Below are 57,671 nucleotides of genomic sequence, written 5' to 3'. Positions count from 1 at the left end.
AATAGCGCTCGGGTCTCACGGGCTTGCTCTCTCCCGCAGTGAGGATCAGCCACGACGAAGAGGCTTCTGCCAGGAGCTCTCCCCGGGTGGTATGAAGGGTGAACTCGCGCAGCGCCAGAAGGCGTTCCATGCGGCTGGGCCAGGTGGTGACCACCACCTCTTCCCCCCAGGCGGGACGGCGGGTGCATCGAACCCCCAGGCGGTGCAGAACCCAGAAGAGGGGAGGTTCTTCTTCGGTGAAGGCTATCCCCAGTTTCTCGGCGTGTCGCCAGGCGCCCTCCTGAAAGAGGCTGGCCATGCCGTCGAGCCCCANCCGGTCGTCGGGGGCACAGAGGAAACTGGGGATGGTCATGGAATACTCAAAGGTCATTCGGTTCCTTTCTTTTTTTTCCGGCCGGGCGCTTTCTGATCGGGACCCTCCGATCGGGATGTGCCCGACCGGGTGTTCTTCTTTGGCGGGACGACCTTTTTTTCTCCGCTCCCGGGCTGTTGCCCGGGGCCCGAGGTGGCGTTCCGGTCCTCTTCCGCCTCGGGGGCTTCCTCGAGCTCCTCTTCCGGTTCCGGCTGGAGCGCCTCCAGAAGGCGGTCAACCCGGTAGCGGCTGGCCTTTTCGGCCCGGCGCCACTCCCGGTAGACCCGGGCCATGCCGGAAGTCTCCTTCAGGACCCGTTTCCAGCTGATCCGGGTTCCCGCGGCCACAGCCGCCGTGAGTTCGTGCCAGGCCCCGATAACCAGGAGCCAGTCGATCAGCAGATCAAAGGCCTCCTGGTTAAACCAGGTGATGCCGTTGTGGCTGTGGATCCGGAGGAAGTTCTCCACGTTGGGATCCGCCAGGAGCGATTCCACAATCGTCAGGGCCGTCGTCTCCTGGGGTTCGCCGATTCCGTAGCGCCACCANTTATGGTGTGCCAGGGTGATCTGGACCAGCTGTGACCAGTAATCGGGCAGAGAGCCGTCGGGCTGGATCTGCATCAGCACGGGGCGGAGCGTCTCGATGAGCTGCCACTCACCGGCCTGGTCCAGGGCGTGGTATCCCACAAGCTGGGGGGTGATCCGGTCCTGGCCGGAGATGAAGACATCCAGCGGCAACAGGAGCGTCAGGGCCAGGAAGATCGAGGCGTCCTCCCGTTCGGCCTCCATGTGGGAGGCCACCAGGGCCCCCACCTCGTCGGGTGCCCGTTTTACCAGCTGCGAGAGTCGGTCCAGGGCCTCGCCGTTATGCTGGAAGAGCGCCACGGCGTCCTCCAGGCGGGTGGTGTGCTCGCAGAACTGCCCGGCTATTCCCAGGAAGGTCCGGTACTGGGTGGCCAGTTCCTCCCAGTCCACGGGGGCGGCGGTACCCACCAGGGCTTCCATGAGGGTTCGCATGATGCCGGTGTTCGCCAGCGCCCCGAAGGCATCGTGGAGCGGTTGCAGGAGCAACCGCTTCATGGCACGGGAGATATCGGGGGTTCCTCCCCCTCCCAGAGAATCGGAGAGGCGCGCGTAATGGGAGTAGCGGTTGTCCTCTACCTCGTACATGTTCAGGCAAACCTGGCTCTCGTAGCCCTTGAGCTGCAGATAGAGACCCCGTTCCAGAATCTCGCCGCAGTTCCGGATGAACCAGAGACCGCTTCGTTGCTCCTGGAAGATTACAAAGTGCTTCCACGAGGGGGTGAGGTTCAGGGCAGGCACGAGTTGCTCTGTCATGCGGGCCCGCGATTCATCACCGTGAATCACGTAGGGTGCCGAGGTGTGGATCCACCCGGCGGCCTCCTGATAGCTGTTGTTGTACATCACCAGGGTGCGTTCCTCCTGGTGATTCCCCGTCTGGTGGTGGCTGGGGGTGTGGAGGTTGGAATAGACAAAGACGTTGGAGTTTATATCACCGTTGGCGTCGTAGAGATCGTAGAGACGGAAGCGGGTGGCGTCGGCAAAGAGATGCCGCTGGTGCATGAGNGGGAAGATCTCCCGCTGGTGCCGCTCGATGAGCCCCTGGTTCGGGGTCTCGTCCCAGTAGGCCTTGCTGTACTCCATGCCGTATTTCTCGGCGAAGCCCTCGATCTGGCCGTGGCCGAACATGGGGAGCCCCGGCATGGTGACCATCATGGTGGCCACGCCGAAGTACTTGTCGCCCGTGCCGAACTGGGCCACGGCGGTCTCTTCGTCGGGGTTGTTCATAAAGTTGACAAACCGCTTGAGGACCTCCGGGTCGTATTCCAGGGTGTTCTTGATGGTAGTCCGGTAGTTCTCGTTCTCCTCGTTCTTGAGCATGTTCATGAAGGCGCTGTTATAGACCCGGTGCATTCCCAGGTTGCGCACAAAGTACCCCTCCATCATCCAGAAGGCCTCGGCCAGGAGCAACGTGTCCGGTACCTCCAGGGCAACCCGGTCTACCACTTCCCGCCAGAATTCCAGGGGAATGGCCCGATCAAAATCGGCCCGGGAGAGGCCGTGCTCGCTTCGGGAGGGAATGTCGCCCCCCTGTCCGGGGGCGGGGAACCAGAGCCGCTGGATGTGTTTCTTCGCCAGGGTCATGGCCGCGTCGAAGCGGATGATGGGAAAGTTTTTTGCCACGGTGATGATTGTCTTGATCACGGCCTCGCGGGCCTCGGCGTTGAGGTAGTTCAGCTGGGCCGTGTCGTTCCAGGGCATGCTGGTGCCGTCGTTGCCGTGGTAGATGTAGCGGACATCGCCATTGGAGCTGTCCACCCGCTTGAAGACCACCGCCGCATCGCTGCGGTTGTAGTAGTGATCTTCCAGGTAAATCTCTACCCCCTCGCGGCTGCTGAGGTTCTCCCCCTGAAAGGTATATCCCGGGAAGGGACTCTCGGGAAGGGAGATGAACCAGTCGGGGTGTTCGTGGACCCACCGCGAGTCGATGCCCGTGTGGTTGGGGACCATATCGCTGGCGATCCGGATCCCCCGCTGCCAGAGCCGGCGGCGCAGGGTGTCCAGGGCCTCCCACCCGCCCAGTTCCCGGGAGATATCGTAGTCGTAGAGGGAGTAGGCGCTCGCCTCGGCTTCGGGATTTCCGCAGAGGTTCTTGATGCGCTGCGATGCCCGGGAGCGTTGCCAGANCCCGATGAGCCAGAGACCGGTGAACCCCTGTCGGGCGAGCAGGTCGAGTTCGGAATCGGGGATGGCGTCCAGGGTGGAGATCTGCTGCTGGTATTTCTTTGAGAGCTGGTCCAGCCAGACCAGGGTGCTTTTGGCGAGGATGACGGCCCGGGGCATCCACTCCTGATCGGGGCTGAACCGGGCGTAATCGGCCTCTTCTCCCGCAAGATCACCACCCCGGGGAAATTCCAGAACAGGGCTCTGGCCGGGACCAAAGAACCGGGCCTTGTGTTCCTCGGCCAGCACATCCAGGGAGCGCAGAATCCGGTCCAGGAAGGACCCCACCAGGCTGTCCCAGCGGCGGCGGATGTAGTCGAGCTGGGCCTGCAGATCATCGGGGTGGGCCCGGGCCGGCGCCAGGAGCAGATCAATCAGGGTCTGGTCGTCGGGACCGAAGGAGGGCTGGCTGGCAAAGAAGTCTCCCGTGGCGGTCATGATCCGTTCGTAACTGGTATCCGGCGCCAGGAGCTGCTCGTCGAAGAGTTCCAGCAGGGGGTAGAAGGCCAGGTTCCGGTTCCCGACCCAGAGAAGGATCAGTTCTTCCAGGGCAACCTCGCGGCCCGAGACGCCCTGGAGTGTGCGGTCCAGGCTCTCCCGGGGGCTTTCCTTCTCCTGGTAGCAGGCCACCGTGGGGAACCGCTCCGAGAAGAGGAGCAACAGCCGTTCCAGTTCGGTCGCTCCCAGGGTGTTTTCCAGGTGGGCCTGCAGGCGCAGCAGCATATCCTGGCCGTACTGTTGAAGGTAGAGAGAGATTACGTAGTGAAAGATCTCGTCGATCAGCCCCATGGCCAGGATGTCACCGGCGCGGACGGCCCGCTCGGGGTGGAGCGCGCTCTTGCGCACGGTATTCATCCGCATGGCAAAGTCCCGGGCCTGGCGGGTCTCGGCAAAGAGGACGTGACCCTGGATAGAGAATATCCCCTGGGAGAAGTGATAGGTATCGCGGGCGGCGCGGGATATATGAAACTCCCGACGCGGGCCCGGCACGAACGAGTCTGTCCTGTAGATGGTCTGCATTAGTTCACTCTCCCTCTTGATCCTTTGACAATCTCTGTTGCTTTCTCAGCCACAGCCACAGCCACAGCCACAGCCACAGCCACAGCCACAGCCACAGCCGGTTCTGCGCGTGGCCTCAGTCCCGGGCTGCGAGCTGCCGGATCTGGTCCGCCAGCGCCGGCTCTTCCCGGAGCGCCTCTATAGTCAGGGGCATCCGCCAGGTCCAGTTGAAGCTGTTGGCGGTGCCGGGTACGTTGATTCTGTCCTGGTGGGGATCCTCGTGCAGAAGCTCCGGGGCCAGGGCAAAGAGATCCTGGAGCTGAAAAACCACGATCCTGCTGGTGCAGGCCAGGATGCCCCGATAGACCTCGCGGGCCACCTCGGGGCTGAACCGCTCCGGACAGGGGCGGTCTGTACCGGGGTTGAGCGCAGCCCAGAGTTCTTCCCGTCCCGACTCCCCTTCCCACCAGCCCCGCAGGGTGGAGGTATCGTGAACGCCGGGAGCGCAGACGCTGGCTTCGGGGTATTCCCCCAGGGGGATCAGCGGTTCCCCCGGCCTGTCCCAGTAGTGGCTCCAGCGGGGTATGCGCAGGCTCAGGATTCCCAGCTCCCCCAGAACGCGGGGAACCGCCTCGGGTACAACCCCCAGGTCCTCGGCGCAGGTGAGCATATCCGTGGTGTCCTGCATGAACTTCAGGAGTTTCCGCCCCTGTTCCGCCCAGAGCTCATTGTTCTCTCTCCCCCGGTGCGCGATCAGCTCCTCGAAACGGGAGCGTTCTTCCGGTGAGAGCGTCTGGTAGCGGGAGCAGTCCCGAAAGAACCAGCTCGGGGCGAAGGTGCCATCGGGCAGTTCCAGGAGCGCCCGGTCCCGGTAACGCTCCAGGAGCCATTCCTGCTGTTCCGCCGGCCGGTCCAGGGCGATGATATCGGCCTCTCCCCCGATAGCTCGAGAGAAGAGAAAGAGATCTTCCTGACCGATCTGCTCGAAGAGGGAGGAGATCAGGTCGGGGAGATCCTGGCCCAGGCCCTGGCGGAGTTCATCTCCGCGCAGATGGGGCTCGCTGAGCCAGCGAATCCGGCCCGCATCGAGGCCGATTCCGCTCAAATCGTCCCGGGTGAGGCCGCTCTGGGGCCAGAAAAACCCCAGTGTTCCCGAGGTGCTGCGCGCCGGGATGGACCAGATGCGGAAAAATCCAAGAACGTGATCTATCCGGTAGGCGTGGTAATAGCGGGCCGCCTGCCGGAGCCGCTGGCGCCACCATCGGTAATCATCTTTTTCCAGGTGGTCCCAGTTGTAGATGGGAAAGCCCCAGTTCTGTCCCAGGTCGCTGAACATGTCCGGAGGAGCCCCGGCCCGGAGGTCGGGACGGAAGACCTCCCGGTCGAACCAGGCGTCCACGCTGTCCTCGTTCATGAGAATGGGGAGGTCCCCCTTCAGGGCGATCCCCTGACGGGCCACTTCCCGGGAGGCCTCCAGAAACTGTTGGGCCAGCCGCATCTGGACCCAGGCGTGGAAACGGGTCTCCTCCTTCAGAGAGGCCCGCTTCCAGAGCCTCTCCACCGTCTCCTGGTCGGCCTGGCGGTGTTCCTCCCAGGTGGTCCAGGCGCGTTCCTGGTGGGCGGCCTTGAGGGCGCGGAAGACGCTGTAGGGTTTTACCCAGGGGTTTTCCCGGATGAACGAGGTGAGGTCCTTCCCTCCCGGGGTGGAGCTCCCCTCCCGGGAGGAAGGGCTGGTAAAGATCTGCCGCAGGAGGTCGGTCTTGGCCGCCAGAACCCGGCCGTGATCGAAGCGGTCCGGGCCATCGAGCTCCTGACGGACCCGTTCCAGCTCCGTTTCCAGGGCGACCCGGGTCTCCGGGGGGAACTCCTGCAACTCCGGCAGATCCTGAATTCTGATGTACATGGGGTGCAGGGCGCAGGCGCTGAGGGCGCTGTAGGGGGAACTCTCCCCACCCGTATCGTTCACCGGCAAGAGCTGGATGAGTTTGAGGCCCGTTGCAGAGCACCAGCTGGCCAGGTCGGGGAGATCCGCAAACTCGCCGCACCCGACGCTTCTGTTGCTGCGAAGCGCCGCCAGGGGAACCAGGACGCCCGTGATTCGGGCCGTTCCGTGGGGATATTTCACCGAGTAACCTCCATAATGGATACTCTGATTATAGGGGAGAAAAACTCTGCCTGCAATGACGAGAGCAGGGGGAGGTTACAATTCGTTCAGCTGATCGCGGATTCGTGCGGCCTCCTCGTAGTTCTCGGTTTCCACGGCCTGTTCCAGGGCTTTTTCCAGCTCTTCCCGGTTGGATTCCTCCTGGAGGTCCTCCTGAAAGGGGTCGTCCGGCTCGAGCCGGGCCTCGTCCTCGGAGATGAGATTGACCGCTACGCTGGCCTCGTCCACGATGGTCTCGGCGATGAACACGGGACAGTGAACCCGGGAGGCGATCCCCAGGCTGTCCGAGGGGCGCGCGTCCAGGGTGAGGCGCTTCATGCCGTGCTTGAGCAGCAGCCGGGAATAAAAGGTGCGGTCCTTGAGTTCGGTGATTTCCACCCGTTCCACCGAGACGTTGGTCTTCTCCAGGACCGAGAGGAAAAGGTCATGGGTCATGGGGCGGGGTACGGGAACCCCGGCAAGGCCGAAGAGAATGGACTGCGCCTCGAGCTGGCCGATGAAGATCGGCACGGCTCTGTCGCTCCCCACGGGCTTGATCAGTACGGCGTTGCCTTTCTCCGTTCGGGCTACGGTCCAGATTTCTGCTTCGATCAGCATGGTTCTTCTCATACGCTCCTTCACGGGCTCTCCGTCCTGCAGGCTGTCCGGCACGGCCGGGGCCCGGCCTTCCCGACCCAGCCTGCGCTCGCTCCCCGGTCCGGGGCCACAGTGCACAGTCTCGGTGAATAGTCCCGATCTGATAGCCCCGTAATTAATGATAACGCTGCCCCGCCGGATAATCAACGTTACCGGGGAGTATCGGCAGAGTTTCCTAGCGGGAGGACTCGTAAACGTGACGCGCCACGGGGATCCTCCGGCCCGTGCCGAAGGCTCGGCGGCTCACCTTCAGCACCGGCGGCGCCTGGCGTCGCTTGTACTCGCTGCGGGCTACCAGGTTCAGAACGTGTTCAACCGTGGCAGGGTCGTAGCCCCGGGTGACGATCTCCTGAAAGGTCCGGTTCTCCAGGAGATACTCCTCGAGAATGCCGTCCAGGACGGGGTAGGGGGGCAGGCTGTCCTGGTCGGTCTGGTCGGGCCGCAGCTCCGCCGAGGGGGGCTTCAGGATGGTATTTTCCGGGATGATCTCTTTTTCCCGGTTTATGTACCGGGCCAGGGCGAAGACTTCCGTTTTCAGGACATCCCCCAGCACGGCCAGCGCACCGGCCATATCGCCGTAGAGGGTGCAGTACCCCACGGCGAGCTCGCTCTTGTTTCCCGTGGTGAGGGTGAGCGATCCGAACTTGTTGGACCAGGACATCATGAGCAGCCCCCGCAGCCTGGCCTGGATGTTCTCCTCGGCCAGCCCCGGGCTGGTTCCGGCGAACTGCTCCTGCAGGGAGGCCGTCACCGCCTGGTAGAGGGGGTCGATGGGGAGGGTATCCCGTTCGATCCCCAGGGCATCGGCCAGTGCCTCGGCATCGGTGATACTCCCCGGGCTGGAATAGCGGGAGGGCATGAGAAAACCCGTGACCCGCTCCGCTCCCAGGGCCTTCACGGCCAGAACCGCCACCACGGCTGAGTCGATCCCTCCGGAGAGNCCCAGGTGAACCCGGGAAAAGCCCGTCTTTGCCAGGTAGTCCCGCAGCCCCAGAACGAGGGCCTCCTGGAGCTCTTCCAGTTCGTGGAGCTGCGCCAGGTGTGTCCGGGGGGCTCCGACAGCCCCGGGCGGTTTCCGGGGAGCTTCCAGATCAACCAGGGTCAGGTCTTCCCGGAAACGGCTGCTCTCGGCCAGAACCTCCCCGGCACCCCGGGTCGCGAAGGATCCCCCGTCAAAGATCAGGCNGTCGTTGCCGCCTGCGGCGTTTACGTAGATAAGGGGAATCTCCGCCTGGCGGCCGATCTGCTCGGCCAGGTCCCGGCGAAAGGNGGCCTTGCCCTTGTAAAAGGGGCTGGCCGCCGGCGAGAGCAGTATCGTTGCCCCCTGGTCCAGAAGGTCCCGCACGGGGTTTCTCCGGTACCGTATTCCCGGGGCGGGTTCCGTTCCTGCCCAGAGATCCTCGCAGATGGCGATCCCCAGACGATGGCCCTCAAAGGTCCATATCCCCGAGGATTCTGCCGGTTCAAAGTAGCGGGCCTCGTCAAAGACATCGTAGGTAGGCAAGAGTCGCTTGGCCTGGCGGAAGACCACCTGTCCCTGGTGGATCACCACGGCGGTATTCTGGATGGTGGTTCCCGGGGCGCCCGATTTCCACTCCACCAGCCCCACCACGACGGCGATCTCCCGGGGAAGATCCTGCTGAAGCTGCCGCAGGGCGCGGTTGTTCTCCTCTATAAAGGTGGCGTGATCCAGGAGATCCATGGGCGGGTACCCGCAGAGGGAGAGTTCGGGAAAGACGATCACCCGGGCCCCCTGGTTCTGCGCGGCCAGGCTGGCCTCGAGAATGCGCGCCTGGTTGCCGGAAAAATCTCCGATGGTGCTGTTAATCTGACCGATAGCAATCTTCATGGCGTTGACCTCACGGGAAGCGGTTACTACTATACCGTACCATGCAAGAGCCAGTCCTGATAACGGGTAAAGAGCCAGTCCTGATAACGGGTAANCAGTCGGCCTTTACAGACGATATGATCCAGGAGTTCCTGAATCGGCAGCACCAGGTCTTTGCCACCGCCGATTCTGCCGACGAGCATCCCCAGGTGCCCGATTCGGTAGGTTCCGGCCTCCACTATCTCCCCTGGTCGCGGAGGTCTCTCCTCTCGGCGCGGTCGGTGATGCTGGCTCTGGATGGTGAGACCCGGGATATGTCCCGGGCCGTGGTGGTCTGCGCGCCCGAGGGGATTCACACTCCCCTGCATCAGACCGAATCAGCCCTGATCGAACAGGGGGTGGACGCGGCCCTGAAGGGGTATCTCTTCATCCTCAAGGAGGTGCTGGGGTACTTCCTGCGGCGCGGTTCGGGAGACATCACCGTTGTCTGGTACGACGGCGGAGCCGAGGTGTTGCCCCCCTTCGATGCGACCCTCTGCGGTGCCGTTCAGGGGCTGGTGCGTTCCCTCTTCGCCTTCTACGAGGGTGAGGCTGTGACGATTCGGGGGCTCCAGGCTTCGGAGAGCGACAGCAGGGCCGTCGCCCGGTGGGCGGCTGAGCAGATTATTGACAAGGCGGAGAAATCCTCGGGGCGATGGCAGAAGTACGGCCAGCGCTCGGGGCTCCTCTCCTTCAAGAGAGCGTAACGGTATGAACATTTCTTTTCGCTATACCCTGGGGGCTGCCGCAGGGGTCGTCCTGGGTATGGTGCTCCCCCTGGCAGGGGGGGATACGGCGGCTCTTCTCGGAGAGCTCTCCCAACTGGTCGTGCTGGCCGGGCGGTTTCTGCTCTTTCCCCTGGTATTCTTTGCCATGATAGCCGCCGTGGACGAACTCCATACCAGGGATACCCTGGGGAAAACGGGGCTTCTTGGTGCGGCGGTGCTCTTTTTGTGCACCCTGGTCTCTACCCTTCTGGGGGGGCTGGCCATTCTGGTCTTTTCTCCCCAGCGCATTCCTCCCATGGTCCAGGAGGGCACCATCACGGCGCCTCCCTCGCTGATCGCGTCGCTCCTGGGGGCCCTTCCCTCCAACGCTTTTCGGGTCTTCGTTCTCGACGACGGCGCGCTGGCGGGGATTCTCCTGATGGCTCTGCTGGTGGGGGTCTCCTTCAGACACGACCGGAGCGTGAGCTCTCCCCTCTCCCTGGTGGTGGATTCGGCGAACCGGATCTTCTATCGTCTGAATCACCTTGTGGCGGGGGTTCTGGGTATCCTGGTGCTGGTGCCCGTGGCGGCCCTGACGGTGCTGCTGCGCGAGGGGACGGAGTTGCTCCTCTTCAGCCAGTTTTTACTGGTCCTGATCGTGGCCGTCCTGGTCGTGGGGGTTCTGGTCTATCCGGCGATCCTCTACCTCTTCGATCGCCGCCGGACCCATCCCCTGCGGTGGCTCTCGGCGATGATCCCTGTGGCGGTGGCCGCCCTGGGATCGGGAGATGCCTTCTTCTCCCTCTCGACCCTCACCAGGGTGAACAGGGATTCCCTGGGGATTCCCCGCGCCATGGGCGCCTCGGTCTCTCCCTGGGTTGTCCTCTACGGCCGGGCCGGTACGGCCCTGGTGAGCATGGCGGGGTTCCTTCTGGTGATTCGCTCCTATACAGCTCTTGATATCGGTCTGGGGGATCTCGTGGTCCTGGCCGTCTCCACGGTGCTCTATTCGTTTTTCCTGGCCCGGACGCCGGCGGGGGGAGTGCTGCTGATGCTCTCCTTCCTGGCCTCCCGTTACGGCCGGGGGATGGAGGAGTCCTACCTGATTCTGCTCCCCGTTATGCCCCTGCTCGAGAGGATCGGCGCCTTCCTGGATATGATGACCGCCGGTTTTGTTACCCAGATTGTGGCTACCCGGGGTTCAGGGCGATCCCAGGCGGTGACGAAGGCGTAAACCGAAGCGCACCATCGTCTCGTCCAGAAAGGGCGTATCCTCCCCGTTGTCTACCCAGAGGTTATAGGCCGGGATATACCACTCCAGCCCGGCTCCGACCTCCATGGTTTCGGTGAGCCTGTAGTCGGCGGCAATCTGGAGGTGGGGGTAGAAAAAGCGCCCGGCGATCCAGTATTCCGTCACGGGGCTCGCGTCGGACCCGTCTATCGCCTCCAGGGGAATCCGGAAGATCAGGGTGATTCCCCCTCCTGCCGAGACGCGCCAGGCCTCGTTGGCGGGCCAGGGCAGGGTATAGAGCCAGGGCAGGCTCAGCGCTATTCCCAGGGTGTTGACGATATCCCCCACGGCGGACCCCGTCTCGATCTGGGTGGGGACGGTCTTGTCGTGTTCCCGCAAGGCGGCGTATTCCTGGGTGTATACCCAGAGGTGGGGCTCAAGACGGCCGGCACCGCCCAGATCGAGTTCCAGGCCGATGCCGAAGGTCATGCGCAGGGGGCTGGTGTCGCTCCCCTGAACGCTCTCGCCGTCGCTGTCGGTGGTAAAGCCGTTGTAGATCCAGACGGGCATGGCCGAAAGGTGGAGCGCCGTGACTCTACCGGCCCGGACGGGGTGGGGCGTGAGCACCACCGCGAGGATCCAGGCCAGGCCGAGCACGTTGCGGGGGGTGATCGCTTTCACTCTCCACACTATAGCACAAAATCACCGGGCGCCACAGGCCCGGCGATCCCGGGCCCCGGATTCAGCTGTCAGATCCAGTGGTCAGTAGGACTTGGCGAAGACCGCCATGTGCCGGGCCGGTTTTCCGCTGATCAGGCAGGTCTTTCCCCGGGCTTCCTCCTCGTTCCCGAAGGGAAGAACCCGGATGGTGGCCTTTGTCTCTTCCTTCACCAGCGCCTCTGTTGCGGGGTCTCCGTCCCAGGGTACCAGGGCGAACCCTCCCCGGGCTGTCTGCTCGTCGGAGCCGTCGCCGTTAAAGAGGGTCTTCATCTCTTCCCACGTTTCGGGGCGGTGGGTGTTCTCCTGGCGGAAGGCCAGAGCCCGGTCAAAGAGGTTCTGCTGGATCTCCTCCAGCAGGGATCGGATTCGTTCTGCTGCGCCGGTGATCGGCACCGACTCCTTCTCGCCCGTGTCCCTCCGCACCAGGGTCACCTGGCTGTTTTCCAGGTCCCGGGGGCCCAGTTCTGCCCGGATCGGGACACCCCGCATCTCCCACTCGGCAAACTTCCACCCCGGAGAAGAGTTCTCGTCGGTGTCCAGCTCCAGGCGGAACTCCTGGCGGAGTTCCCGGGCCAGGGTCTGGGCAGCCTCCAGGACGGCCTCCCTGGTCTTGCTGCGGAAGATGGGGATCAGCACCACCTCGGTGGGGGCCAGGCGGGGGGGAAGTACCAGTCCGCTGTCGTCGGAATGGGCCATGATGAGCGCACCGATCAGGCGGGTCGAGACACCCCAGCTGGTGGCCCAGACGTACTCCAGGGAACTCTCTCTCGTCTGATACTGCACGTCGAAGGCTCGGGCGAAGTTCTGCCCCAGAAAGTGGGAGGTCCCCGCCTGGAGAGCTTTCCGGTCCTGCATGAGCGCCTCGATCGCGTAGGTGTCTACCGCTCCGGCAAACTTCTCGCTCTCGGTCTTGACCCCCGTGAGGACGGGCACCGCCATGTATTCCTCGGCGAAGCGTTTGTAGACATCGAGCATCTGCAGCGTCTCGTCCCGGGCTTCCTGCTCCGTCTCGTGGGCCGTGTGCCCCTCCTGCCAGAGAAACTCCGTGGACCGCAAAAAGAGGCGGGTTCGTTTCTCCCAGCGGACCACGTTTGCCCACTGGTTGATCAGCAGAGGCAGATCCCGGTAGGACTGGATCCACTTCTTGTACATGCTCCAGATGATCGTTTCCGAGGTGGGCCTGATCACCAGGGGTTCTTCCAGCTCCTGGCCGCCCCCGTGGGTTACCACGGCGAGCTCCGGGGCAAAGCCCTCGACGTGCTCGGCCTCCTTCTTCAGGAAGCTCTCGGGAATGAGAAGCGGGAAATAGGCGTTGCTGTGGCCCGTTTCCTTGAACATGTTGTCCAGGCCCTGCTGCATTCGCTCCCACAGGGCGTACCCCCGGGGGCGGATCACCATGGACCCTTTTACGGGGCTGTAGTCTGCGAGCTGCGCACGCAGGACTATATCGACGTACCAGTCAGAGTAGCTGGTGGATCGTTTTGTTATCTGTTCTGCCATGATATTTCGGCGAGAGTGTATGGGCAAAACCCCCGGGCGTCAAGATTTTCCTCGTATCCCGGGGGAATCCTCGGGTAATCCCGGGGAAATCGGGTGGAATTGGAGGGGTCAGTACCGCCGGGTCCCTCGGGCAGGCCCGGGGTCCCGATGCGTGGTGCCCGGTGGGGGCGCGTGGTGTCAGCGCAGGCGCAGGGTCTCCACCATGTAGCGAATCCGCCGTCCTCCGGCGATATCGGTGATCCGTTCCACCACCACCACCAGGGAGGAATTATCGGGTGAGACGATCACCCGGCCTACACGGTAGCGGTTTACCCCGTCGCGGAAGAGGGTGGGGCGTCCTATCTGGCGCTCCAGCGTGGTTCCGTCGCTGTGGTGAGCCTGGAGGTTCAAGTGGAAGGCGGCGCTTCCCTCGGCCCCCCTGCCCCGCGACTCCTGGATGATCTCCAGGGTGTAGCGGGTCCCCGTGCGGAAGTCCCGGAAGGATATCCGGGGCTGGGGATCGTCCTCACCGTCGATGAAGAGATAGATGATGCGCCCCTGGGCGAGATGATCGATCTGGTGCTCGCCGATCAGGGGCTGAAAGAGGGGCAACAGGGTATAGAGGGCTCCGCTCCCGTCCTGCCCCCCCGAGAGGGTTCGCGAGAAGGTGCGACGCTGCACTCCCTGGGGAAGGAAGACGTTTCCCGGGACATCGACGGCGTAGATCTCCGCGAAGGGGTGTCCCTCGGGGTGGGTGATCCCGTACTGGCCAAAGAGAAAGACCCGGGAATCGGGAGAGAAGCCGAGATTAGCGAAGCGGGCGATATCTCCGGCACTCGCCGCAGCGACCGCCAGGGTGAGCATGAGGGCGAACAGGCCTGTGCGTTTCATGTGTTTCTCCATGGAATCAGAACTCCTCATCCCTTGTTATCGTCCCGACTGGGGGGAATCATTACCCCGGAGCCGCAGGAGGTGCGGTTTTTTGGCGAAAAAAAGGGTATAGTAGAGGAGCAATGACACGAATCGCACGAATACACACGCTGGCAGCTCTGATGGCACTGGTTTTTCTGACAGGAGGGTTCCTTCTGGGATCGCTGGCCCGCACGATGCCTCTCTTTCAGGGGGGCGACGGGCCCGGATTTTCCCCCTCCCAGGGGTGGGCGCTCCTGGGGGCGGTGATCACCTGGGGAATCTTTTGCAGCGCCGCTGCGGCCTATATGCGTGTGTTCCGCCGGAGCCCCTCGGTGACGGTGTTCTTCGTGATCCTCTTTTTTCTCTTCTCCTCCCTGGATATCACCAAGGTGGGCCAGCTCATGATCCCCGCCACCTCCTGGCGGCACTTGTCGCCCATCCTCTCGCGGGTGACCTCCTTTGGTTGGATCGCAGGAACGCTGGCGCTCTTTACGGGAGGGCTCTGCGCGGGAGGGGGTTCCCTGCAGCGACACGGCGTATCTCTGCTGGCTCTCCTGGCCGTTTCGCTGGGGTTGAGCTGGACCGTTCCTCTGGATAGCCTGGCCTTGCCGGAGCATCTGGTTTATCCCATGGGGCTGCGCCTCTCGGTTGATACGGTGATGCTGGTGGTGCTCTTTCTGGGGGTGGTCAGTTTTTTTCAGGTCGCCCTGGCTGTTCGGGAGCGGAGGCCCCTCTTTACCGCCCTGGCGGCGGCAGCTCTCGCCCTGGGCCGGGTCCTGCTCTTTTACCGAACCGAGATATCCCTGATCCTCCTGGGGGCGGGGTTCCTGCTCCTGGGCGTGCTGGTCTTTGCTGTGGAGAATTATCGGGATTACCTGCTGGAATAACCCGTTGGCCGGACCTCGGGGGGTGCTCTTTAGAGAATCAGCGTTGCTGCAAGGCCTACCCCCACGGGCAGGAGGAGGTTATCGGCGTCGCGGGTGGGGAGCGCCTCCAGCAGGGCCGCCGTGATTCCCAGGGCGAGGGCGATGAGGACCTGCCCCTGAAGCATGATCGCCACGGTGAGGGCCACCACCGCGGTGCAGGCCAGGCTGCCCGCCAGGGTCTTTCCCCCCGTCAGGGGGATCGTGAGTCTGCCCAGGAACTTTCCCGCCACACTGGCGGCGCTGTCACCAAAGGCCAGGGCGTAGACGGCGATCGACGCGGCGGGGTGGGGATAGAGCATGATCGCCAGCATGGCCCCGATCCCCAGGGTGACCGGGCCCAGGACAAAGTGATTGGCCTCCCGGGACCGTGACGAAACCCGGGTGATGTGTGTTATGATCGGCACGGAACACCCGCGCTGGCGCAGGGCTTCCGCCGTGGTATAGAGCACGATACCCGTGGCGAGGATTCCCAGCGTCAGGGCCGTGCCAAGAAAAGCCGTCATGGAGGGGACTGCGGCTATGAGAATATGTACCGACTTGCGGATCAGCTCCGTCCGAAGCTCGTCCGACAGGGGGCTTTGGTTTTTCACCAGCACTGTTTGTTCCATTCAGAAGATTAAATGCAAGAAGCGTGCCACCCGTTGCGCCCGCTCTTTGGTTTTCTAACTGTTCATATTGCAAAGGATTCCGGATTTTGAAAAGAGGAACGCATCTTTTTTCGCATAATTGTGTGTACTTTTGTGTACAACTCTGTGCTATCTCCACTACGTTTGTGTTACTTCTCGCGGTTTTTCTCTCCTGCGCTACACCGGGGCCCGACCAGGGAGGAGCCACCGCTGAAGAACGGCCCCGGCAGGAAGGACGTCGGGGAGACGCCCCCGGGGAGGATCTCCCGGCGGAAATCGCCCCCGGCGCTACCCTTCCCGGAGAGATCCACCTGCAGGAGGGGGCCCTCCTGGATCGGGTAGCCGGAGCGATCCTCTCCCGCATGACCCTGGAAGAACGGGTGGGGCAGCTCTTCATGCCGGCCCTGATGAGCGATTCCCGGGGAGCGCCCCTGACGGAGCTGGACCAGGCGACGCGGGAGATGATCGCCACCGTCCAGCCCGGGGGGGTAATCCTCTTCGGTGCGAACCTGCGGGACCCCGAGCAGACCAGACGGCTCGTGGAAGACCTTCAGGAGGCGAGCCCGCTCCCCCTGCTCGTGGCGGTTGATCAGGAGGGAGGGGTGGTGAGTCGCCTCAGCAGCAGCAGCCGCATGCCCGCCACGGCGATTCCCTCGGCCTCCAGGATCGGCCGCACGGGGAGCGAGGAGCTGGCCTACGCCATCGCCGGCGCCATGGCGCGGGAGCTGCGGAGTCTGGGAATAACCATGAACTTTGCCCCCGTGGCCGATATCCTGACCAACCCCGAAAACCCCGTTATCGGCAGTCGCGCCTTCGGAAGCGACCCCCACCTGGTGGCACGCATGGTGGCTGCCACCGTTCGGGGGCTCCAGGACAACGGCGTGAGTGCCGTAATAAAGCATTTCCCCGGCCACGGGGACACCCGGGAGGACACCCACTATCAATCGGTGGTCGTCGAGCACGATCTGGAACGGCTTCGTTCCCTGGAGTTTGTTCCCTTTCGCCAGGGGATTACGGCGGGAGCCGAGGGGGTCATGACCGCCCATATCAGCCTCCCCCGGGTGGTGGGTGACGACACGCCGGCAACCTTCTCCCGGGAGGTGCTCCAGGGAATCCTGCGGGAGGACCTGGAATACCCGGGGCTGATCGTGACGGACTCGCTCGTTATGAAGGCCCTCGATCGCTTTGCGCACCCCGACGAGCGTCCCCTGCGGGCCTTTCAGGCGGGAGCTGACCTGTTGCTCTACCCCGCGTCTCCCGAGCGGAGTTTCCGGCGAATCCTGCGCGCCCTGGAGGAGGGGGAGATCTCCGAAGAGGCCCTGAACGGGGCGGTCCGGCGCATTCTGCGGGTCAAGCTCGAGCGGGGGCTCCTGGTCCCCCCGGCGGACTTCCCGGAAGAGCTCCCCGAGGGAAGGTTCCTCCGCCCCCTGCGGTTCGTGCCCGAGACGGTGCAGATGGGGACCCCCGAGCATCTGCAGCTGGTGGAAGAGGTCTACCGCCGCACCAGCTGATCCTGCCCCATCTGGGGCAGAAGATCGATCCCGCAGGGGGCCGTAGCCTCGCGGTCGGTCTCTACCGAAGGGATCCTGATCAACCGTTCCAGATACATCCCCGCCGCACCGTAGGCGACGGCCCGTTCTCCCAGGCGGGAGACCTCCATCTCGAACTCCACCTGCCGGGGATAGGCCCAGTTTATCCGCGTATATTTTCGCACAGCCTCCTCGATCTGCTCGGCCAGAACCTCCACGGGGCCACCGATTACCACCTTGCGAAGGTTGAGCATATTTACCAGAAAGGAGATGTGCCGGGCCAGCTCGTCCACGATCAGTTCGTCCACCCGGGGGTCCTGGAGAAAGAGTTTGGCCTGCTCATCGGTTATGGAAAACTGGTTTACCTGCTGTCTCTTGTAGAGGATGCTCCGGAACTCGCCCGCCGAGAAGGTCTCCCCGTGGTGGACCTGGCCGTTCAGAACCAGCCCCACGCCCAGAGCCATGATCCGGTGGTTGTCCATGGCGATGGTGTGTTTCCGGTGCTCTCCCAGGACAAAGATAAAGTTGCTGGGCCGGGAGCTGTGGCGAAAGGCGAGTTCGCCCCAGCACCCGCAGTTCGCATCGTTGTCCACCAGAACGGGCACGCGGATACCGAGCCGCTCCCGGGCCTCGCGGACAAAGTTGATTTCCTCGTAGTGCTCGAAGGGCATGGAGGCGCAGAGTACGCCCCGCAGGGGATCGACAAACCCCGGGAGCCCCACGCCGATACCCAGAACGGGCATGCCCGTGTTCTCCAGACTGGGCCGGAAGCGGTCCACAATGGCGATGAAGGCATCCACCAGGCTGATGGTTCGCAGGTCCAGCGGTTCGGTGTGGCTGAAAAAGACCTCCCCCTGAAGGTTGACCCCCACGACGGTGAAGGCCTCGGTCTGGATCTCCAGCCCCATGACACACCCCCAGTCGGGGCGTATGCGCAGGTGCAGGGGGCGTCTGCCGCCGGTGGGGCCCGCCTCGCCCACGGCGGCGGTCTCCACGATCCCCAGCTCCTCCAGGAAGGAGACGATCTTCGAGACGGTTGACTTGTTTATATCGAGGATCCTGGCGATTTCGACCCGGCTGAGCCCCTGGGTGAGATAGATTGTCCGGAGAACGCGGGTGATATTTACCTTGCTGACGTATCGTTCCATTGCCGCCACCGTTTCGTGTTATTGTAAGTCCTGCCGGCCTGGACCTTGGGGCCCGCCGCCGTCCTGTGTCCGGGCTGCCCGGGTCTCTTCGTCGGGGCCTGTCGCTCCTGCCTTCAGTTGGTTTCCGAAACCAACTCTACACGACAATGGGGGAGCTGTCAAATTCGGCGTTCCATTCCCCCTGAAATCGAGATTTTTTTCGTTGACAGCAGGAATTCGCCGTGGTACCCTCATGGTTGGTTGCATATCGCAACTAAAAGAACAAGCCAAAAACAGGAGGTGCTATGTTCAGGAAAATAGCTGTTTCGTTACTTGCGGGAGTATTTCTCTTCTCTGCAGTCGCTCTCTTCGCCGGAGGACAGGCCGAGAAAGCGCCCGCTGCTGATGTGGATTACACCGATAACCCCTGGACCGAGGGACAGGATCTCTCGGGAAAGACGGTGCGGATCTTCGGAGCCTTCGTGGACGAAGACGCCCGGCGGTTCAACCGCTCCATGGAGATCTTCAAGGAGGCCACGGGAATCAATGTGGTCTACGAGGGGTCTGGTGATTTCGAGTCCCTCATCACCGTGCGGGTCGAGGGCGGGAGTCCTCCCGACATGGCGGCCTTTCCCCAGCCCGGTCTTCTGAGCGACTTCGTTCAGGGCGGTCAGGTGATCGATCTGAACCAGTGGTTCTCCCAGGACTACCTGGAGCAGCAGTACGACCAGAGCTGGCTCGATATGGCCACCATGGATGGTATCATGTCGGGATTCTGGCACCGGGCCAACGTAAAAAGCCTGGTCTGGTACCCCAAGAAAGCCTGGGACGCGGCGGGCTACCAGATTCCCGAGACCTGGGACGAGCTGATCGCGCTCTCGGACCAGATCGTCGCCGACGGTGGAGTGCCCTGGTCCATCGGTATCGAGTCTGCCGGTGCCACGGGGTGGCCGGGAACGGACTGGATCGAGGATATCCTGCTTCGCATCGCTCCCGTCGAGGTCTACGACAACTGGGTAGAGGGGAAACACCCCTTCAACAGCCCCGAAGTAAAGCGGGCCTTCGAGATCATGAGCGAAATCTGGTTCAACGAGGACTATGTCCTGGGCGGGACCGACGGAATCGTGCTCACTCCCTTCGGGGACGCTCCCAATGCCCTCTTCACGGATCCCCCCTCGGCGTGGATGCACCGCCAGGCGAGTTTTATTCCCGCCTTCTTCCCCCGTGGGGTCCAGGTCGGGGTCGATGCAGATTTCTTCTATCTTCCCCCCATCGACGAGGAGTTCGGACGGCCCGTGCTCGGCGCAGGTGACATCTACGGCGTCTTTAACGATCGCCCCGAGGTTCGTGCCCTGGCCCGCTACATGACCCAGGGAATCTCCACCAAGGCCTGGGTCCAGGCGGGAGGGTTCGTCTCTCCCCACGCCGATGCCGACCTCTCCTGGTATCCCACCGAGGCGGACCGGCGCTACGCCGAGATCATCGCCAACGCCGATACTTTCCGGTTCGACGGCTCTGACCTCATGCCCGGCCCGGTTGGCGCGGGATCGTTCTGGACCGAGATCACCGATTATGTAAACAACTATCCCAACGTGAATCTCGAGCGGACTCTGCAGAACATCGACAACAGCTGGCCCGGCCGCTAAGGCGGGGGGTGCTGTTTCGCCTCTTTCCCGGTGGCGGGGCGCCTTGCACGGGCGCTTCGCCACCGGGGTGTAGCCCTATCTTTCACGGGGGGATTGAATGAGCGACAGGGTAAGCGAGCAAGGCAAGTTTTCCCATATTCTGATGACAGTCCTGGGAGCGGTCGCGCTGGTGGCGGTCTTCTCCTGGAGTTTTCTCTTCATGCGCGACGGCTCTGCTCCCCGTCCGGTGATCGCCCTGGTGGCGCTGCTGGTTGGAGTGGGCGGTATCTGGGGGCTCTTCCTCGTGGCGGACCGCCTGGTGGCGCTGCTGCCGGGACGAACGCGCGATCTTCTGCGTCCCTATGTGTTTATCACTCCGGCTTTTCTGATCCTTCTGGTATATATCATCTATCCCACGGTGAGGACGATCTATATCAGCTTCTTTGATTTTCAGAGGGGGGGATCGCCGGTAAACTTCGGATTCCAGAACTATCTGCGGGCCTTCACGGACCCGGCTCTGCAGATCGCCCTGCGGAACAACGCCCTCTGGCTGATTTTTGTTCCCCTCTTTGCGGTCTCTCTGGGGTTGATCATCGCCGTTCTGGTGGACCGGATCAGGTGGGAGCGCTTTGCCAAGTCTCTCATCTTTCTGCCCATGGCGATCTCCTTTGTGGGGGCCTCGGTTATCTGGCGCTTTATCTATTATCGGGCGAGCTTTGGAGCCCAGATCGGCCTCCTGAACGCGATCAGGGTTGCCCTGGGGGCAGAACCTTTGGGGTGGCTCCGGCTCGAGCCGTGGAACAACTTCTTCCTCATTATCATCATGATCTGGCTTCAGACGGGTTTTGCCATGGTCATTCTCTCGTCGGCGGTGAAGGGGGTCCCTTCAAGCCTCCTCGAGGCTGCCCGGATCGACGGGGCGGGGGAGTTTCGCATCTTTTTCCAGGTGATCATTCCCTTTGTGAGCGGCACCATTCTCACGGTGACCACCACCATCGTCATTCTGGTGCTCAAGGTTTTCGATGTGGTCTACGTCATGACCAGCGGCCGGTTCAGCACGGAAGTAGTGGCAAACATGATGTACAACCAGATGTTTATCCAGGGTGCCTACGGACGGGGGGCCGCTCTGGCGGTGATCATCTTTATCGGTGTGACGCCGGTGATGATCTACAACATCCGCAGAATGAATCAGGTCTAGGAGGATCCCGTGGGACACACTCTTGCAATACAGAAACGACAAAAAACTCCCCAGGAGATATTCCGGCGGGTGATGCTGAACCTGGCGGTGGCCTGTATCGTCATCGTCTGGACAATCCCCACCTTCGGGCTCCTGGTGAGTTCCTTCAGGGATCCCGTGGCCATCGATTCCACGGGGTGGTGGATGGCGGTGTTCCAGCCCTTTACCCATGGGCACTGGACGCTGGGTAACTACATCGAGGTTCTCACCGAAGACGCCATGGGAAATGCCTTCCTGAACAGTCTGCTGGTGACGATCCCTGCCACGGTCATTCCCATAACGATCGCGGCCTTTGCGGCCTACGCCCTGGCCTGGATGCGCTTTGCCGGGAGACGGCTCCTCTTCGTTCTGGTGGTGGGCCTCATGGTGGTGCCTTTGCAGACCTCGCTGCTGCCCCTCTTCCGCCTCTATAACGATGTGGGGCTCGCCGGGACCTATCTGGGGATCTGGCTGGCCCATACGGGGTTCGGTTTGCCCCTGGCTACCTACCTGCTCTACGGCTATATCTCGCAGATTCCCCGGGACCTGATCGAGGCTGCCGAGGTGGACGGCACCACGCCCATGACGAAGTTCATCTTTCTGGTGCTGCCCATCTCCGTCCCGGCTGTGGCCTCCTTCGCGATCTTCCAGTTTCTCTGGGTCTGGAACGATCTGCTGGTGGCGCTTATCTTCCTGGGAACGAGCGTGGACGTGGCTGTGGTGACGACGAGACTTTCCGAGCTGGTGGGGTCCCGGGGACAGACCTGGTATGTTCTCACTTCGGGGGCCTTTCTCACCATGATTATGCCGCTGATCGTCTTTTTCAGCCTCCAGCGGTTCTTCGTTCGGGGCATGATGGCCGGTTCCGTCAAGGGGTAGACCCGCCTGTGAGGGGGCTTCGTCCCCGGAGTTTCGGGGACGCCCGGGTGTACCGGCTGGCAGCGTGGAGCGGGTTCCGGAGCAGGGGGTCGGTGCGCCCGGGAAGGAATCTCTCTCCCGGGTCAGGCCCCTGCCTGCAATAATATAACTGGAGTCAATCGATGAACACAAAGATGGAGCAGAGGGTAGAGCTCTCGGACGAGATCTGGAGCGAGACCTGCTGGGAGATCGGCGAGAGCCGCTTTGACCCCGATCAGGCCGTAACGGCGGGCAGTAACTTTATGATCGGGAACGGCTACATGGGGTATCGGGGAACGTTTGCCGATGACCGGGCCGATCAGTACCCGGCCCTGGTGGTGACCGATACCTACGACAACGCCGACGGGACCTGGAAGGAGCTGGTGACGGCCCCGAACGGTCTCTTTACCCTTCTTTCCTGCCGGGGCAAGGATATCCTGTGGCGACAGGGGGGATTCGGGGAGTACGAACGCCGGTTGAGTATGCTCCGGGGGGAGTGGAGCGCCCGTGCCCGATGGGATGACCCGGGAATTCTGGTGGAGGAGGAGCGTTTTTGCAGCTACGACGACCTTCACCTGCTCACGAGCCGCACCAGAATAACCGCTCTCGGAGAGGTGGAGCTGGAAATCGCCACGGGGATCGACGGGAAGGTCTGGAGCCTCAATGGAAACCATTTCTCCTCGCTCTCCCTGGAGGAGGGCCCGGACTGTCTGGAGGCGTCCTGTGTGACGGGGGAGCAGGGGTACCACCTGGTTCTCCGGGAGGACGCGCTCCTTCGGCGAGCGGGGGGAGCGGCGATCGAGCCCTGCGAGACTGCCTCTCGGGAGGGAGCGCTCTGCCGGGTTTTCCGGGTTTCCCTCGAGGAGGGGCAGGCGCTGGTTCTGGAAAAACGGGTGGTTCTCTACTCGTCCAACGATCTGCGTGATACCTCGCGGATCACCAGCGACGCCGCCCGGGGGCCCCTGCCCACGCAGGAGGAGGTTCGCCAGGCCACCGCTGGGGGGCTCTCCCGGGCGGTTTCCCGGAGCTGGGAGGAGCTGCGCGAAGCTCACCGGAAGATCTGGAGGGATCGCTGGGACTCCGCCGATATCCTGATCGGTGGCGACAGGGTTGCCCAGACCCTGATCCGCTACAATCTCTATCACAACGTGATCGCCGCACCGGCTCACGCCGATCACCTGCCCTTGGGGGCCCGGGGGCTCTCCTGCCAGGCCTACCAGGGGGCAGCCTTCTGGGATCAGGAGATCTTCAACCTCCCCATGTTTCTCTTCACCGATCCCGAGACGGCCCGACGGCTCTTGGTCTATCGCTACCGCACGCTCGACGGGGCGCGGAAAAAGGCCCGTGATCTGGGATACCGGGGAGCCTTCTACGCCTGGGTCAGCGGCGACACGGGTGAGGAGATCTGTCCCTCCTGGTTCTTCCGCGACGTTCTCACGGGGCGGCGGATCCGGAACCACTTCAACGACTGGCAGATTCACGTCTCCCCCGATATCGCCTACACCGTCTGGAAGTACGTCACCGCCACGGGCGACCAGGAGTTTCTCGAGCTCTACGGGGCGGAGATTCTCTTCGAGGTGGCTCGCTTTCTGGCGTCGCGGGTTCATTACCGGCCCGGTCTGGAGCGCTACGAGATTATCCGTGTTCTGGGGCCCGACGAGTACCACGAGAACGTGGATAACAACTATTTCACCAACTTCCAGGCGCAGTTTGTCTGCCGCTACGCCGTGGAGGTCTACGACAGCCTGAGCACGGACCATCCCCGGGTCTTCGACGATGTGGCCCGGCGGATCGGTCTGGAGCGGGGAGAGCGCGATGCCTGGGACGATATCGCCCGGCGGATCCATATTCCCGAGGCCGATCATGAGACGGGGCTGATCGAGCAGTTCCAGGGATTTTTCGAGCTGGAAGATACCCGCCCCGAGGTGATCAGGGAACGGTTGCTGGACCCCGGGGAGTACTGGGGCTGGCCCAACGGAATTGCCGTGGAGACCCAGGTCTCGAAGCAGGCCGATGTGACCCAGCTCTTTATGCTGCACCCCAAGGCCTGCAGCCGCGAGGTGATCCGTGCCAACTGGGAGTACTACGAGCCGAGAACCCAGCACGGGTCCTCCCTGAGTTACGCCGTGTACGCCATCTGCGCCGCCTGGATCGGGCACGATCAGGAGGCGTATCGGTATTTTTTGAGGTCCTGCACGGTGGATCTGCTCAACAGGGGGAAGGCTGTCAGCGGGGGAACCTTCATTGGGGGGATCCATACCGCCGCCTGCGGTGTGGCCTGGCAGATCGTGGTGAGCGGGTTTGCCGGGATGTACCTGACCCGGAGTGGCTTCGGTTTTGATCCGCACCTTCCCTCGGGGTGGGAGACGCTCGCCTTTACCCTGAAACGGTGGGGTGACAGCCTGGAGGTAACCCTTCACCAGCGTGCCATGACGGTGCGGGCCCGGGAGGATAACTCCCGGGAGATCACCCTCGAGGTTGGTTCCTCCGAGGTGGCTCTGCCTCCGGGCCAGCAGGTCGCGGTGCCGCTGCGTTAATATATCGGTGGTCCCCCTGGGGCGTTTCCGGAGGGGGCCGGGTCAGTCCTCCCGGGCGTAGCGCTCGGTGATGGTCTGGATATTGGGAAGAACCTGAAAGAAGATATCGATCAGGTCCGGATCGAACTTGGTCCCCCGCAGGCGCTTCAGTTCCGCCAGGGCGTCCTCCTCGGTCCAGGCGTCCTTGTAGACCCGGTTCGAGAGAAGCGCGTCGTAGACATCGGCTATGGCTACGATGCGCCCGAAGAGGGGGATCTCCGTGCCGGCCTTTCCCCGGGCCGAGCCGTCGGGGTTCGGGTCGATGGGCTCGCCGGTCTGGATGTCCACGTGTCCCGGGTAGCCCGAGCCGTCCCAGTTCTCGTGGTGGTTCAGGGCTACCTCCTGGGCCAGCTCGTCAAATTCCGACTGCTTGTCCAGAAAGAGCCGGGCTCCCTGCCAGGTGTGGGTTTTCATGATGTTATATTCGTCTTCGGTGAAGCGGCCTGGCTTTTTCAGGATCGTGTCGGAGATCGCCACCTTGCCTGCGTCGTGAAGCATGGCCGCCATGCGAAGGTTGTCCCGGGTCCGCTCGAGCGCTGCCCGGGGGACCCCCGTCCGGCTTGCCCAGGCCTCGTAGATCTCCACGCTGTACCCGGCCACACGGTTGACGTGGGGGCCCGTCTCCTTGGGATCCCGCAGCTCGGCCATGCGGATCATGCGGAGCAGAATCGCCCGGGTCATGCGTGCCCGCTGGAGCGTTACCGTGGCGTTGGCGGCAAAGTGCGTCACCAGGAGCTCGTCGTCCCGGTCGAAGGCTGTCACCTCCCCCTGGTCGGTCATCTTGTTGATGATCTGGATGACTCCCAGAATAGCTCCCGTGTTCGTCTTGAGGGGGACCGCCAGCATGGAGGTGCTGCGGTAACCTGCCCGGGTGTCGTAGGAAGGATCAAAGCCATAGGGGGCTGAGGGGGGGATCTGGTACACGTCGGAGACGTTCAGGGCCCTCCCTGTGGCCGCGGCGTAGCCCGAGATGGTGTTTGTCGTGACGGGAACGGTGAAGATGTTGTAGATCAGCTTTTTCCCGGGAGGGAGGTTCTTCTGGAGTGTGTCGTTCTGGGCGTAGTTTATCACCAGGTGGTCGCCGTTTACGGCGTAGATGGACCCGGCGTCGGCACCCACCACCCGCCGGGCTTCCAGCAGGATCCTCTCCAGGAGGATGTCCTCGTCCTGAATCTTGTTCAATTCAGAATCAAGGGAGATAATGTTGCGTAGCCGTTCTGTGTCCTGAATCATGCCAATGGGGGCATTCTACACCATTCGGGGCCGTCGTGGAGAGGGAATGTATGAAAATTGTCAAAAAAATCGTGCTTCTGCCCCTTATGTTGTACCAACGGGTGATATCTCCCTTGCTCCCCGCCAGGTGTAATTATTATCCCTCCTGCTCGGAGTATACCCGGCAGGCTCTGGAGGCTCATGGTGTGGTCCGGGGGGTGATCATGGGGGCTTTGCGGATCGGGCGGTGCTCGGCCTTCTTTTTCGGGGGCTACGACCCGGTTCCGTCGGAGTGGGCCTTGGGGACGCTTGTTCAGGAATACCGGGACCGCTCCGTGCGACGGTGGAGAAGATCAGGGGGAACGGGGCCAGAGGACAGAGCGTCGCCAGAGACGGGAGAGCCGAGAGATCCGGAAGAATAAAAAATCCCGTGCGAAGAGCCGGGGAGGGCAAACAGCCAGGGAGGGCGAATCAGCCGGGAAACCGGCGGGAAAAGCGGTACCCGGGACACTGTCCCGGGTGCAGCTGGATCAGGTAACGTCCTTGAGAGAGAGGTTCTCCTTGCGGAGGTAGGACATCAGCCCGATCTTGTTGATGGTGCGGAGTGCTCGAGTACTCAATTTGATGCGTACAAACCGGTTGAGTTCGGGGACGAACAGCCGCTTGTTCTGGACATTGGGGCGCTGCCAGCGGCGCGTTTTGTTGTGGGCGTGGGAAACGTTGTTCCCCGCCATCGGTTTTTTACCCGATATGGAACATCGACGACTCATGAGGCGCTCCTTGTCAGACCTTGCCCGATTCCTTGAAGAGGACGTGCTTCCGCACAAACGGGTCGTACTTCATGAACTCCATTTTGTTGGGAGTGTTCTTCTTGTTCTTTACCGTGTAGTAGCAGAAACCACTCTCGGTGCTCTTGAGGCGAACCCGTGTCAGGTTACCCTTTTTTGATTTAGCCACTGTCTAACTCCTGTCTTCAATTCGGGAGGTCTATAGGTAGCATGAAAAATGCCCCGGGGTCAACCGTTTTCCTGTTGTGGCGGGCTCCGGTGGTTGTTATGATGCCCGCCATGAGGATTGCTGATCAACACCAGGGATTTCTGGTGATGCTGGGGCTCTTTCTGGCGACTCTTCTCACGGGGGTCTTCCTCTTTTTCCTTCCTGCCACGGCGGTTATGCCTCCGGGGGGGGGAGACAGCCTGCTTCTGGCGTGGTTCTCCCTGCACTGTCTCTGGATGGTGGTGCTGGCGAGCCGTCTCCGGCGGGGGCCCCTCTTCTGGGATTTGCTGGGGCCCGCTGCGGAGGGGCTGTTCTTCTTCGGCTTTTTCCTCTTCCTCTTTGCCTACATCTTTGCCCTGAACGCAAATATGGATTACGTCCAGCGCTTCATCGAGAGCGGAGGGAACCTTCGCCTTGCCCTGGATACGCGCACGGAACGGCTCATCGCGGTGAGTCGCTTTGCTCCGCTCCTGGGGGCCGATCTGGTGATCTGGCTGCTGGCGGGGGTCCGGCGCCGGGCAGAGGGGCACGAGGGCGAGGGGTGGCTCTTCCTCTCGCCGCTGCTGGTGCTCCTCTCGGTGGGGCTTTCGGTGCTGGCTGCTCCGTCGGCCTTCTTTCTGGAGGGGCTTCCCCTTCTGGGGTGGGTCTCTCTGGTGCCGCTTTTTGTGGTTCTCCGGGGGCAGACCAGAGCCGCCAGAACGGGGAGGGCCGTCTGGTACGGGCTTCTCTACGGGGTTCTTTTTACGCTTTTGGGGAACTTCTGGCTCGGTACGTTCAATCTTATCTCGCTCCAGGCGGTGGGGGTGATTTTCCTCGGCTTCTACGGGCTGTTCATGCCCCTGGCTGCGGGGGCGCTTCGCCGGGCCCGGAACGAGCCCTGGTGTGTGGTGGTGCTGCCCCTGGCCTGGACCGCCTTCGAGCTGGCGCGCAGCAGCGGTTTTCTGGGGTATCCCTGGTTGCTGGTGGCCCACAGCCAGTACCGGCTTCTGCCGTTGATCCAGCTGGCCGAGCTGGGCGGGGTCTGGCTGGTGAGTTTTGTGGTGCTTCTGGTGAACAGCCTGGGGGCCGAGATGGTGCTCCTCCTGTTGCGGAGGGATTGTTCCGTCGCGGCCAGGGTTCGAGGGCTCCGGGCCTCGGCCCTGGGGATCGCCGGGGTTCTGGTGCTCTCCCTGGGGGGAGGCGCCTTCCTCCTTTCCCGGCCCCTCCCCTCGCGGGGCGAGGTCCGGCTGGCCCTGATCCAGCAGAATAGCGACCCCCGGAAGCACGAATACCGCAGGACCCTGGATTCGCTGATGGCCCTGACCGAGGCGACGCGTTCCTACGAGCCCGACCTGGTAGTCTGGTCCGAGACGGCCTTTGTGCCCAATATTCGCCGATGGTCCCGGGAGGATCCCCGGCGGTATGGTCTCGCCCGGCTGGTGCAGGAGTTCCTAGCCTATCAGGAGACCATGGGGACCTGGCTTGTCACGGGAAACGATGACTACCGCCAGGTGCTGGATGAGGAGGGCGAGGAGCTCGAGCGCCATAATTTCAACGCCGCCGTGCTTCTCTCGCCCGAGGGGGTGCGCCACGAGACCTACCACAAGATCAAGCTGGTTCCCTTCACGGAGTACTTCCCCTACGAGCGGCAGTTTCCCTGGGTGTATCAGATGCTCCTGGACTTCGATGTGGCGTTCTGGACTCCCGGCGAGGAGCGTACCATCTTTCACCACCCCGATTTTCGGTTTGCCACACCCATCTGTTTTGAGGATGTCTTTCCGGGACAGGTCCGGGAGTTCGCCCGGGCGGGGATGGAGGTGGTGGTGAACCTCACCAACGACTACTGGTCTCTCCAGGAGGTGGCGGCCCAGCAGCATTTTGTAGCTGCCCTCTTCCGGACGGTGGAGCTCCGCCGTCCCATGGTGCGGTCAACCGCCAGCGGCGTCACCTCCCATATCGATGCTGCCGGGAGAATTGTCGCTACCGTTCCCCAGTATTCCGAGCAGTATCTCCTTGCCACTGTGGAGATCCCCGACGGTTCCCGGGTTACCCTCTACGAACGCTGGGGCGACTGGGTTCCCTGGAGCGCTGCCGTGGTGCTGGTTCTTCTGCTGGGGTGGCAGGGCCTGGTCGAGCTGCGCGAGCGCAGGCCCCGCCGGGAACAGGGCAGGGAAGGGGCAGACCGCCTCAGCGACGGTTGAGTTTTTTTCGCAACTGTCGCCGGGCGTTCCGGCGGTGTTCGGGGGGCGCCTCCTGAAAGGTCTGGACCCGGGGGGCCTGGCTGGCCCGGAACCAGAGAATTCCCAGGAGGACCACTCCCGCCAGGGCCATCAGGAGGCTCAGGATCTGGCCGGTGGTTATGTTCAGCAGCGAGAGAAAGAGCCATTCCGGGTTGTTTTCGGGCCCTGCCTGGATAACAAAGCCCAGGTCGCTGTCGGGGACGCGGAAATATTCTGCCACAAACCGGGCCAGGGCGTAGCCGATCAGGTACAGGCCGATCATGAACCCCTTGAAGGGCTTCCGGTGCCGGAAGATAAACCAGAGGATCGCCCAGAGCACCACCCCTTCCAGGGCCGCCTCGTAGAGTTGCGACGGGTGCCGGGGCAGGTTCACGAAGTCCAGCCCCTCCAGGTTGATCTGGAGGCGGGCCGCCGTCTCCTGTACTGCGGGGTGTCGGGCGGGAACCTCCCGGGCTCCGGGGAAGAGAACGCCCCAGGGGCGGCTTGTGATACGGCCGTAGAGTTCGCCGTTGATGAAGTTCCCGATCCTCCCGAAGGTGTAGCCCAGGGGGATCGCCGTTACCAGAAGATCTCCCATTTCCAGGATATCGATCTTGCGTATCCGTGCGTAGGCGACAAACCCCACAACGGCACCCAGGAGCCCTCCGTGGTAGCTCATGCCCTGAAGCCCCGTGAAGGCGCCCCGCTCGTCGAAGGGCCAGAAGATAAGCCAGGGTCGCGAGAGGTAGCGTCCCGAGGTGTCGTAGACCAGGGCGGCGAAGATTCGGGCCCCCGCCAGGAGTCCCAGAATCGTCCAGAAAAAGAGGTTCACCAGATCGTCTTCGCTCACGGTGTGGCTCACGCCGAACCGCTTGTCCCGCAGCTGTACCCGTGTGAGCAGGTAGGCCAGGGAGAAGGCCACCAGATACATCAGGCCGTACCACCGCAGGGGAAGGCCCGGGATTATCTCCGGTGAAAGCCAGTGAGGGTATTCAAAATAGAGAGGCATCGTCTTAACTCCCGTTCAGTTCGCTGATGTCTATGTTGCCGGTGTGGGGGTTGAACTCCACGGCAATCGCCTTCCGGGGTGAGGTGACCTCAAAGGTCCGGCCGTGGCTCTCGAAGACCGTGCCGCTGTGGACCTCGCCGCTGATCACCACTTTACTGGGAAAGTGTTGCTCGAACCGTTCCCGCAGCGTGAAGAGCCGCAACCCCCGCTTTTCCATAAGTTTCAGAAGCTTGATCTTCTCCGCGCGCAGCGTTTCCAGCGCTTCTGTTGCTCCCGTTTTCTCGCTCTTGCGCATCTCCAGATCCACCTGGGTGATGCGGCGTTTCACCTTCTCGATCTCCTTCTCTTCCTTCTCGATCAGGTCGGCCACCAGATAGTCCTGGCCGAAGGAGAGCTTGGTTCTGATCCCCCGGGGTGATCCCACGCTGGCCACCTCGAAGCCGTTCCGGGCCCGCAGGGTTCCCCCCACAATCCGGCCCTTGTCGCCCTTGAAGGTGATCTTGCCGTTGCACTTGATGCGGGACCGGACCAGGGCGGTCTTGAGCACCACATCGCCCACGGCGAGCACCGTGGCGAGCTCCACAAAGGGGCTCAGGATGTTCCGCTTGCTCCGGAGAACGGCCTTGCCGCCCCCCTTGACGCCCCCCTTGATCATGATATCCCCGTCCGAGGAGATCAGCGCGCCCTCGACCCCCCCGGCGATCTTGATGTCTCCCGTGGAGACCACGAAGAAGCCGCTCCTGACGGTTCCCCCGATGGTGACGGCTCCGGGAAAGCGGATGTTCCCCACGGACATATCCACATCGCCCTGGACGGTGTGGGAAGAGAGCACCTCGATCCGCTTGGCCGTGGCCAGGAGTTCCCCCCGTATCTCGGAGCAGAGGGTAACGGAGCCGTCCGCTTCCTCCCGGCGTGAGACGTTGGGGCCAATCTCCAGCTCGAACCCACCCAGTTTTCGCGCGGGCACGGGGGCTCCCGTCACGTCGGTTCCGTCGATCGCCTTCTGCTGCGAGGGAAGGAGCCTGCAGAGTTCCTGCCCCTGCTCGACGGTGATGATATCGCCCCGGCTCCGGTAGTCGGCTGTCCCGTCCTTGCGGATGCGTACCGGTGCCGCCGAGGGGCCTCCCACCAGGTGTTCGACCCGGTTCTCGCTCTGGTTGACCGGGTCGGTTCCCCGGGCCACGGTGATCTGCGTAAGGGGCGCACCCGCCCCCGAGGCCCGGGCAGCCCGCAGGGCTGCGGAGAGGGCTTCCTGGTCCAGGCCGTGGGTTACGCGGGCCTGGGCGAGGGCCTGATCAATCGCCTCCCGGGTCAGGAGCGTGCCCGTGCCGGCGCCTTCTTCCAGGGAGAGACGGGCTTCCATGCGGTCTTCGGTCAGTTCAACCTGTATTCTGGCGTCCTGGTGGGGGCGTACGCGGAGGGAGACCACCCCGTCGGACTCGCGATAATCGAGAACGCCCCCCCGGGTTGTGGCGATCACCGCTTTTTGCTGGGTGATATTCTCGTGGAGGGTGATCTCCGCTACGGCGCCCGGTTCCGCAGGGATGATCGCGCCGTAGACATCGACCCCCGGTTCCCCCGGAGTCGGGGGATCGATGGAACAGAGTAGCTGTTCGGTCTTGACGAAGGCCGTCTTCTGGATCTCGTCGGCGGGAAAGTCCTTCAGCGACTCCAGGCGTATCTCCTCGGGGTTTACCCGGGGAGCGTCGTCGGGGGTGGAGGGATCGTCGGCGCGTCCCGTGGTCTCCCGGAGAAGTTCAACCAGACGGGAGGTGATCTTCTCGGTGGTCTCGGGAGGGTTGAAGGTGATGGCGTACTCCACCTGCCGCTCGGGGCCCGGCACGGGAGGGGTTCCCTCGCAGAGCAGGTAGCTGGTCAGGTCCATCTCGCCGCTCTCGTAAAAGGCCAGAATATCCTTCTTGATCGTCTCGAAGTTGAGTTTTTTGAGGCCGCTCTCCTTGATCGCCGTGCCCACGTCGCGCAGGTTCAGGGGGCGTCCCCGCCCCTTGCCCTTGTGGACGTTCAGGTAGGCCGAGAGCTTGTCCTCGGGAACGTAGATATCGAAGGAGGCGTCGCGGGAGCTGGAGATCACGACCCGCTCTTCCGTTCCCGCCTCGGTTTGATCGGTNAGAATCTGAAGGATTTCCCGGGCCTGAATAAGGGATTCTTCGGGGTAGGGGAGTTCCCGGGCTGCCTGGAGGATCTCCTCCGGATCGGGGAGGGGGAGCGCCCGGTGTCCCGGTGTAAAGAGCAGAAAGGCCGTGGCCTTGTCGGGGCTGAGTTCCACCGACCAGGAGTGCTCCGAGAAGGGGATCAGGTCGGCCCAGTTCTGGCCTGCCCGGACGAAGCCCGACTGGCCAGCGCGGATCTCGTCGCGTATTTTCTGGAGGTTCGGTCCGCAGTGGAAGGCGGGATCGGCCAGTTTTCTGATGGGAAGGGGGCGTCCGAAGACGTCCCGNCCGGGGATGCCCGCAGAAGCGGGGGTGATTCGCCCCACCAGATCGCCCTGGCGGGCAAAGAAGAGCTCCTTCACCGAGGGGTCGATGTAGACGCGTTCCTGGCGTTCCACGGTGTCGCGGACGATCTTTTTTTCTACCCGTTCCTTCCCGAAGGGAAACCCGCTTTTTTGCGTTACCGTGGTTTCCCGCTCTACGGGCTCGCGGATTGTGCGCACTATCACGGGGGGCGGTGTCTGGGCCAGGACGTCCGAGCTGATCTGCCGGAGGTCCTCCGGCACGGGGAGGTCTTCCCAGAGGGGAGTCTCCGGGGCCGGTTGAACGGGGGCAATGCCCGTGGCCACCTCGGCGGAAACGGGGCCTTTCCCGGCCGATGCAGCTGCCGTCTTGAGAAACTCCGCCAGGACGGCCTGCCCGGGGACGTTCTCGATTCCCCGCTCGGCCAGCGCGGCACCCAGTGTTGCGGGAGTCCACTCGTCGCCGTCGTTGCTGGCCTCGAAGGTGAGTACGACCTTGAGCGCGGGGTCGGCGATGTCGATCTTCAGTACCCCCGAGAGGGGTTTTTCTGCTTCAGCCATGAATCCTTCTGTGTACCCTGTGTACCCTGTGTGGCCTGCGCCACCTGTGCCACCTGGGCCCGCCCGGTGTGCTTTTCAGCGTCCCGCTGAACCCGCCTGTGCTGGACGCCCCTGTGTCGAACGCCCGGTCCGCTTTCGCTAGCCAGTCCGTCCATCGCGTCAGACGGTGAACCCCTGATTGATCGCCCGAACTACCTTCGACCGGTAGAGGTTCACCTGCTTTTTCAGCTGAACCAGCTCGTGGTGCTGGCTCTTGATCGTCTCTACCAGGTCCCCCGTCGACAAGGCGCCGGTGTTCAGTAGTTCTTCAATATAATTCATTCTGTTCTCAAAATCACTCTCTGCTTCCGTTTCAGCGGCCTCGAAGGAGTCGTTGATCGTTTCCAGATCGAGGACGCTGCCGTCGGTATCGGCCTCGAGCTGGACCATCTTGTCGGCGATGCGGTANACGGCCTGGGAGAGAATGGAGCTGGGTTTGTACCGGATGATGGGGAGCCGCGCCGAGAGGGCCGTGTCCTGGAGNTCATCCCGGAAGATGACCCCCAGATGCAGGAGGTCCAGATCCAGATACTGCTGGGCGCTCCGGCGGAGGCGGTTGATTTTCTCGGCGTCCTTGGGGTTTTCCAGCATGTTCATGATCAGTCTGGGGTTGAAGCGCCGCATGGCGTGCCGAAAGTTCTGGCCCGCCTCGGGATCCCGCTGATCCAGCTCCCGGGCGATATCGGGNAAATAGACCTGGCGNAGGTTGTTCTTNTCCTGGAAGAGTTCCTTGATGTAGTCTGCCCCGGCTCCTGTCTTCCCCACCGTTCCCTGGAGCACGCGGAAGACGGCGTTCTTCAGGAAGAGGTAGGCGCTCACCGTGGCTGTGGGGGTCGGGGTGGTGCAGATGATCCCGTGGCTAGAGGTGAGGAAAAAATCCAGCGTGGTTTGACCGGTGCCCGCTCCCAGGTCCATGATCAGGTAGTCCGCTTCCAGGGAGGTGAGTTTCCGCACGAGCATCCGTTTCTGGCTTGCCGTGAGGTTTGCCAGGCCGGGGATCTCGGAATCGCCGGGGATGAACTGAAGGTTGGGAATCCCCGTGTCGTTCAGGATGGAGGAGATTTTTTCCCGGGAGTTGTTCAGGAGGGTGCCGATGGACCCGTTTATGGAGTTCATCCCCAGGATGAGATGGAGGTTGGATCCCCCCAGGTCGAGATCGGCCAGGATCACGCGTTTGCCCGCCTGAGCCAGGGCTATCGCCAGGTTTGCCGAGACGAGGGATTTTCCAACTCCGCCCTTCCCGCTTGCTACGGGTACGATATACATCAGGGAACCTCCAGGTTTGGACATCCAGGATTGGCCACCCGGGTTTGGTCACCCAGGATTGGCCACCCACGGTTGGCCACTATGATAACAGGAAACGGGGAATAACAAAAACAGGAACAGATGGTACGCACCAGTCCTTGCTGTGGTCAACCTGCCATGACTACTATTATGGTATTGGTGTGTATATTATGGTGCGTATACAGAATTGGTTTGTGTACGGCCGGGCCGCTGTGCGTCGCAGGGGTCGCCCGCGGTGCAGGTTCGGGTTCGCCAATTTTCGGTATTGCCGGGATAGTCGGGCTGGTGCAGACGGGCTGGTGGTGATGAAATATGTGAGGAGGCAGGAATGTTGAAAAAAGGTCCGTCGTCGCGGTCCGGAATCTGGTTTGTCTGGGCCGCCGTAGGGGCGGTGGTGGTTCTCGGGTTTTTTGCTGCGCCCGCTCTTGCGGCGCAGGGCGGTTCCCGCTCTCCCGATCAGTCCCTGGCTCTCTTTGAACAGGTCTATCGTTTCATTCAGCGGAATTATGTGGACGAGGTAGACCCCGATGTGCTTATTCAGGGTGCCCTGAAGGGGATGTTCGAGAGTCTCGACGATCCCCACTCGGCGTACCTCTTGCCGGATCAGATGCGAAGTCTCACCGATACCACCAGCGGCCAGTTCGGTGGTGTGGGGCTGTATATCAATAAACCCTTCTCGTCCCGCGACGGAGGGCCCGTATACATAGAGGTGGTCTCGCCCATCGAGGGGACCCCCGCCGATCGGGCGGGGCTCGAGGCAGGAGACCGGATCAAGAAGGTCGAAGGGGAGTCCACAGCCGATCTTGCCGTGGACGAGGTGGTGGAACGGTTGCGGGGCGCTCCCGGGTCTTCCGTGGAGGTGACGATTCTCCGGGGCCGGGATCTGGAGTTCCCCGTTACCCTCACCCGGGCGATTATCCAGATTCCCACGGTGCGCTGGGGGATGATCGATTCTTCCACGGCCTTTCTGCGGATTATCCAGTTCACGCCCCATACCCGGGACCGGGTTGCCGAGGCAATCGAGGAATTTCGCAACGAGGGCTACCGCTCCATGGTGATTGATCTCCGTTCGAACCCCGGAGGGCTTCTCGATGCCGTGGTGGACGTGGCGGATCTCTTCTTTGACGGGGGGCTGGTGGTAGAGACCCGGGGGCGCGTTGCCAGCGAGAACAAGCGCTTCAACGCCCGGTCGGGGCGGTCCGTGGGTGACGATATCACCCTGGCGGTTCTGATCAACGACGGCTCCGCTTCAGCCTCGGAAATTCTGGCTGCGGCCCTGAAGGATCGCGACCGGGCTCGTCTCTTCGGTTCCACCACCTACGGCAAGGGTTCGGTGCAACAGGTCCGGGGAATTGGCGATGGGGGGTTCCGGCTCACCATGTCCCGCTACTACACCCCGGCGGGGACGGATATCGACAAGAAGGGAATTTCCCCCCACGAAGAGGTGAAGGAGGCCCGTCTCTCGGAGGAGGAGCAACGGGCGTATATCGAGTTGCGCCGGGAAAACCGGTTCGCCGATTTTGTCGAGCGTACGGGGGATCCTTCGGGGGGCGATATCGACCGTTTTGTCCAGGAACTCCTGCGGGAGGGGGTGGAGATAGAGGCCGATAATTTGCGTCGCCTCGTGGTGGCCGAGGTAAACCGGGCGTTGCACCGGGATATCCTCTTTGACCTGGAGAACGATCGGGTGCTCCGGCGGGCTCTGGAATACCTGCGGCAGCGGTGATGGAGCGCTGTTGCAGGAGGGGCTGCCGATGAAGCATCTGGTGGTGGCCTCTGTTCCCGCACCGGGGGGGACGATCCCGCTTTCCGGGAGCGATGCCCATTATCTTCTCCAGGTGCGGCGGTTGCGCCGGGGTGATTTCCTGGATTGCACCGACGGGAGGGGGCGGGTCTGCAGGGCCCTGGTCTCGGCCGTCACCGGGGAGGGGCTGGTGCTGACCGTCCAGGAGATTCTCGGCGATGCGCCCCGCCGGGAGGGGGCGTCGGGGGCCTCCCCGGGGGGGGCTCCCCTGGAGGTTCTGGTGCCCCTTCTGAAGGGGAAGCTCTTCGATCGGGTCCTGCGGCAGGTGACGGAGCTCGGGGCAGACCGGATCGTCCCCGTGGTGACCCGGCACTGCGTCAAGCGGCCTCCCCGGGAGCAGGCGGAACTCCGCAAGAAAAATCAGCGCTGGGAAACGATTATCCGCGAAGCCTGCCAGCAGAGCGGTCGCAGGTGCCTCCCCGAACTCGCCCTGGTGCAGGAGCTCCCGGCGCTCTCCGGCCAGGGGCCGGGGATCGTCTTTCACGAGCTGGCTTCCCGGGGGCTTTCCCGGNAGGCCGTGGCCGGGCTCTGGGCCGGTGGCGGCCCCCGGAGAGTTCTGACCGGTCCCGAGGGGGGGCTCTCCTCCGGGGANGTGNCCGACCTGGNCGGGAGGGGATGGCTGGTTTCNTCCCTGCCNACGCCGGTTTTGCGGGCAGAAACGGCGGCCGTGGCGGGCTTGGCTATTGTCCTGCATCTGCAAAGCGAATTAGACTTGCCTTCCCGCTCCTGACTCCCGAATAATAAAACAAAGTTGAGGTTGGAGAAGCATGTCCTGTACGTTCCGACAGTTTTTTGGGTTGCCCCTGGTTGAAGACGCACCACCCGATCTTGCTCCCGTCTGGGGGGCGGGCCGCAGGGCTCCGGGAATTCTCCTCTTTGCGAGCCGGTCCTTTCTGTGGCGCCTGGTGCGTTCCCGCCGGGTGCGCCTGGGGCTGGCGGGGAAAAACGCCGCCGTTGTCCCCGCAGGTGGCGGGGCCCGCTGGCAGACCCGTCTGGCCTGCGGGTGCGATATCGGCAGATACGAGGCTTTTCAGGGGCTGGTGCGGCTGCTTTCCCGGGCCGAGGAGGACCAGGCCTCGCTGTTTATCGTCGACAGCGACCCCCGGGCGGTGCGGCGGATNGAGGAAAACCTGCGCGTAACCTTCCCGGGTCTGCGAATTGTGGGCAGGGCCGCCTTTTCTCCCGGTATCGCCGCATCGGTNACCACGGCGATCAGGAAGGCCGAGCCCCGGATCGTTCTGATCGGCTGTGCCAGAACGCCCGTTCTCCGGTGGATGATCGATCAGTACGATCAGGTGGGGAACTCCCTGGCTATTGTGGCATCCCGGGCGGCGGATCGCATGGCGGGGCGTCGCCGGGGGGTATCTCCCTGGGCTCTTGTGGGGGCTCCCCTGCAACTTCTGGTGCCGCTGCTTCTGGTGGTTCACCGGCTGGTGCTGATTCACCGCTGGAAAAAGCTGCAAGGGTGAGGTATTCCTGCACCACCGGGAANATTTCCCGGTGGCAGCGGAGAAAGATCGCCGCNAAGATGAACCGGCCCGGTGGATAATAGAGCACCAGTCCCAGAAAATCGCTGACAAATCCCGGAAGAACCAGAAGTACCCCCGCTGTTACCACCGCCGCCAGACGAGCGTACCGGAAGGGTCGGAAGACCCCCCGGCGGGCCTCGTTGCGGATGACTCGTATCCGGTGGTGAATCGAGTTTCCCAGAATGATCGCTGCACCCAGCGCGACCGCCCCCTGGGCAGCCAGGGCNGCGTAGAGACCGATCTCCCGCGAGACCAGCACCAGGAGCCACCCGTCGGCCAGGAGCAACGCCGCCAGAACCAGCAGGCCCGAGAAGAGAGATGCCACCTCGCGGCGGTCCACCAGGAGCAGGAGCCATTCTGCTTTCACCCCCCCATTGTGCGCGATCTTCTCCCTCCGGGGAAGAGGAGCGGAGGAGAGACCTCCGGGGTTTTCCGAAAAAAAGTGGAATAATCCCCTTCTTTTCCGCTCNGNNTGTTTGAATATTATTGATATTCGATCTATAAATAAGCTGAAATGTTTATTACCATAACATCCAGAGCCGATCTGGCGCGAACGGTAAGTCGGGCGGCCCGGGGGCTTGGCCGGGTCTGGCACGCCTCGGGGGTTCAGGAGGCGCAGGATCACCCTCGGGGGCTATCGTCCTGCTGGAGGGGAATGGTCCTGGACTTTCGTGATCATTCCAGGGAGCGCTTCTGTCTGGTCGACCGGCTGTGGCGTCAGAAGAGGACGCTGACGGTTGTGGCTGTGGTCGAGGAGAGTCAGGGAGCGTTGCTCTTTGATCTGGCCCGCCGGGGTGTGGGCGTCTGGTTCCCGGGAGTTCCCGATGGGGACTCGATGAGGGCTGTTCTGGAGGATCTCCTCCGGGAGCACCNGGTTGCNCCGGGGGATCTCCTCCCCGAGGGGGCCCCGGGTCCGGGGGGAGGGGCGGTGAGGGACAGCTTTCGGGAGGGCCCCATGAACCGGCAGGGCCCCCCGAAAGAGCCCCCCTGCCAGGGGGATGCGGCTCTGCTGCAGGCCCTGGGCGGGGCCAGTGCAGCGGGCAGAACACTCCAGGGGGCCGTCCTCGCCGCCGCTGCGAGCGCCCTGCCCGTGGTCATTACGGGGGAATCGGGGGCGGGCAAGCAGGTCGTGGCACAGACGATTCACGGTCTCTCGTCCCGACGGAACAAACCCCTCGTGGACGTCAACGTCTGCGGTGTTCCCGAGGGGATTTTTGAATCGGAATTTTTTGGAACCGTTCCGGGAGCGTACACCGGAGCGGTGCGCAGGAAAGGGTATCTCTCGCTGGCCCGGGGCGGGACGCTCTTTCTGGACGAGATCGGCGACCTGCCGGGATCGCTCCAGCCCAAGCTGCTGAAGGCGATCGAACAGGGGAGCGTCTTCTCCGTGGGGAGCGACGAATCCCGGCGGATAGAGACCAGGCTCATCTGCGCTACCAACAGGAATATCGAGCATATGGTGAGGTCCGGCCGGTTCAGACAGGATCTCTGGTACCGTCTCGCCTCGGTGATTATTGAGGTTCCGCCCCTGCGGCACCGCCGCGAGGATATCCCCCTCCTGGCATCGCGCATACTGCAGCGCCCGGGCAGACCCGAGGTGGTTCTGACGCCCGATGCGCTGGTGGCGCTCCAGCACCAGCGGTGGCCGGGAAACCTGCGGGAGATGAAATCCGTTCTGGAACGGTCGCTGGTCGTGCCGGGTGAGCCCGGCCGGGTCAGGGAGGTCCTCTCTGCCCGGGATCTGGTCTTCTCCCCCAACATAACGGGCCGCGTCTGGACCGAAGTTGCCGAGGGGGACTACACTGGTGGTCTCTATGAACATGAAAGACGAGGTGATCACCTTTAAGGTGGACGGTGCCCTGGCGGAGCAGCTCCGCTCGCTCCCCAACCGTTCCGAGTTTATCAGGCAGGCCGTGCTTCAGGCTCTGGAAATGGAGTGTCCCCTCTGTCACGGTACGGGAACCCTCTCGGTGAACCAGATGGCTCACTGGCGGGCCTTCCGGGAACACCACAGCCTTGTAACCTGCGAAGTCTGCGGTGAACCCCACCTTGCCTGCGACGATCAGGAGGATGTCCACGGGGCCGAGCCTCATCAGGAGGAACTCCCCCCGGGGAGCGGGGAGTCTCAATGAAGGATACCGCCGGACCGGGGCGGGGGGAGCCGGCAGAACGCTCCACGGGTATCGCCGGTCTGGACGAGCTGATCCGGGGGCCCCGGCCGGGCGATAACGTGGTTCTGCGGGTGGACCAGCTCTCGCTCTACCGGGATTTTTGCCGCCGGGCGGCCCTTCGGGGGGGCGCGGCCGGGGACCGGCTGGCGTATTTTCGCTTCGCCCGCCACGAATCGCTCCTGAACGAAGAGGAGTGTCGCCGTCTGGGGGTAGAGATCTGCCATCTTCCCCTGGACCAGGGGTTCGAGCACTTCATCACCACCGCCCACGGGCATATCCTCGAGCTTGGCCCGCGGGCGGTGCTCTTCTTTGATTCTCTCTCGGAACTGAGCGAGTGCGCCTACTCGGACCGCATGATCGGGAACTTTTTTCAGCTCACCTGTCCGTTGGTCCTGCGCACGGGGAGCCTGGCCTGGTTTGCCCTGGTGAGGAACGTTCACTCTGCTCACGCCGTGACCCCCCTTCAGGAGACTACCCAGATCTTTCTTGATCTCTACGGCCTCCCCCCCGGTCCGGCCGGGGAACCCCCCGTTGGCCTTGATCCCGGCAATATACCCGGCGATATTTCGGGTAATATTCCTGGTGATCTCCCCGGCCGGGAGGGAACCCTCTTCTTTCGGCCGGTCAAGACCGACGGGCGGAACGATCGGGCCCTGGGCACGCTCTTTCGCTGGGGGCCCGAGGCGCCCCGGGATCTGGTCCCCCTCACCGACAGCGACGGGGTAACCCGGGTGCTGAACCAGCTCCCCTGGCCGGGCCTTCCCGGTGCAGGGTACCGCCAGGCCGGTGTCTGGGACCGAACCTTCCTCCAGGCCCGGAAGTCCTCCCGGGACCAGGAACGTCTTCTGCGGCTGATCATCGCCAGGGATGGGCCCGTCTTCGAGCTGGCCCGACGTTTCTTCTCCGTGGCGGACCTGCAGCAGATCTGGCGACGCATGATCGGTACCGGTTTTATCGGGGGCAAGGCCGTGGGCATGCTCCTGGCCAGGGCGATCCTGCTCAGGGACCGGACCCGGTGGGAGCCCCTTCTGGAGCCCCACGATTCCTTTTTTGTGGGGTCCGATGTCTACTATACCTTTCTGGTGATCAACGACTGCTGGTGGGAGCGGCAACGCCAGAAACGGCCCGAGACCTTTCTGGAGGGAACGAGCGAGGTCCGGCAGCGCATCCTTCAGGGACGATTTCCCCCCTACATCATGGCCCGTTTTGCCGAGATGCTCGACTATTTCGGGACCTCACCGGTGATCGTTCGTTCTTCCAGTCTTCTTGAGGATAACTTCGGAAACGCCTTCGCCGGAACCTACGAGAGCGTTTTCTGCACCATGCAGGGTACCCGGGAAGAGCGACTCCGGGAGTTTCTGGCGGCGGTCCTGAGAATCTACGCCAGCACCATCAGCGACACGGCCCTGCGTTACCGCCGGGATCGGGGAATTCTCGACCAGGACGAACAGATGGCGCTCCTGGTACAGCGCGTCTCGGGAGCCTCCTGCGCACCGACCCCCGAGGCCCCCCGGGGCGGCTGGTTCTTTCCGCACCTGGCCGGGGTCGCGTTCTCCTTTAATCCCTACGCCTGGCACCCCGAGATAGACCCCCGGGCGGGGGTGGTGCGGCTGGTCTTTGGCCTGGGCACGCGGGCCGTGGACCGTTCCGACGACGACTATACCCGGGTGGTGGCCCTGAACGCCCCCGAACGCCGACCCGAAGCGGGAGCGGACGAGGTTCGCCGCCACGCCCAGCGCCGGGTCGACCTCCTGGACCTCCAGGAGGGCCGGGAGCGGAGCCTCTACTTCTCCGACCTGACGGCCCGCCTGGACCAGGAGGAGGCGGCGCTGCTGTTGCCACGCGTGGCCCGGCGGGAGCGACACACCGCCAGGCCTGTCTGGACGCTCACCTTCGATTCCTTTCTCCGGGACTCCTCCTTTGTGGCGGACATGAGGGATCTCCTGGAGACCCTGCGGGAAGCCTACGGTACCGATCTGGACGTGGAGTTCACGCTCCTGCTTGGTCCCTCCGGCGGGTACCGCATGAATCTGGTTCAGTGTCGGCCCCTGCAGATTCAGCTCCGGAAGAAGGCCTCCCCGGGCGCGACCTTCCCGGACCCCCGGCCCCGACAGATTCTTCTGGATACCAGGAGCGGTGTGGTGGGGTGCGGGGGAACCTTTCCCGTAAGCCGGATTCTTCTGGTTAGTCCCCGGGGGTACGCTGAACTCTCCACGCAGGAACGGTACGAGGTTCCCGAAGTGCTTCGGGCTGTTACTACCGCCGGGCCTCCCCCGGATCGGGGTCTTTCGGAGCAGGGGGCCCTGGTCCTTCTTGGTCCCGGTCGCTGGGGAACAACCATGCCCTCCCTGGGGGTTCCCGTGGGGGGCTCTGACCTGGGTGAGGCGAAGGTCCTGTGCGAGATCGACCAGATGCACCAGGGGCTGATCGCCGATATGTCGCTGGGTACGCACTTTTTCCACGAGCTGGTGGAGCGGGATCTCCTGTATCTTGCGGTCCGTCTGGGCCGGGAGGGAACGGTTCTGGATCTGGACTGGCTGGAAGGGCAGGAAAACTTTCTGGGGGACTATCTCCCGGCCCGAAAGGTCCAGCGCTGGCAGGGAGTGCTGCGGGTTCTGCACTTCAGGCAGGGGCTGGAGCTGATTGCCGAGAGCCGGAGCCAGCGGGCCCTCCTTTATTTTAAGGAGGGCTGTGCCGATACTTACGATTGACGGGCAGGTGTATCTGAATTATCATGGGTCAGGATGTGGGCAGAGGTCTTATGACGGCGCTGGTGAGGGTGGTGCGGCGTGCCGCGCAGGCGGTCTTCGCGCAGCACATTACAGTGAAAATAATCCCCGAGTCGGCACAGGAGGCGGTGAGCTTCCGCGTTAGTGTCCTGGTGCTCCTCTTTGCAGCCCTGGTGACGAGTGGCCTGGCCGGTGGGGTTGCCTACCTTCATCTCTCTGCCCGGGATGGAACGGTCCTTGTCCAGGACCAGCGTTCGGACCTTCAGGTGTTGCAGGCAAACCTGGACGAGGCCCTCACGGAGTTGCAGGGGCTGTTACGTAACCTCCGTCCCCTGGACGAGGAGCTCGAAGGAACTTTCGCGCGTTTTGGTGGTGCGGGGTCACACGAGAGCGCTCCTGCCGCCATGAGCAGATCCCAGTTTACCGATTTCTTCCGGGGGACGGCGGGCGTTCCCGAGGATCAGCCCGTGGCACTCCGGGAGGTGGAAGAACTCCGTTCCTTTGTCGATACCCTGGGAAGTTCCCTGGCGGGCCTTTCCCAGACCAGAGAGGTCCTCTCCTCGCTGGAGTCCCACCTGCGTCACGTTCCGCATCACTGGCCTGTAGCAAACGGCGGCGGTGTTGTTACCATGGAGTTCGGGCCGAACATCCACCCCTTCACGGGGCAGTGGTATCTCCACAAGGGGTTTGATGTGGCCGGGCCCGTGGGGCTTCCCCTGGTGGCTACGGCAGAGGGAGTGGTGGTGGACAGCTCCTACGATCTGGGGTACGGCAATAACGTGATCATCCGCCACCGTTACGGTTTTTATACCCGCTACGCGCACCTTCACACCGTCCACGTCCGCGAGGGTCAGCGCGTTTCCCAGGGCCAGCAGATCGGAACCCTCGGTTCCAGCGGAATGTCCTCGGGACCCCACGTCCACCTGGAGGTTATCGTGGGTGGCGAGGTTCTGGATCCCGCTCCCTTCCTGAAGATCAGCAACACCTTTCCCCGGGGTGGCACCGCTTCGTCCCGTCGCCGCTAGGCGTCCCCTGGTGTAGACCCGAACTTCCCTGATCCACTCGCCGGGTTCCCGGCGGTTCGTCTCAATATTTCTTCGGCTTGTGCCGATAGAACATACTATGGAGCGACGATCGGTTCTGGGATGGTGTCTGGCTATGGGGCTCTTCTGCGCGGTCTCTTCCCTCTCGGCGGAGTTGCGCCTCGGTCCCGAGGATATTCGTATCGATCAGACCACCCAGGGCGGGTATATTCTGACGATCCGCGCGACCGGGATCGGTTCGGTGCTTCTCACGGAATCGACGGAGCGGCCCGATAACCTGGCTGCCACCTATGCGTTTCGCAACCCCCGGTATCACCCCATGAACGGGGACGAACGGCGCATTCTGGATGGTCAGTTTCTGCCTCGGGGGGAGGGGCAGTATTTCATCATCGACAGCACCCCCGAGCAGGACGACCAGTTTGGAGCGGCCTTCAAGCTCTTTGTCCCCTACGTGGTGGACTACGGGTACCCCTGGACCCGCCACGGCCAGGTAATGATTCTGGATGGCTCCTACCTGAGCATCCGGGCTTTTGAGTTGCCCTACGCCGATTACCGGGGAGCCTATCAGGATAACCCCTTCATTCTCAGGGTAACCCAGCCGGCACCACCGGAACCCGAGCCAGAACCGGAGCCCGAACCCGAACCAGAACCCGAGCCTGAACCAGAGCCAGAGCCCCAGCCGGAGCAGGAGCCCGAACAGGACCTCTCCATCTACATGGAGATGACCCTGGAGAGCTTTTCCGAGATCGCCCGGGAGACGGGCGCCTCCCTGGTTCCTGCCGAATCGGCCGACCTTCTCCCGGAGCGGATCGCCGGGATCGTGGATCAGGCCGAGGGGCCCGAGCTGGATCTGGTCATCGTGCTGGATACCACCCAGAGCATGGGCCACTCCATCCGTGTTGCCCGGGAGGAGCTGGTCCCGGCCCTTCTGGAGAGGGCTGCCCGGTTTGATCGTTTTCGGGTTGGCCTGGTCTTTTTCCGGGACTACTTTGAGGAATACCTGACCCGGCCCTTTCCCTTCCAGGAAGATCTCTCCCAGGTCCAGCGGATCGTGGACCGCGCTGTTGCACGGGGCGGCCGGGACATTCCCGAAGCGGTCTACGAAGGGCTCTATACGGGGCTCATGAGGTTCGACTGGGAAGCCCCCCGGCGAAAGATCATTCTCATCGGTGACGCGCCCCCTCATCCCCTGCCCAGAGGGGCGGTGACGAAGGATATGGTCTTTGACGCTGCCCGGGAGCTGGATGTACGGATCCACGCGATCATGCTGCCCCATCCCTGATCCCTGGCGGTGCAGGGCGGGCCTTCCGGATTTCCGAAATAAAGGTGTTTTTTTCTCAGCTTTTCTATACATTGACCCTATATGTGGTGTATAACGAGCACTCCAGGAGGGGAAGAGATGACAGAGCACGAGACAGCGCAGAAGACAGAAACAGCAACTATTTCCTGGCAGGGTGATATCCCTGCCCACGTGATAAAGCGGGACGGACGGCAGGTCGAATTTGATCCCGACCGTATTCTCCGGGCCATGGAGCGGTGCTTCGAGGGGGTCCATCGTCAGTCCCGCACGCCCCTGACGGAGCTGACCAGCCAGGTGATAAACGTGGTGGCCGCCAAGTTTCCGGAGCCCTCGGTAGAGCAGATCCAGGACGTGGTGGAGATGGTCCTCCAGGCTGCGGGAGAGTACGAAGCGGCCAAGGCCTATATTCTCTACCGGGCAGAGCACGAGAAGCTGCGACGCCAGCGGCCCGTGCCGCAGGACGTCCGCGATGCTGTGGCCGCCTCGGACCCCTATTTCCCGACACCGATCCAGAAGTTCCAGTTCTACGACAAGTACTCCCGCTATAACTACGAGCTGGGCCGCCGGGAAACCTGGATCGAGACGGTGGATCGGGCCGTGGGGTACCTGAAAACGCTCTCGCGGGATCGGCTGGATCAGAAGGACTACGATCGCCTGCGCCAGGGAATTCTGGAGATGAAGGTGATGCCCTCCATGAGGCTCCTTGCCATGGCTGGCGCCCCGGCCGAGCGGAACAACATCGCCATCTATAACTGTTCCTACCTCCCCGTGGATGCCCTGGACTCTTTCGTGGAGGCGCTCATTATCAGCATGAACGGCTGCGGCGTGGGATACAGCGTGGAACGGCGGTACATCGAGTGTTTGCCCCGGGTGCTCCGTCAGACCGGCGTGCATCGGGGGTCCCTGGTTGTGAAAGATACCTCCGAGGGCTGGGCCGAGGCGCTTCGCACGGGGCTGGAGGCCTGGTTCGCCGGAGAGGATATCGGGTTCGATTTCTCCCGGGTGAGGCCCGCCGGGGCACCCCTGCGGATCAAGGGCGGGAGCGCGTCGGGGCCCGAGCCCCTGCGGGTGATGCTCAACTTTGCCCGACAGCGTATTCTGGCCCGTCAGGGCGGGTTCATTACCTCCGTGGACGCTCACGATATCATGTGTGCCGTGGGGGGGGCCGCCGTCTCCGGCGGGGTCCGGCGCACGGCCATGATCTCCCTCTTCGATTACGACGATCAGGAGATGCGCCACTGCAAGGATGGTGATTTCTGGCACCATAACTCCCAGCGGTGGAACGCCAACAACTCCGCCGTCTGGCCCAACCGGGAGCTCTCCCAGGAAGAGGTAGCCACCTTCGTTCTGGACATGGTCCGCTCGGGCCGGGGTGAGCCGGGAATCTTCAACCGTCGGGCAGCCCTGGCGAGCCGTCCTCCCCGGCGGGCCGAGGCCGAGTTCGGCACCAATCCCTGCGGGGAGATCGTCCTTCGACCCTTTCAATTCTGCAATCTCTCCAGCGCGATCGCCCGGGAGGATGATACCTTCGAGACCCTGAAGGAAAAGGTGGAGCTGGCGACGATCATCGGGACGATCCAGTCCATGGCGACTGCCTTTCCGGGGCTGCGCCCCCAGTGGCAGGAAAACTGCGAGGAGGAGCGTCTGCTCGGCGTGGATCTCAACGGCCAGATGGACAGCCCCGCCTGCCAGGACCCGGACGTCCAGAGCCGCCTGCGCTACGTGGCGGTGGAGACAAACCGGCGGTACGCCAAGAAGCTTGGTATTAACCAGTCTGCTGCGGTAACCACGGTAAAGCCCTCGGGGAACTCGAGCCAGCTCATGAACAGCGCTTCGGGGATCCACGCCCGGTGGTCCTCCTTCTACATCCGGAACGTCCGGGTGGGAGCGCATACGCCCATTTTCCACGCGCTGCGCGACGAGGGGGTTCCCATGGATCCGGAAAACGGCCAGACCGTGGATAACGCCACTACCTGGGTGGCCCATTTCCCGGTGAAGAGTCCCGATTCGGCCGTTACCAGACACAGCCGGACGGCCCTGGAGCAGTGCGCGTACTGGTTGCAAAACAAAGTTCATTACACCGAACATAATCCCTCCGTGACCATTACCTATCGCCCCGACGAGGTGATCGACATCATCAAATGGATATGGGAATATCAGGACAAGCTGGGAGGGATGGCCTTTCTCCCCGCCAGTGATGCGCAGTACGAGCAGATGCCCTATGTGGAGATTACCCAAGAGGAGTACGAACGCCTTGAACGGACCTTTCCCGATATTGATTTCTCCCGGATCTATCGCTACGAGGATCGGGACTACACTACGGCGGCGCAGGAGCTGGCTTGTCTGGCCGGTTCCTGCGAGATCTAGCGGCCTGGCCCGTTCCGCGCCTGCTCCGGCGCTGTTCCTGGTGCTTGCGGCCCTGTTTCTGGCGGGGGCCCTGGTGCCTCACCGGGCAGTGGCCCAGGCGAACCCCTTTCTGGGGGGAGGGCGACAGACGGCGCCTTCCAGGGATGTTTCTCCCGGTGATGGGGTTCCCCCCGGGGGGAGCGCATCCGGGGAGGCCCTGCCGGGAGGGGCTCCTGCCGGGGATGCTGCTGAGGGGAAGGATGGCGCCGGGGGTGCCGCCCCGGCAGCCCGGCCGATGGCCTTCACCGAGTACGGTCCGCCCCGGACCGCCCTGGGCGCGTGGTTGCGCAGCACCCAGCGCGATTTGAGCCGTTCCCTGGCGCAGACCCTGCGGGCGGTGCGGCGGGGTGAGACCTCGGGTGCATTCTGGCTCATTCTCTCCTTGTCTTTTGTCTACGGGGTTATTCACTCCCTGTTGCCGGGCCACAGGAAGGTGTTGCTGGTTTCCTATTTTATGGCGGGCACGGCCCGGCCCCTGACGGGGCTTGTCGCGGGGTTCTCTCTTGCGGCGGTTCACGCCGGAGCGGCCGTGATGGTTGTGCTGGGGGCCTATTTCCTGGTGGAGACCTCCCTGAGCGCCACCGTGGCCCAGGCGAGTCTGGCTATTCACCTCACCACGTCGGTTCTGGTGCTTCTTGTGGGGCTGGTGATGCTGGTTCTCAAGATCAGGGAGGCCCGTGGTCACGGTCATAGTCACGACCATGGTCACCACCACGACCACAGTCACGCCGGGGATCTGGCCGGCGAGCACGATCTGGCCGACGAGCACGATCAGGCCGACGAGGTCAGGCACGGGTCGGGTTGCGGGTGTACGGCGGCCCTCCGGAAGCGACCCGCCGATACCTCGCGGAAGCTTCTGCCGGTGATCGTGCTCTCGGGGATCGTGCCCTGCCCGGGGTCATCGATGATCATGATCTTTGCCCTCTCCGTGGGAGTTCTCGCTCTGGGGCTGGTCGCCGTGGGGGCCTTCGCCGTGGGGATGGCCCTTTCCCTCTCGGGGGTCTGTATCGCCACGATCTTTGTTAAGGAGCGAATCCACCTGCTCCTGGAGAGTCGTCGAGGCCATTCCCTGCACCACGGCATCGAGATCGGCAGCGCCGCCGCCATGGTTATCTTCGGGCTCTTTCTGGTTGCGCCCTTCCTGCTCTAGTTTTTCCCTGGCCCTTTCTGGTCTTGCTGCCGGGGGGGCGTGCCGACCAGACGATTTGTGAAGGGTGACGATGCCAGCCCTTCGGGGCAGACCGGGCTCTCCGGGAGGGCGAGCCCTTCCCGGGGCTGACCTCCTCCCAGGGGGTGATCGGTTCCGCAGGAACAGGCCACAAAGAGGGCGTACTCCGGGGCAGTGCGCTCGAAGCGGTCGGCCACACCGGGGGTCAGGATAATCCGGTCGTCCCCGGTGGCGATGATCGCTTCGTAGCCGGGCAGTTCCTCCATGAGTTTCATTCCCGCCTCGAGCCCCATCACAAAGATGGCCGTGGAGAGGGCGTCGGTGATGATCGCCCGGGGACCAACCACGGTGACGCTGGTCAGGCCCGATTCGCTGGGGTAGCCCGTGGCGGGGTCAAAGATATGGTGGTAGCGGACTCCCTCCTCCTCAAAAAATCGCTCGTAGGCCCCGGAACTCACCACGCTCTCGTCCCGGGAGGAGAGGACCCCCAGGTAGCGGTCCCGCTCTCCGCTGGGGTGCTGAAGGCCGATTCGCCAGGGGGTTCCCCGGGGATGCTCTCCCACGGTGACAATATCACCGCCGTAGTCCAGAAGGGCGTGTTGTATCCCGGCCTCCCGGAGAATTCTGGCCCCCTCGTCGACGGCGTAGCCCTTGGCGATCCCCCCCACGTCGAGGGCCATCCCGGGTCGGGGCAGAAAGACCGTTCGGCTCTCCTCGTCCACCACGAGGCTGCGGAAGTCCAGGGCTGACCGGGCCCGGAGAATTTCCTCTTTCGTCGGGACCGAGGGGGTTTCGGTTCCCATGCCCCAGAGTGCGATCAGGGGCGCGATGGTAATATCGAAGGCCCCTCCCGTGAGATGCCCCGCCTTGATTCCCTCGCGGATCACCAGAAGGGTGTCGTCCGAGACCTTCACAGGGGCCTGGCCGGCGTGGCGGTTCACCTCCAGGATTTCCGTGGTCTCGTACTCCTCCCGGTTGATACTCATCCGGTTCTGAATCTCCCGGGTTCGCTCGAAGGCCGCTGTCAGGGCCGGGCGAGGGTTGTTCGCCTCAAAGACGGTGATGGTCACCGCCGTGCCCAGAAGAAACTCCGTTTGGGAGCGCCTGGCCGGGGACGAGGCTGAGCATCCCCAGAGGAGGGGCACGGTCAGGAAGAGGGTGACCAGGAGAAGCCTGTTCCCCGGGGAAACCGCCGGATGCTGCCGCAGCGGGCGTAGCGGGCGCGGCTGCGACGTCAGACGGGGGAGAAAGAACAGGAAAGGGAGAGAGATTGTTGAAATTTCGGGTGCTCGCATGGTTCTGGTATACGGCATAACAGGAGAATTGTCACCCGCCCCGTTCTGGGCTACACTCGGTGCCCGGGAGCGCTCGCGCCTGGTGTTGTGCCCTGGTGTTGCCCGCAGGTTGTGCCTGCTGGTATCGCCTGCTGATGTCGCCCGGTGGCCGGCTCTCCCCTGATAACCCCGCGTATGCGCGCAATCTGGCAAGGAGAATCCAACCAATATGAACTTCTGGCAATCTATTCTGCTTGGCATCGTCCAGGGAATCAGTGAGTTTATCCCCATCAGCAGCTCGGGCCACCTGGTGGTCATGCGGGCCGTGCTCGGAATAGGGGAGATACCCCTGATCTACGATGTGGTCCTGCATATCGCCACCCTCATTGTGGTGATCGTCTTTTTTCGGGAACGAATCATGCGAATGATCGTGGCTCTTCTGCGGTGGTGCGGCAGGCGATCGCGCCCGGAGGATGCCCGGGAGTTGAAGCTGACCGTTCTGGTTATCCTGGCCACGATGGTTACCGTGGCGATCGCCCTGGTGATACGCCCCCTGGAGCTGCATAACGCCCCCCGGATCACGGCCGGAGCCTTTCTGGTGACGGCGACGTTTCTGGCGGTGGCCCACCTGGCAAAGGGGCGGGTCGGTTTTGACGGCATCGGCGGGCGTCACGCCCTGGTGGTAGGGGCTGTCCAGGGGCTGGCGGTGATTCCCGGTATATCCCGCTCGGGGAGCACCATCACGGCAGCGCTTTATTCGGGGATCTCCCGCGAGGAGGCCGGGGAGTTTTCCTTCCTGCTCTCGATCCCGGCAATTCTGGGGGCCCTGGTGCTGGAGATGCGCCATCTGGGAGAGCTGGGCGAGATGGTGAGTCCCCTGGCGATGGCCGGGGGATTCCTGGCCTCCCTGGTGTTCGGATTCCTCTCGCTCTCGCTTCTGGTCCGCCTGATTCAGGGAGGGAAGCTCTGGGTCTTCAGTTTCTACCTGGTCCCCCTGGGGATCTGGGGGCTCTTTGCCCTGACCTGAGCCGGGACTGGCCCCGCGCTGTTCTTCCCGCGGGGCCTCCTGCTACCCTCTTTCCGGCTAGATCTCCTGCGGAGCCGTGCCCAGAAGCAGGCTCGAGTTGTGTCCCCCAAAGCCAAAGGAGTTGGAGAGAGCCCTCGAGAAAGACGCCTTCACCGTTTCCCGGGGAAGCTGCAGGGGCGGCAGCTCCGGATCGGGGGTATCCAGATTCAGGTTGGCGGGGACTACCTGTTCGCGCAGCGCCTGGGTCGTGATAACCGCCTCAAGGCCAGCAGCCGCTCCCAGGAGATGGCCGTGGTAGGACTTGGTCGAGCCCACCAGAGGGACGTCCGCCGCATCGCCCAGGGCCTCGGCGATCCCCCGCAGTTCGGCGATATCCCCCACGGGGGTAGAGGTTCCGTGGGTGTTGATGTAGCCCAGATCCCCGGGAGAGACCCCGGCCTGGTTCAGGGCCATCTTCATGGAGAGTGCTGCTCCCCGTCCCTGGGGGTCGGGTGCAACCAGATCGCAGGCGTCGCCCGACATGCCGCAGGAAAGAACCTCTGCCAGAATGGGGGCTCCCCGGCGCCGGGCGTGGTCGTAGTCTTCCAGGATCAGCGTCGCCCCGCCCTCGCTCAGGACAAAGCCGTCCCGGTCGGTGTCGTAGGGGCGCGAGGCGGTTTCGGGAGAGTCGTTGCGCGTCGAGAGAGCCTGCATATTGCCGAACCCGGCGATCGAAATCTCGATCAGCGCTCCCTCGCTGCCACCGGCGATCATCACCTCGGCCATGCCGCTGCGGAGTACCATAAACGCTGTGGCGATGGCGTGATTCGCCGAGGCGCAGGCCGTCTGAAGCGAAATATTGGGACCGGTGACGCCCCAGATCATGCTCAGAACCCCCGCCGCAATGTTGCCGATCGACATGGGTACGTAGAAGGGGCTCACCCGGCGATGGCCACGATCTTTCAGGACCAGGGAGTTCTCGTGCTGGACCCCCAGCCCGCCCACGCCGCTGCCGTAGGAGATGCCTATTGTGCTTTTGTCCTTGATCGTTTCGAGCCCCGCCTGCAGGGCTGCTTCGCGGGTGGCCGCCGCCGCGTAGTGGCAAAAGGGCGCCATCCGTTTGGCCTTTTTGGCCAGATCACCGGAGAAGTAGTCCCGGTAATCGAAATCCTTCACCTCCCCGGCGATCTGCGTGGGCAGGTGCGATGCGTCGAAACGCGTGATGGGGCCGATCCCGGAACGACCCGCCAGGAGGGCCTCCCAGGTCTGCTCCACGGAGTTTCCCAGGGGATTCACCGTCCCCATACCGGTAATAACAACTCTTCTCTGGTTCATCAAATCCTCCCGTGGGGGTATCATGGTCCAGAGAAGGGGGGCGTGTCCTTCGGGATAATCGCTTTTTGGTGTGCTATTGTCTGATTAGTAAGGAGGGGAGCCGTGAAACTGCTTTTTTTCATCCGCTCCATGGAGATCACGTCGCGAAACCTGGGGTCGGGAACAGAGGACGATCCCGATACACACGAGCTGATTTTTTGCAGGCGGGGCAAGGGAACCCTGGTCCGCCGTGAAGCCTCCGTGGAAATTCAGGAAGGAAGTCTNCTCTTTAACCCCCGGGGGCGCCTGGTCTCTTCCCGGGGGCGAATGACGGTGGTGCAGATCCTCTTTGCCGAGGAACTCTTCTCTCCCCAGGTGAANATGGATCGCGAGGCCCTGTACGTTCTGGGAATCGTAAAGATCCACGCCCGGCGTCAGAACCATATCGCCCTCTCGAGGATCGGAACGGAACGGATGAACTCTCTCATGGAGGGAATGCTCTGGGAGTACCAGAATCGCTACCGNGGGTATTCCTGGGCGATCCGGCTCAAGCTGGTGGGGCTNCTGATCACCCTCATGCGGGATGCCCGGTTTAACATCTCCATCAAGGGCCTCAAGCCCTGGTCGAGCACGCGCATTCAGGACGCCGTGCTCTATCTCAACACGGACTACATGAACCCCATCAGTGTGGAGGATGTGCTGGAATCCTGCGGTCTCAGCCGCAGCCATTTTCACGCTCTCTTCAAGCGGGAGACGGGCCAGACCTTTGTGGAGTACCTCTCGGCGCTGCGCTGCACCCGGGCAGCGGAGCTGCTGGTGACCACGGAGAAAACGGTACTCCAGATCGCCACGGAATCGGGGTTCAACAACCTGAGCCATTTTTATCACGTCTTTCGCCGTCGCTACGGTATGAGCCCCGGCCAGTACCGCCAGCGTCAGAACATGGTCAGGGAACTTCCCGAAGGTTCCCCGTGAAAAGAGCGGGAGAATCGATTATTATCTAGAGATAGAGAGTCGGGACAGGGCGTGGGGATCACCCGTGGGGCGAGATCAACCCTGTGGCAGGATCAGCCCTGCAGGGGCCCTGCACGGAATGAACGACAAGGAGACGCCTGTGATCATAGAAACTGACCGAAGNGGCGGAGTAGCGGAGCTGGGGGAACTCTTGCAGCGGGTCTCGTCCGACCCCCGCGTACAGGGCCTCCTGATCTTCGCCTGCGGCGAAAACGGCTTTACCCCCGAAGAACTGGACCCGCTGTTGCAAAGCCAGNCCCTCCCCCTGGCGGGGGGAATATTCCCGGCGATCCTGGAGGGGGCGGANCGGCTGGAGCGGGGCACCATCGTGGTGGGGCTGGGAGTTCCCCTGCGGACCCTGGTTGTCCCCGGNTTGAGCNATCCCGACGTGGATTACACACAGTATCTGGAACGAGCTCTGGGGGGCGAGGATTCCCCCTCTCCGGGGTTCGATGCACCCACCGTGCTGGTCCTGCTGGACGGGCTCTCGCGTCGNATAGAACCCTTCGTGGAGGCCCTCTACAGGCTTCTGGGTGTGGGGCGCACCTACCTGGGCGGGGGTGCGGGCACCCTGGCCATGGACCAGGCTCCCATGATTCTTTGCAACCAGGGCCTTCTGGCCGACGCAGCCCTGGTGGGTTTTCTCGGGGCAGAATCATCTCTGGGGGTGAGCCACGGCTGGAACCCCGTGGCGGGGCCCTTCAGGGTCACCTCGTCGCGGGGTACAACCCTGGAAACCCTGGACTGGAAACCGGCGTTTCAGGTCTACCGGGACGTTCTGGAACGCCTCGGCGTCCACGCCATAGACCCGGGGGATTTTTTCGCCGTATCCCGCTCCTATCCCTTCGGAATTACCCGGGTAGGGGCCGAGCGGGTTGTGCGGGATCCCTATCAGCTCCACCCCGACGGATCCCTCACCTGCGTGGGGGCGGTGCGCCAGGGGGCGTTTGTTCATATCCTCCACGGCGACCGCCACTCCCTTGTATCGGCCGCCGCCGAGGCGCGGCGAATGAGCGAGCGAACGCGGGGTGCCCCGGGGGGGACCCGGTTCTTTTTTGACTGCATCTCCCGGGTGCTCTTTCTGAAAGAGTGCTACAGCGAGGAACTTGCCATGGTTCACGGTGCCGGGCAGCCCCTGGTGGGAGCCTGCAGCATCGGCGAGGTGGCGAACAACGGTCAGAGCTATCTGGAATTTTATAACATGACCTCCGTGGTTGCCGACCTTGCCGACGATCCCGTTGCCCTTCAGGAGGGAGCCTCCGGGCCGCTTCCGCCACAGCGCGCCGGGGAGGTCCCATGAGGGAACCACCAGCGCACCCCACCCCCCGCGATGATGTTCCCCTGGAGGTCCTCTACGAGCTGGCCCTCTCCATAGGAAACTCCCTGGACCTGAAAGAGAACCTGGAGCAATCGCTGCTGGCCTACCTGCGCACCCTCAACTGCTACGGTGGAGCGGTCTTCTCCGGCCGGGCCCTGTCCGATCCCCTGGTCTCCATCCCCCGGCCCCGGACGATCGCTTCTCATCGGGGGTACCAGGTGGCGATGGAAAACCCCGGCTGGCGTCCAGGCCGGGACCCGACGCTCCCCTGCCAGGGGCAGGGACCTGCGGGCTTTCACCATCACTGGTTCCCCCTGGAGGGGTTTGGCTGGCTCCTGCTCCTGCGTTCGCCCGCGCCCCTGGAGGAGCACCTCCAGAAGGCGCTCCTGGAAATCAACGGAAAGCTGGCCCGCTCGGCCTGGGGGTGTCGGGACAACGCCGCTCACCTCTGGGAATCGCGACAGCTTCTCTTCAACGTGCTGGACACCATCCCGGCGCGCGTCTTCTGGAAAGACCGCCTCCTCCGCTACAGCGGCTGTAACACCGCCTTTGCCAAGGATGCCGGGTGCAGCTCTCCCCGGGACCTGGCAGGCCGCGACGACACATCTCTCGGCTGGGCTGAACGGGCCGAGCAGTATCGCCGGGACGACGAAGCGGTTCTCGCCTCGGGCGTTCCGCGCCTTCGCTACGAGGAGGAACACCAGTTACCGGATGGAACCACGGGATGGTTCAGGACCAGCAAGATTCCCCTGCGCGATGAAGCGGGGGAGGTNATCGGTCTCCTGGGTGTCTCCGAGGATATCACCCGGGAGAAACGCGCCCGGGAGCGGTTGCAGAATCAGTTGCGCGAACGCGAGACCCTNCTGGCCGAGGTGCACCACCGGGTCTTTAACAGCCTCTCGGTCATCGCGAGTCTTCTCAGGCTTCAGGCCCAGGAGGAGGCCGATCCGGCCCGGGCCTTCGCCGCCATGCAGCTGCGTATCGAGACCATGGCCATGGTCTACCAGCACCTCTACTGCATGGACGATCACGCTGCCCTGGATATGGACGTCTACATTCGCGAAGCGGCCGAAAAGATCAGGATAACTCATCCCCAGGGGGCGCGGGTGCGCTTTCGCCTGGAGATCGATCCCCTGGCCATGGGTCTGGACCAGGCCGTGCCCTGCGCGCTGATCCTGAACGAGCTGGTTTCCAACGCCCTGATCCACGGCTATAACCGGGGCCAGGAGGGTGAGATCCTGATCAGACTCGCCCGGTGGGGTGACGATCTGATGCTGCGCGTGGAAAACGACGGGGCGTTCCTTCCTCGGGAGTTCTCTGCCCAAAGCCAGGGAAGACTGGGACTCACCCTGGTGCAGATCCTCGCCGACCAGCTNGAGGGAGAGGCCCTGCCACCGGAGCCCGGGCCGCCCGTGGCATTCGCGGTTCGGTTCCCCCGGAGGGGCGCCTCCTTCTATACCAACGGGTAGGTGGGGCGATGGGAGATGCGGCGATGGCTGCTTCGGCAACGGACAGGTTCGGTGATGGATAAAAAAGATTCCCTGATCACCCGGTGGGGCCGGGCACCCTTTCAGCGGGTCTTTACCATGATCACCGCCGTGGCTCTGATACCGCCCCTGGCGATCATCATCGCCACGGGGTTCGAGTACGGAGCAGCCCTGAAAGCGGATGCCCGGGACCAGGCCGTGTGGCACCTCACCACGCTGGCGCTCATCCAGAACACCGTTACCGCAGGAGTACGCCAGACTCTCAGTACCCTGGCAACGNTNCCGGCCTTTCTGGATGACCAGAGGGAAGAACAGGAGGNGATCCTTCGGGAGGTGCTCTGGCGAAATCCCGAGTATCTCCACATGGTGCGCACCGATACCCAGGGGATCACCAGGGTTGCTCCCCGTCTCGAGGAACCCCGGGATCTCTCGGGTCGTCTCCACGTCTCCCGGGCCCTGGCGGGCGAGGGGTTTGTGGCGGGTGAGTACGTTCGTGCTCTGGTAGATGGCGAGGCGGTCTTCCCCTACGCCGTGACTCTCCGTGACCGCTGGGGCCAGGTCTCGGGAGCGCTCACCNTGACCTATCGTCTCGGTGCCTACGGGGATGTGCTGGATCTGCTGAATATCTCNGAGGAAACCATAATCTGCATGGCCGACCACCGGGGGGTTACGCTTTTCTCGAACAGCCCCGGCTGCCTGGAGGCGGGNTTTGCCCGGTCCCTGCTCTTTTCTCCCGAGAGCCCGCTCCGGGGCGGGGAGGATCCTCTTCCCCGGGAGGAGGAAGTTCTCACCGGTCTCTACCGGAATCAGGAGGGGCAACGCACCTTTGTGGCTTCCCGGGCCCTGCGCCTTTCTCCCCTGGACCCGCCGTTTCTCTATCTGCTTCTGGCCCAGCCCGAGGAGGTGGTGCGCCGCCCGGCCCAGAGGATACTCCTGAGAAATCTTCTGATCATGATCTGCTCGGGAGCGGGGAGTCTGGGGATCGCGCTCTTCTTCTCGCGCCGCATGCTCCAGTCCAGGCTGGTCTATCTTATGGGGGCCGTCTCCCGGATCAGCCNGGGCGACCTTGCGGCCCGGGTCTCCCTGAACAACGCGCCCCGGGAGCTCTTGCGCCTGGCCCGTGCTGTGGACNATATGGCCGAGGCTCTGGAAGCGCGCAGCCACGAGCGGGACAGAACGGAGCAGGAGCTNTCGGCGTCTCTGGAAGAGCGGGAGGAGCTCCTTCGCGAGGTGCACCACCGGGTCAAGAACAATATGCAGCTTATTTTGAGCATTCTNCATCTGGAAGCAGACTACCGCGAAGACCTGGAGAGCTTTGTGGTGCAGCTCGAAAGCCGTCTCAGGGCGATCGCCTCGGTCCACGAGAGTCTCTACGGTGGGAGCTCCTTCGCCTCGATTCCCCTGGAGGAGCTTCTGGAGCATCTGGTTGTGGTGAGNCGGGGGATCTATCCCGATATAACCGTGGATATTCGGATGGGTCCCGGGAACGCTTGGGTTCATCTNGATCAGGCTGTGCCTCTGGCGCTTGTGGTAAACGAGCTTCTGGCAAACGCGGCGCTCCACGGGGCGGGGTCGGATGGGGTCGCGCGGATTTGGATCTTCTTTCGGGAGATCTCCCCCGGGGACGAGCGTGGGGAGGGTGGATTCTTTCTGGAGGTTCACGATGGGGGGCCGGGTTTTGGTGGTGACTTCGGGGGGGCGCAGGCGCTCTCCATGGGGATGATCCTGCTTCATGCTCTGGCTACGCAACTGGGGGGAACTCTGGAGTTTTCCCGGAGCGAGCTCTGNGGAGGTGCCCGGGTGGTTCTCGGGGTTCCTGCGCGGCAGGAGCGGTCCTGAGGTGTTCCCCGTGAGGGCCCGGAAGCACCCGGGCCGGGGAGGGGTTACAACTCCCTGATTTCCTCCTCCGGCAGGTCCGTGAAACGGGCAATGTCCTCTGGCNGGAGTCCGGCGGCTTTCATTCTGCGCGCGGATTCAATGCGCTTTGCCCGTTCTTCCTCGCG

42 protein-coding genes and 1 pseudogene (1 of these 43 running past the window's edge) are annotated in these 57,671 nt (G+C 63.2%); 24 read left to right on the top strand and 19 right to left on the bottom strand.

What is annotated here, in order from left to right; genetic code table 11:
* From B071_RS18185 to B071_RS0103365, 5 genes are all read right to left on the bottom strand, one after another.
* Positions 1-352, bottom strand: the start of a protein-coding gene (locus B071_RS18185) for an acyl-ACP thioesterase domain-containing protein (protein ID WP_438829548.1). Its footprint begins 377 nt before the window's first position; 352 of the gene's 729 nt are visible here — the first part of the coding sequence; the start codon lies at positions 350-352; its stop codon lies off the left edge, out of view.
* 14 nt (positions 353-366) lie between these two features.
* The gene (locus tag B071_RS0103380; protein WP_438829547.1) at positions 367-3,216 is read right to left on the bottom strand and encodes an alpha-amylase family glycosyl hydrolase; all 2,850 of its coding nucleotides are present in this window, start codon (positions 3,214-3,216) and stop codon (positions 367-369) included.
* A gap of 1,015 nt (positions 3,217-4,231) precedes the next feature.
* Entirely contained in the window at positions 4,232-6,220 is a 1,989-nt protein-coding gene (locus B071_RS0103375) for a 4-alpha-glucanotransferase (RefSeq protein WP_018525695.1), read from the bottom strand.
* Positions 6,221-6,295: 75 nt separating this feature from the next.
* A complete protein-coding gene (locus B071_RS0103370) occupies positions 6,296-6,868 on the bottom strand; it encodes a bifunctional nuclease family protein (protein ID WP_026244934.1) in 573 nt (190 codons plus the stop codon).
* Between the two features lie 202 nt (positions 6,869-7,070).
* Positions 7,071-8,744, bottom strand: a complete 1,674-nt coding sequence (locus B071_RS0103365; protein ID WP_018525693.1) for an NAD+ synthase — start codon at positions 8,742-8,744, stop codon at positions 7,071-7,073.
* A gap of 729 nt (positions 8,745-9,473) precedes the next feature.
* Here B071_RS0103365 and B071_RS0103355 point away from each other — a divergent pair.
* Positions 9,474-10,703 (top strand): cation:dicarboxylate symporter family transporter, encoded by a 1,230-nt coding sequence (locus B071_RS0103355; RefSeq protein ID WP_018525691.1) that lies wholly within the window; start codon positions 9,474-9,476, stop codon positions 10,701-10,703.
* On the opposite strand, the gene B071_RS0103350 is transcribed toward B071_RS0103355, so the two are convergent.
* The 3 genes from B071_RS0103350 to B071_RS0103340 form a co-directional block, all read right to left on the bottom strand.
* Positions 10,671-11,381, bottom strand: coding sequence for a hypothetical protein (locus B071_RS0103350; RefSeq protein WP_018525690.1), 711 nt, complete (start codon positions 11,379-11,381; stop codon positions 10,671-10,673). The genes B071_RS0103355 and B071_RS0103350 overlap by 33 nt on opposite strands.
* 81 nt (positions 11,382-11,462) lie before the next feature.
* A complete protein-coding gene (proS, locus tag B071_RS0103345; RefSeq protein WP_018525689.1) occupies positions 11,463-12,920 on the bottom strand; it encodes a proline--tRNA ligase in 1,458 nt (485 codons plus the stop codon).
* A gap of 177 nt (positions 12,921-13,097) precedes the next feature.
* Positions 13,098-13,790, bottom strand: a complete 693-nt coding sequence (locus B071_RS0103340; protein ID WP_026244933.1) for a DUF2259 domain-containing protein — start codon at positions 13,788-13,790, stop codon at positions 13,098-13,100.
* Between the two features lie 122 nt (positions 13,791-13,912).
* On the opposite strand from B071_RS0103340, the gene B071_RS0103335 reads away from it, so the two are divergent.
* Positions 13,913-14,698: a hypothetical protein gene (locus B071_RS0103335; RefSeq protein ID WP_018525687.1), complete on the top strand. Its 786-nt coding sequence runs from the start codon at positions 13,913-13,915 to the stop codon at positions 14,696-14,698.
* A gap of 29 nt (positions 14,699-14,727) precedes the next feature.
* On the opposite strand, the gene B071_RS0103330 is transcribed toward B071_RS0103335, so the two are convergent.
* On the bottom strand, positions 14,728-15,345 hold the full coding sequence (locus B071_RS0103330; protein WP_157703005.1) for a diacylglycerol/polyprenol kinase family protein: 618 nt from the start codon (positions 15,343-15,345) through the stop codon (positions 14,728-14,730).
* 164 nt (positions 15,346-15,509) lie between these two features.
* On the opposite strand from B071_RS0103330, the gene nagZ reads away from it, so the two are divergent.
* Positions 15,510-16,874 carry a beta-N-acetylhexosaminidase gene (gene nagZ / locus B071_RS15705; RefSeq protein ID WP_157703004.1) on the top strand — a complete coding sequence of 455 codons (1,365 nt, stop codon included), beginning with the start codon at positions 15,510-15,512 and terminating at the stop codon, positions 16,872-16,874.
* Here the strand turns inward: nagZ and B071_RS0103320 are convergent.
* Entirely contained in the window at positions 16,856-18,040 is a 1,185-nt protein-coding gene (locus B071_RS0103320) for an ROK family protein (protein WP_018525684.1), read from the bottom strand. The genes nagZ and B071_RS0103320 overlap by 19 nt on opposite strands.
* 284 nt (positions 18,041-18,324) lie before the next feature.
* Between B071_RS0103320 and B071_RS0103315 the strand changes: the two genes are divergently transcribed.
* From B071_RS0103315 to B071_RS0103300, 4 genes are all read left to right on the top strand, one after another.
* Positions 18,325-19,665: an ABC transporter substrate-binding protein gene (locus B071_RS0103315; protein WP_018525683.1), complete on the top strand. Its 1,341-nt coding sequence runs from the start codon at positions 18,325-18,327 to the stop codon at positions 19,663-19,665.
* A gap of 97 nt (positions 19,666-19,762) precedes the next feature.
* Positions 19,763-20,842, top strand: coding sequence for a carbohydrate ABC transporter permease (locus B071_RS0103310; RefSeq protein WP_018525682.1), 1,080 nt, complete (start codon positions 19,763-19,765; stop codon positions 20,840-20,842).
* 9 nt (positions 20,843-20,851) lie between these two features.
* A complete protein-coding gene (locus B071_RS0103305; protein WP_245534043.1) occupies positions 20,852-21,739 on the top strand; it encodes a carbohydrate ABC transporter permease in 888 nt (295 codons plus the stop codon).
* 161 nt (positions 21,740-21,900) lie between these two features.
* The gene (locus B071_RS0103300; protein WP_018525680.1) at positions 21,901-24,294 is read left to right on the top strand and encodes a glycoside hydrolase family 65 protein; all 2,394 of its coding nucleotides are present in this window, start codon (positions 21,901-21,903) and stop codon (positions 24,292-24,294) included.
* Between the two features lie 42 nt (positions 24,295-24,336).
* On the opposite strand, the gene B071_RS0103295 is transcribed toward B071_RS0103300, so the two are convergent.
* Complete coding sequence (locus B071_RS0103295) at positions 24,337-25,566, bottom strand: GAF and HD-GYP domain-containing protein (protein ID WP_018525679.1); 1,230 nt, start codon at positions 25,564-25,566, stop codon at positions 24,337-24,339.
* Positions 25,567-25,616: 50 nt separating this feature from the next.
* On the opposite strand from B071_RS0103295, the gene yidD reads away from it, so the two are divergent.
* A complete protein-coding gene (gene yidD / locus B071_RS18910) occupies positions 25,617-25,967 on the top strand; it encodes a membrane protein insertion efficiency factor YidD (RefSeq protein ID WP_018525678.1) in 351 nt (116 codons plus the stop codon).
* Between the two features lie 108 nt (positions 25,968-26,075).
* Here the strand turns inward: yidD and rpmB are convergent, their stop codons facing one another.
* On the bottom strand, positions 26,076-26,315 hold the full coding sequence (gene rpmB, locus B071_RS0103285) for a 50S ribosomal protein L28 (RefSeq protein ID WP_026244931.1): 240 nt from the start codon (positions 26,313-26,315) through the stop codon (positions 26,076-26,078).
* A 13-nt stretch (positions 26,316-26,328) separates the two neighbouring features.
* Positions 26,329-26,502, bottom strand: coding sequence for a 50S ribosomal protein L33 (gene rpmG / locus B071_RS0103280; protein ID WP_018525676.1), 174 nt, complete (start codon positions 26,500-26,502; stop codon positions 26,329-26,331).
* A 110-nt stretch (positions 26,503-26,612) separates the two neighbouring features.
* Between rpmG and lnt the strand changes: the two genes are divergently transcribed.
* Positions 26,613-28,721, top strand: a complete 2,109-nt coding sequence (gene lnt / locus B071_RS15695) for an apolipoprotein N-acyltransferase (protein ID WP_157703003.1) — start codon at positions 26,613-26,615, stop codon at positions 28,719-28,721.
* On the opposite strand, the gene lgt is transcribed toward lnt, so the two are convergent.
* The 3 genes from lgt to B071_RS0103260 form a co-directional block, all read right to left on the bottom strand.
* Positions 28,708-29,748 (bottom strand): prolipoprotein diacylglyceryl transferase, encoded by a 1,041-nt coding sequence (lgt, locus tag B071_RS0103270; RefSeq protein WP_018525674.1) that lies wholly within the window; start codon positions 29,746-29,748, stop codon positions 28,708-28,710. The two genes, lnt and lgt, sit on opposite strands and share 14 nt — an antisense overlap.
* 4 nt (positions 29,749-29,752) lie before the next feature.
* Complete coding sequence (locus B071_RS0103265) at positions 29,753-32,782, bottom strand: flagellar assembly protein A (protein ID WP_018525673.1); 3,030 nt, start codon at positions 32,780-32,782, stop codon at positions 29,753-29,755.
* A gap of 159 nt (positions 32,783-32,941) precedes the next feature.
* Positions 32,942-34,087, bottom strand: coding sequence for a P-loop NTPase (locus B071_RS0103260; protein ID WP_018525672.1), 1,146 nt, complete (start codon positions 34,085-34,087; stop codon positions 32,942-32,944).
* 346 nt (positions 34,088-34,433) lie between these two features.
* Between B071_RS0103260 and B071_RS0103255 the strand changes: the two genes are divergently transcribed.
* The 3 genes and pseudogenes from B071_RS0103255 to B071_RS18180 all read left to right on the top strand — a co-directional run.
* The gene (locus B071_RS0103255; protein WP_018525671.1) at positions 34,434-35,831 is read left to right on the top strand and encodes a S41 family peptidase; all 1,398 of its coding nucleotides are present in this window, start codon (positions 34,434-34,436) and stop codon (positions 35,829-35,831) included.
* 28 nt (positions 35,832-35,859) lie between these two features.
* The gene (locus B071_RS0103250) at positions 35,860-36,639 is read left to right on the top strand and encodes an RsmE family RNA methyltransferase (RefSeq protein WP_018525670.1); all 780 of its coding nucleotides are present in this window, start codon (positions 35,860-35,862) and stop codon (positions 36,637-36,639) included.
* A gap of 37 nt (positions 36,640-36,676) precedes the next feature.
* Positions 36,677-37,222: pseudogene (locus B071_RS18180) on the top strand (WecB/TagA/CpsF family glycosyltransferase); the annotation flags it as partial.
* Here B071_RS18180 and B071_RS20435 read toward each other — a convergent pair.
* Positions 37,221-37,763, bottom strand: a complete 543-nt coding sequence (locus B071_RS20435; RefSeq protein WP_438829546.1) for an FxsA family protein — start codon at positions 37,761-37,763, stop codon at positions 37,221-37,223. The pseudogene B071_RS18180 and the gene B071_RS20435 sit on opposite strands and share 2 nt — an antisense overlap.
* 189 nt (positions 37,764-37,952) lie before the next feature.
* Between B071_RS20435 and B071_RS18175 the strand changes: the two genes are divergently transcribed.
* The 7 genes from B071_RS18175 (at position 37,953) to B071_RS15665 (ending at position 48,237) form a co-directional block, all read left to right on the top strand.
* Positions 37,953-39,284 carry a sigma 54-interacting transcriptional regulator gene (locus B071_RS18175; RefSeq protein ID WP_094354934.1) on the top strand — a complete coding sequence of 444 codons (1,332 nt, stop codon included), beginning with the start codon at positions 37,953-37,955 and terminating at the stop codon, positions 39,282-39,284.
* Entirely contained in the window at positions 39,253-39,570 is a 318-nt protein-coding gene (locus B071_RS0103230) for a ribbon-helix-helix domain-containing protein (protein WP_103680143.1), read from the top strand. The genes B071_RS18175 and B071_RS0103230 overlap by 32 nt, the downstream gene beginning before the upstream one ends.
* Positions 39,567-42,320 (top strand): PEP/pyruvate-binding domain-containing protein, encoded by a 2,754-nt coding sequence (locus B071_RS15680; RefSeq protein ID WP_018525665.1) that lies wholly within the window; start codon positions 39,567-39,569, stop codon positions 42,318-42,320. The genes B071_RS0103230 and B071_RS15680 overlap by 4 nt, the downstream gene beginning before the upstream one ends.
* 50 nt (positions 42,321-42,370) lie before the next feature.
* Positions 42,371-43,363, top strand: coding sequence for a M23 family metallopeptidase (locus tag B071_RS15675; protein WP_157703000.1), 993 nt, complete (start codon positions 42,371-42,373; stop codon positions 43,361-43,363).
* Positions 43,364-43,460: 97 nt separating this feature from the next.
* Positions 43,461-44,663, top strand: coding sequence for a vWA domain-containing protein (locus B071_RS19510; protein ID WP_040587211.1), 1,203 nt, complete (start codon positions 43,461-43,463; stop codon positions 44,661-44,663).
* A 117-nt stretch (positions 44,664-44,780) separates the two neighbouring features.
* Positions 44,781-47,048 carry an ATP cone domain-containing protein gene (locus B071_RS0103210; protein ID WP_018525662.1) on the top strand — a complete coding sequence of 756 codons (2,268 nt, stop codon included), beginning with the start codon at positions 44,781-44,783 and terminating at the stop codon, positions 47,046-47,048.
* A gap of 40 nt (positions 47,049-47,088) precedes the next feature.
* Positions 47,089-48,237 carry a HoxN/HupN/NixA family nickel/cobalt transporter gene (locus B071_RS15665; RefSeq protein ID WP_018525661.1) on the top strand — a complete coding sequence of 383 codons (1,149 nt, stop codon included), beginning with the start codon at positions 47,089-47,091 and terminating at the stop codon, positions 48,235-48,237.
* Here the strand turns inward: B071_RS15665 and B071_RS15660 are convergent.
* Positions 48,234-49,550, bottom strand: a complete 1,317-nt coding sequence (locus B071_RS15660; protein ID WP_157702999.1) for an FAD:protein FMN transferase — start codon at positions 49,548-49,550, stop codon at positions 48,234-48,236. The two genes, B071_RS15665 and B071_RS15660, sit on opposite strands and share 4 nt — an antisense overlap.
* A 208-nt stretch (positions 49,551-49,758) precedes the next feature.
* On the opposite strand from B071_RS15660, the gene B071_RS0103195 reads away from it, so the two are divergent.
* Entirely contained in the window at positions 49,759-50,556 is a 798-nt protein-coding gene (locus B071_RS0103195) for an undecaprenyl-diphosphate phosphatase (RefSeq protein WP_018525659.1), read from the top strand.
* 57 nt (positions 50,557-50,613) lie between these two features.
* On the opposite strand, the gene fabF is transcribed toward B071_RS0103195, so the two are convergent.
* On the bottom strand, positions 50,614-51,870 hold the full coding sequence (gene fabF, locus B071_RS0103190; protein WP_018525658.1) for a beta-ketoacyl-ACP synthase II: 1,257 nt from the start codon (positions 51,868-51,870) through the stop codon (positions 50,614-50,616).
* A 129-nt stretch (positions 51,871-51,999) separates the two neighbouring features.
* On the opposite strand from fabF, the gene B071_RS18170 reads away from it, so the two are divergent.
* The 4 genes from B071_RS18170 to B071_RS0103170 all read left to right on the top strand — a co-directional run bounded on the left by B071_RS18170 (position 52,000) and on the right by B071_RS0103170 (position 57,507).
* Complete coding sequence (locus tag B071_RS18170) at positions 52,000-52,824, top strand: helix-turn-helix transcriptional regulator (RefSeq protein ID WP_438829545.1); 825 nt, start codon at positions 52,000-52,002, stop codon at positions 52,822-52,824.
* Between the two features lie 118 nt (positions 52,825-52,942).
* Positions 52,943-54,163: an FIST signal transduction protein gene (locus B071_RS15650; protein ID WP_018525656.1), complete on the top strand. Its 1,221-nt coding sequence runs from the start codon at positions 52,943-52,945 to the stop codon at positions 54,161-54,163.
* A complete protein-coding gene (locus tag B071_RS0103175) occupies positions 54,160-55,650 on the top strand; it encodes a sensor histidine kinase (protein WP_018525655.1) in 1,491 nt (496 codons plus the stop codon). The genes B071_RS15650 and B071_RS0103175 overlap by 4 nt, the downstream gene beginning before the upstream one ends.
* Positions 55,651-55,665: 15 nt before the next feature.
* Positions 55,666-57,507 carry a sensor histidine kinase gene (locus tag B071_RS0103170; protein WP_157702998.1) on the top strand — a complete coding sequence of 614 codons (1,842 nt, stop codon included), beginning with the start codon at positions 55,666-55,668 and terminating at the stop codon, positions 57,505-57,507.
* Positions 57,508-57,671: the final 164 nt, after the last annotated feature.

It is taken from the genome of Alkalispirochaeta alkalica DSM 8900, assembly GCF_000373545.1.
In the GTDB taxonomy this organism is placed as follows: domain Bacteria; phylum Spirochaetota; class Spirochaetia; order DSM-27196; family Alkalispirochaetaceae; genus Alkalispirochaeta; species Alkalispirochaeta alkalica.
Note: the sequence above shows the minus strand (reverse complement) of the source record. Positions and strands in the feature narration are given on the sequence as shown.

What these genes read in the sequence shown, in the direction of transcription:
- B071_RS0103370 (WP_026244934.1), bottom strand. Translation starts at nt 6,868, where the DNA reads ATGAGAAGAACCATGCTGATCGAAGCAGAAATCTGGACCGTAGCCCGA.
- B071_RS0103355 (WP_018525691.1), top strand. Translation starts at nt 9,474, where the DNA reads ATGAACATTTCTTTTCGCTATACCCTGGGGGCTGCCGCAGGGGTCGTC.
- proS (WP_018525689.1), bottom strand. Translation starts at nt 12,920, where the DNA reads ATGGCAGAACAGATAACAAAACGATCCACCAGCTACTCTGACTGGTAC.
- B071_RS0103340 (WP_026244933.1), bottom strand. Translation starts at nt 13,790, where the DNA reads ATGAAACGCACAGGCCTGTTCGCCCTCATGCTCACCCTGGCGGTCGCT.
- B071_RS0103335 (WP_018525687.1), top strand. Translation starts at nt 13,913, where the DNA reads ATGACACGAATCGCACGAATACACACGCTGGCAGCTCTGATGGCACTG.
- B071_RS0103330 (WP_157703005.1), bottom strand. Translation starts at nt 15,345, where the DNA reads ATGGAACAAACAGTGCTGGTGAAAAACCAAAGCCCCCTGTCGGACGAG.
- B071_RS0103320 (WP_018525684.1), bottom strand. Translation starts at nt 18,040, where the DNA reads ATGGAACGATACGTCAGCAAGGTAAATATCACCCGCGTTCTCCGGACA.
- B071_RS0103315 (WP_018525683.1), top strand. Translation starts at nt 18,325, where the DNA reads ATGTTCAGGAAAATAGCTGTTTCGTTACTTGCGGGAGTATTTCTCTTC.
- B071_RS0103310 (WP_018525682.1), top strand. Translation starts at nt 19,763, where the DNA reads ATGAGCGACAGGGTAAGCGAGCAAGGCAAGTTTTCCCATATTCTGATG.
- B071_RS0103300 (WP_018525680.1), top strand. Translation starts at nt 21,901, where the DNA reads ATGAACACAAAGATGGAGCAGAGGGTAGAGCTCTCGGACGAGATCTGG.
- B071_RS0103295 (WP_018525679.1), bottom strand. Translation starts at nt 25,566, where the DNA reads ATGATTCAGGACACAGAACGGCTACGCAACATTATCTCCCTTGATTCT.
- yidD (WP_018525678.1), top strand. Translation starts at nt 25,617, where the DNA reads ATGAAAATTGTCAAAAAAATCGTGCTTCTGCCCCTTATGTTGTACCAA.
- rpmB (WP_026244931.1), bottom strand. Translation starts at nt 26,315, where the DNA reads ATGAGTCGTCGATGTTCCATATCGGGTAAAAAACCGATGGCGGGGAAC.
- lnt (WP_157703003.1), top strand. Translation starts at nt 26,613, where the DNA reads ATGAGGATTGCTGATCAACACCAGGGATTTCTGGTGATGCTGGGGCTC.
- lgt (WP_018525674.1), bottom strand. Translation starts at nt 29,748, where the DNA reads ATGCCTCTCTATTTTGAATACCCTCACTGGCTTTCACCGGAGATAATC.
- B071_RS0103255 (WP_018525671.1), top strand. Translation starts at nt 34,434, where the DNA reads ATGTTGAAAAAAGGTCCGTCGTCGCGGTCCGGAATCTGGTTTGTCTGG.
- B071_RS0103230 (WP_103680143.1), top strand. Translation starts at nt 39,253, where the DNA reads ATGAACATGAAAGACGAGGTGATCACCTTTAAGGTGGACGGTGCCCTG.
- B071_RS15680 (WP_018525665.1), top strand. Translation starts at nt 39,567, where the DNA reads ATGAAGGATACCGCCGGACCGGGGCGGGGGGAGCCGGCAGAACGCTCC.
- B071_RS15675 (WP_157703000.1), top strand. Translation starts at nt 42,371, where the DNA reads ATGACGGCGCTGGTGAGGGTGGTGCGGCGTGCCGCGCAGGCGGTCTTC.
- B071_RS19510 (WP_040587211.1), top strand. Translation starts at nt 43,461, where the DNA reads ATGGAGCGACGATCGGTTCTGGGATGGTGTCTGGCTATGGGGCTCTTC.
- B071_RS0103210 (WP_018525662.1), top strand. Translation starts at nt 44,781, where the DNA reads ATGACAGAGCACGAGACAGCGCAGAAGACAGAAACAGCAACTATTTCC.
- B071_RS15660 (WP_157702999.1), bottom strand. Translation starts at nt 49,550, where the DNA reads ATGCGAGCACCCGAAATTTCAACAATCTCTCTCCCTTTCCTGTTCTTT.
- B071_RS0103195 (WP_018525659.1), top strand. Translation starts at nt 49,759, where the DNA reads ATGAACTTCTGGCAATCTATTCTGCTTGGCATCGTCCAGGGAATCAGT.
- fabF (WP_018525658.1), bottom strand. Translation starts at nt 51,870, where the DNA reads ATGAACCAGAGAAGAGTTGTTATTACCGGTATGGGGACGGTGAATCCC.